This is a genomic window from Amnibacterium flavum, from assembly GCF_003097495.1.
In the GTDB taxonomy this organism is placed as follows: domain Bacteria; phylum Actinomycetota; class Actinomycetes; order Actinomycetales; family Microbacteriaceae; genus Naasia; species Naasia flava.
Genome location: NZ_QEOP01000003.1, coordinates 55,523 through 109,913, shown reverse-complemented (window position 1 = coordinate 109,913; position 54,391 = coordinate 55,523). Strand labels below are relative to the sequence as shown.

The window sequence follows — 54,391 nt, the reverse complement described above, 5'->3', positions numbered from 1 at the left end:
GCCGAGGCGCGGACCTCCCTGCACGACGACGATGAAGATGCCCTGCACCCGTCCGCGGAAGTGATCGGGTACGGCCGCCTGCAGCATCGTCGACCGGAAGATGGCGCTGACCTCGTCCGAAGCTCCCGCGCCGGCGAGCACGATCGCGGCCACCACGATCGACGCGATGCGCGCCGTCTCGTCCGACGACCCGGACTCGACGGACCAGCCGCCGTAGGTGACGACCGCGAACACGACGCCGAGAGCGAGGATGAACACCCCGTAGAACTGGATCGCCCTCCCGATCGCGACACCATGATGCCGAACGGCACCGAGACGCCCCGAGAACAGGCTGGCGAGCAGCGCCCCGATCGCGAAGGACGCCGTCAGGATCCCGACGGTGATCGCGTCGCCGCCGAGGAGGAGGGCGGCTGCCGCCGGGTACAGCACGCGCGGCTGCCCGAAGAGCATGGCGACGATGTCGACGAGGAAGTTCATCCGGATGTTCGGCGCCCGCCGAAGGAAGCGCATTCCGTCGACGATCGCGCTGACGTGGGAGACCCGGACGGTGTTCGTCGGCGGGAGGCGGGGGAGGAGCAGGATGCCGATGAACGCGGCGACGAAGAGGACCACGTCGATGCTGTAGGTCCAGCCGAAGCCGACGAGCGCCACCAGCACACCGGCGACAGCGGGACCGACCGTGACGGCGAGCCCGTTCGCGATTCCGCCGAGCGCGGCGGCGGCCGGCAGCAGTTCGCGGGGGAGCAGTCGCGGTGTGATCGCCGACTGCGTCGCATTGAGGATCGTGGACGCGGCGGCGGTGATGGCGGTCAGCACATAGAGGGTCGGCACCGTCTCGAGGCCCAGCCAGGCGAGGGTTGCGATCGTGCCGGTGGCGCCCCAGGACACGATCGCGGCGATGAGCGCCACGATCTTGCGGTCGAACGCGTCGGCGAGCGCCCCGCCGTAGAGGCCGGCGACGACGGCGGGCCCCAGCGCGATGATGCCGACCAGTGCGACCGACAGAGTCGAGTTCGTCAGCTCGTAGATGTGCAGACCGACCGCGACGATCGTCATCTGGCCGCCGATGCCCGACACCGTCTGGCCCACCCACAGCCGCGCGTACGCGGGGCTGAGCTTCAGCGGGGTGGTGTCGATGAGATGCGATCCGGGCACGAGGACCAAGTCTGCCCCCTTGCGCGCCCCCGCCCCGCCGCCCCCTCCCGTGGCAGGTGAAATCCAGCCCCTCCTCTCGCTCAGCAGGTGGAAACCGGCTCAGCAGGACAGATTCCCCGGATTCGACCTGCTGAGCGCGATTCCACCCGCTGAGGGAGAGGCCCTGTCGGGTTAGGGTCGGCGGGTGGAGGTCGAGCGGATCACGGAGCGGCTCGTGCTCCGCAGGTGGCGGGGCGGGGATCGGGATCCGTTCGCCGCCCTGTGCGCAGATCCCGAGGTCATGGAGTTCTTCCCGGCTCCGCTCGACCGGATCGCCGCGGACGCTCTCGCCGACCGTGCGGACGCGATGTTCGACTCCCACGGCTACGGTCTGTGGGCTGTCGAGCGTCGGGACACGGCCGAGTTCATCGGATTCACGGGCCTCGCACCCCTGCCTGCCGGCGTTCCCGGCGCGGGAGGTGTCGAGGTCGGCTGGCGCCTCGCGCGCGACCAGTGGGGCCACGGCTTCGCCACGGAAGCCGCGGGCGAGGCGCTCAGCTTCGCTTTCGACGATGTGGGCCTCGATGAGGTGGGGTCGATCACCGCCGTCGTCAATTCGCGCTCGCGGGCGGTGATGGAACGGATCGGCATGCGCCAGGCGGACCTCTTCGAGCACCCCCGCATCGACGAGGGCTCCCCGCTGCGTCCGCACGTCCGCTACCTGCTCACACGGACGGAGCAGACGGCCCGCCTGCCCACGGCGCCGCTCTGCTAAGCTCGTTCGGTTGCCGTCCAACGGCCGCGGATAAAGAGAGCCCCTGCATTCTGTGGAGGGCGCCGCGCAACGAGAAGAGAGGGGATCCCATCTATGGCACTCGAGTCTGACGTCAAGAAGGCGATCATCGAAGAGTACGCAACCCACGCCGGTGACACTGGATCCCCCGAGGTTCAGGTCGCGATGCTGACCCGCCGGATCAAGGATCTGACGGAGCACCTCAAGGAGCACAAGCACGACCACCACTCACGTCGTGGTCTGCTGCTCCTCGTCGGTCAGCGCCGCCGTCTGCTGGGCTACCTGCAGGACATCGACATCAACCGTTACCGCTCGCTCATCGAGCGTCTCGGTCTGCGCCGCTGAGGCACTGTCGCTGACTCCAGCTCTTCGTTAGACAACGCGAGCTTCTTGCAGACGGGCCGTCCACCTTCGGGTGGGCGGCCCGTTCTGCTTCCTCAGGGTCAGCGATGGATGTGAAGACCGATCAGGTCACGTCGGTGGCCCCGGCTCCGGCCCGGGTGCCGACGGCGATGTCCCACGAGTCGTACGAGTAGATCTGCATGAACTCGCCGCCGCCGGCGAGATCGAACCGACAGGACTCCTCGTTCGTGATGTCGCAGAGGGATTCCTCCGAGCTGCCGGTCGACCAGACGACCGCGCCCCAGCCGCCGCCGGGACCCGCCTCGAGCGTCGCGGTCGTCGCCGGTCCCTCGTACCAGATCACCTTGTCGCCGGTGCCGGCGTAGGCGGAGTCGGCGCGCAGTTCCGGCACGATCATCGTCGACTGCAGCTGGATGTCCCACTCCCCGTTGGTGAGGATCTCGAACGACGCGACCTCGCTGTCGGAGTACAGGTTGTACAGCAGCTGCCCGCTGTAGGGGAGGTCCTCGTCGAGGATCGGCTCGACCTCTGTGCCCGACGAGTCGAGCCCCGTGATGGTGATGTGGCCGTCGCCGCGCGCGATGATCTCGGCGATGCCGTACCCGCCGACGCCGTCGACCGGGGTCGCCGCCATCTCACCGTTTCCGACACCCGAAGCCGCGCCGCCCACCGGCAGGAGCAGCGGGCCCGCGCTCTCTTCGATCTCGTCGAGGAACGTGTCGACGCCGCCCGACTCCTCGATATCGCGACGGATGGAACCCACGAGCTGGATGGTGACGAAAACCAAGACGGTCGCGACGATCACCGACAGCACGCTGAGGATGAGCCCGGTGATGGCCATCCCCTTCCGATGCGTGCGGCTGACCAGCGCGACGATCGCGAAGACGACGCCCGCGATGGCGATGACGTAGGCGACGGGGGAGACGAAGGGGAGAGCGCCGACCACGACGGCGACGATCCCCAGGACCAGGGCCGTGATCGCCGCAGCCGACCCCGGTCGCCGCGTGACCTCGACCGCAGCCGGCGGCTGTGGCCCGGGAGGCATGATCGGTGGCGCGGCCACCGGGCCAGGAGCGTTCGCCCAGCTCGGAGCCGGCGGTTGCGCGGCCACCTGACCGGGAGCCGGCGTGGTCGGAGGGCCTGAGATCGGCGACGCTGCCGCAGCGGTGCTGGGCGCCAGCGCGCCGTGCGGAGCGGAGCCCGCGTCGACGACAGGCCCGCCGGTGAGCCCTGGGCCGGAAGCGACCGGAGCCGGAGCAGCCGTGGCCGGAGCGGCCGGTGCCGGAACGGCCGGATCGGGAGCGGCGGGCGCCCCGCTCGGCGACACCCATTCCCTCGAGGAGGGCGCCGGCGGCGTCGCGTCGGCCGCGGCAGTGTCGTCGGGGCGTTCGTCGGTGGGGTCGTTCATCACCGCACGAATCTACTCGCGACGGTGACCCCCGCCCAGGATCTGATGCCCGACTCGTCGCGCCGCCCCGGGCCGCCGCCCTGCTGTCGCGCGCTCGGAGGAACCGCGCGACCGCTGCGGCCGGGGAGTAGCGTGTCGCCATGATCCCCGCGACGAACCTGCTGGCGTTCGTGCTGGCGTCGATCATCCTGCTGGTCATGCCGGGTCCCAGCGTGCTGTTCGTCATCGGTCGATCCATAGCCCTCGGCCGCAAAGCCGGGCTGCTGAGCGTGCTCGGCAACACCCTCGGCATGCTTCCGCTGATCGGCGCCGTCGCTCTCGGTCTCGGCGCCATCGTCACCTCGTCCGTGATCGTCTTCACGACGGTCAAGCTCGTGGGTGCGGCCTACCTCGTCTGGTTGGGCGTGCAGGCGATCCGGCATCGGGGCGCCAGCGGGGCGGCGATCGATGTCCGAACCCACCCGGCCTGGCGTCTGCTGCTCGAGGGGTTCACGGTCGGCGTCAGCAATCCGAAGACGATCGCGTTCTTCGTCGCAGTCCTCCCGCAGTTCGTCGACTACCGAGCGGGGGCGCTCGCGCTGCAGATGCTCGAGCTCGGCGTGGTCTTCGCCATTCTCGCCCTGGCCTGCGACAGCGTCTGGGCGCTCGCCGCGGGCACGGCCCGGGCCTGGTTCGGCAGTTCTCCCAGAAGGCTGTCGCGTCTCTCCGCCACTGGCGGCGTCATGATGATCGGGCTCGGCGGGGCGCTCGCGCTCACCGGCAGCAAGCACTGACAGGGGCCGCTCGCATCCATTGACATGCAAGTGGATACTTGCATATGGTGGGCGCGTGGTCGACGTGTTCAAGGCTCTCGCCGATGAGACCCGACGTGTCATCCTCGACGAGCTCGCCGAGCGCGACGAGCAGACCCTGTTCGAGCTCTGCGCACGATTGGCGAGCAAGCACGGGCTGGCGTCGTCACGGCAGGCCATCTCGCAGCACCTCGAGGTGCTCGAGGAGGCGGGACTGGTCCGCACGGAGAAGCGCGGACGGTACAAGTTCCATTTCCTCGACACCTCACCCCTCGAAGAGATCAGATCCCGATGGCCGGCGCGCCCGGCGAAGGAGCAGTGAGCCATGAAGATCCACCTGTCCAGCATCTTCGTCGACGATCAGGATGCCGCCCTGGCGTTCTACACCGACGTGCTCGGTTTCCAGGTCGCCGACGACGTGCCCATGGGGGAGTTCCGATGGATCACCGTCGTCTCACCCGAGAACCCCGACGGCGCCCAGCTGGTGCTGGAGCCCAACGCGCATCCTGCGGTCGGTCCGTTCCGTGACGCGCTGGTCGCCGACGGCATCCCGTTCACCTCGTTCGCGGTCGACGACGTCGAGGCCGAGTACGAGCGTCTCGTCGCCCGAGGTGTGCGCTTCACGCAGAAGCCGCTCGCCATGGGGCCGGTGACGACGGCGGTCTTCGACGACACGAGCGGCAACCTCGTGCAGATCGCGAGCATCACCGCGTGATCGACACGATGGATCGCGACCGTCTGCTGGCCCGCTTCGGGCTCGGTCTCGCTGCGATCGGGCGCCCCGCCTACATCACCCTGGGTCGCGACGACGACCTCGGCGGCGACCGGCGGGTCGAGGTGTTCCGCGACCGCGCGCACGTCCTGCTCGATGCCGCGTGGGACGCCGGGGTCCGCTACTTCGATGCCGCCCGGTCCTACGGCCTGGCCGAATCGTTCCTCGGCAGTTGGCTGGCCGCTCATCCCGGGCGTCGCCCGGAACTTCGGATCGGGTCGAAATGGGGTTACCGCTACGTGGGGGACTGGCGGATGGATGCGCCGGTGCACGAGCGGAAGGACCACTCGCTGGCGACCTTCGAGGAGCAGTGGCCCCAGACGCTCGCGACTCTCGGCACCACCCCTGACGTCTACCTCATCCACTCGCTGACGCCCGACAGTCCCGCGCTCGGAGACGCAGCGCTGCTGGACCGGCTCCGCGCGCTGGCCGACGACGGCGTCACCGTCGGCTTCTCGACCAGCGGGCCATCGCAGGGTGAGCTGCTCGAGTCGGTGCTCGACCTCGACGAGTCACCCTTCAGTGCGGTTCAGACGACCTGGAACCTGCTCGAGCCCTCGGCCGGCCGCGCTCTCGCCCGGGCGCACGACGCGGGCTGGCTCGTCGTCGTGAAGGAGACGCTCGCGAACGGCCGGCTGACTGAGCGCGGGGGAGTGCATGGGGTGCTCGACCGGGCCGCGGCCGACGGGCAGACCCCCGACGCCTTCGGCTTGGGTGCGGTTCTCGCGCAGCCGTGGGCCGACGTGGTGCTCACCGGTGCGGTGACACCCGAGCAGCTCGCCTCCAACCTCGCGGCGCGACCGCCGCGCATCACGGTCGACGCCGAGCAGGCGTTCGCGGTTCCTCCGGCTGACTACTGGCGGGAGCGCTCGGACCTCTCCTGGGGCTGACGCGCGGATAGTGTCGCGCCCGAAGCGGCACGGCGTAGACGGTCCAGAGAGCGAGGGTCGCGGTCCGCTAGCTCTGACCGACGGTCTCGGTGCCGCGCTGCGCGCAGCGGCGCCCGCTAGGGTTCGGACGTGACCGACACCGCCGCCCTGCTCGCGCTCGAGAACGAGCGCTTCGTCTCGCTGACCACATTTCGCAAGTCCGGCGAGGGGGTCTCGACGCCGGTATGGATCGCGCGGGACGGCGACGCCCTCCTGGTGACGACTCCGTCCGACACCGGCAAGGTGAAGCGCGTGCGGAACAACGCCCGCGTCGAACTCGCGCCGAGCGGCCGGATGGGGAAGGTCGCCGACGGCGCGACACCGGCCGTGGGTGACGCCGTCATCGTGACGGAGCCCGGCGAGGTGGACCGCTGCTCCGCGATCTTCGCCGCGAAGTACGGCTTCGAGTACAAGATCTTCATGTGGATCGAGCGCCGCGGCAAGGCCGGTCAGAAGCCGCGCGTCATGCTCCGCATCACCTGAGCGCGCCGTCTGCACGGATCAGGAGATCCGCGCGGATCAGGGCGATTCCAGCGCCGATCAGGACCGGACCCGGATTCGGTCCTGATCCGTGCAACCGGTCCTGATCACTGCAGCGGATGGGGCGTTGGGCGCCCGGGTCAGCGGCCGTGACGGGAGAGGATCGCGTCGACGTCGATGCGTTGGAGCAGCGGCCGCCAGTCGAGGCCCCGCGCGGTCTCCTCGAGGCCCTCGTCGGCGAACACGCGTCCGTCGCGCTTGACCTCGATGCCGACCGGAGCGAGGCTGTTGAGCTCGGCGAGCACCTCGTCATCGACCGCCCGGAAGTCGAAATCGGCGCCCACCTCGGCGATGTAGTCGGCCGCCACCGTGTATGCGACCTGCGTGCCGACGTCTACCTTCGCCATGACCGACTCCTGCTCCGTGCACCCGGTGGTGCGTCCCTCCCAAAACTAACGCAGCCGACGATCCGTGAGCACGGGACGACTGGCGGAATCGGACCGGCGCGCGTCGCTCAGCCGCCTTCCCGCGACGCCCGTGGACGCTCAGGATGAATCGCATGACGAATTCCTCTGAATCGCCCACCGTCGTGCGCAGGTGGCGCGGCGCGATCCGAACCGAGGACCGGGACGCGTACGCGGTCTACCTCGAGGACACCGGCCTGCGGGAGTACCGGGCGACCGAGGGCAATCTCGGTGCCTGGACCCTCTACCGCGATCTCGGCGACGGCCGCACGGAGGTCGTCACGGTGTCGCACTGGGTCTCACGCGAGGTGATCCGCGGGTTCGCGGGGGACGACATCGAGATGGCGGTCTTCTATCCCGAGGACGACAGGTATCTCGTCGAGCGGGATCTCTTCGTCGCCCACTACGACCTGCTGCCCGGCGGCTAGGCATCGTCAGCCCGAGCCCGCCCGTCATCCGGCTCGGAACCGAACCGCGCCAGTCCCGCCTGGCGGATCCCGTCGCGGTCGAGTTCGAAGTGCCGGTCGAGTCCTAGTCGGCTCAGGAAATGATCGTCGTGACTCACGACGATCATGGCTCCCCGATACGACGCGAGAGCGTGAACCAGCTGGTCGACGCTGTCCCTGTCCAGGCTGTTGGTCGGCTCGTCGAGGATCAGGAGCTGCGCGGGCGGATCGGCGAGCAGCAGGGCGGCGAGAGTGACCCGGAAGCGCTGGCCACCGGAGAGTGTGGAGGCCCGTCGCTCGGCGTCGCCGCCACGGAACAGGAACCGCGCCAGACGCGACCGGAGCTCGCCGGGCGGAACCTCCGGCGATGTCGCGGCGACGAGGTCGAGCACGCGGGCCCCGCCATCGAGCCGGATGCGCTGCGGCAGGTATCCGATCCTGTCCGTGTGCCGCACGATATCGATGGGCGAGACGCGTCCGGGGGCGGCGGTCCCGGCGATCGTGTCGAGCAGAGTCGTCTTCCCGGAACCGTTCGCTCCGGTCAGCGCGATCCGCTCCGGTCCCTGCACCAGCAGAGTGCCCTCGGGGCCGATGAGGTCGAGGATGCGTCGGCGGGAGGACACCTCCGGATCGGGGAGGTCGATGGCGATCGTCCTGTCCTCGCGGATCAGCTCTTCGGCTTCCCGCACGCCCGCCGATGCGGCAGCCACCTTGTCCTCCATCTCGGCCCGCAGACGACCGGCCGACTCCTGGGCAGCCGACTTCCTGGCGTTGACCGAGATCTTGGGCAGCGACCCGCTCTCCTGCATGGCCTTGCCGGTGCGCGCGCGTCGGGCGAGTTTGATCTGCGCCTCGGCGGCCTGGCGCTTCTCCAACCGCAGACGCTGCTCCGCGCTGCGCAGGGTGCGTTCCGCCGCCTGCTGTTCGACGGCGAGGTGCTCGTCGAACCGCGAGACGGTTCCTCCGAACAGGCGCAGCGATCCGTCTCGCAGCTCCGCCGTCTCGTCGAGCAGTTCGAGCAGCTCATGGTCGTGACTCACGACGATGAGGGCACCGCGCCATTCGCGCACCAGCGCGTGGAGTCGGCGACGGGCGTCGCGGTCGAGGTTGTTCGTCGGCTCGTCGAGCAGGGCTACGGCGGGTGCGGCGAGACGGAGACCCGCCAGCCCGACGAGGATGGCCTCGCCGCCCGACACCGAGGCGATCGGTCGTCGGAGTGACTCGGCGGGCAACCCGATGCCGTCGAGGGCGGCGGCGGCCCGCTCCTCGATGTCCCAGTCGTCGCCGACGGTATCGAATCGTTCCTGCGCGACATCGCCGGCGCTGATCGCATCCAGCGCCGCGAGCTGGGCGCCGACACCGAGCACGTCGGCGACGGTGGCGTCGTCGAGCGGGAGGGACTGCCGCAGCAGGCCGACCTCGCCGGTGACGCTGACCGATCCGCTCGTCGGGGCCAGCTCGCCGGCGATGACGCGCAGCAGAGTCGACTTGCCCGACCCGTTTCGCCCGATCAGGCCGGTGCGGACCCGGCCGAAGGCTCCCGAGATGTCGTGGAGGGCGGTGCTGCCGTCGGGCCAGACGAGGCCGACGCGGTCGAGGACGATCGAGGGAGAAGAGGAAGGCATGAGGCTCCAGAAGTCAGTGCGATGCGCTGAGCTGGAGCCGGGAGTACCGGCGGTCGACAGATCAGCGCGTGGGCGCGGAACTCACGAGGATCTTCACCGGAGGTGCCTTTCGGAGAACGGGTGCGGAATAAACCGCCGCTTCCGATGGTCGCACCTTGAGCGCGACGACGCAACGCTCCGGCTCCTCCGGTGGCTGCGCGCGCAGACGACGGACGGGTACGGCACCACACAGCATGAGCAACGGGTTCAGCGACAGCGATCGAGCACGACTGACCCGGATGCCGAACCCGCGGGTCGTGATCGCGGTCCTCGCCCTCGCGGGCATGAGCGCCTCGTTCATGCAGACCATCGTCCTGCCCATCCAGTCCGAGCTGCCCGAGCTGCTGAACTCCACCCGTGAGGACACGGCGTGGGTGATCACCTCGACGCTGCTGACCGCATCGGTCGTCACCCCGATCGCGGGCCGGCTCGGCGACATGTACGGCAAGCGCCGGATCGCGCTCGCCCTCCTCGCTGTGCTCGTCCTCGGTTCGGTCATCGCGGCCGTGTCGCACGGCGTTCCCGGGCTGATCGTCGGCCGCGCACTGCAGGGGGCCGTCATGGGCGTCATCCCGCTCGGCATCTCGATCCTGCGCGACACCCTCCACGAGGACCGACTGGGCGGCGCGATCGCCCTCGTCAGCGCCACGCTCGGAATCGGCGGCGCGATCGGGTTGCCGGTGAGCGCCATCGTGAGCGAGAGCTTCGACTGGCACACCCTGTTCTGGCTCTCCGCCGTGCTGGGCGTCGTGAACTTCGTGCTCGTGCTGAGCTTCGTGCCGGTCAGCGCACTGCGGACGCCCGCCCGTTTCGACTGGGTCGGCGCGGTCGGTCTCGCCGTCGGGCTCGTCGGCGTCCTGCTCGCCGTATCCAAGGGCAACGAGTGGGGCTGGGCAGCACCCAGCACGCTCGCCCTCGGCCTCGGGGGACTCGTCGTTCTCCTGGCGTGGGGTGCCTTCGAGCTCCGCGTGCGCGACCCGCTCGTCGACCTCAGGGTGGCCGCGAGACCGGCGGTGCTGCTCACGAACCTCGCCTCGATCACCGTCGGCTTCGCCATGTTCGCGTCGAACGTCGTGTTCCCGCAGCTTCTCGAACTCCCCGTCGCGACCGGGGTGGGCATCGGTCTCAGCCTGCTCGCCGCCAGCCTCGTGCTCATGCCGTCCGGCCTGACGATGATGGTCATGTCGCCCGTCGCCGCGCGACTCTCACGCGTGTACGGGCCCAAACTCCTGCTGGTCCTCGGCGGCGGCCTGCTCGTCGTCAGCTACGCCCTGTCCTACTTCTTCGCGACCGGCTGGTGGCAGGTGCTCATCATCAACATTGTCATCGGGGTCGGAATCGGGCTCGCCTACGCCGCCATGCCGACCCTGATCATGCGGGCCGTCCCCGCGGCGGAGACCGCGGCGGCCAATGGACTGAACGCTCTGATGCGCTCCCTCGGAACGAGCTTCGCGTCGGCGGCCATCGGCGGGCTGCTCGCCCTCTACTCGGTCGATTCCGGCGGCGTGCAGACGCCTACTCTCGAGGGCTTCCAACTCGCCTATCTGATCGGCGGCGGGGGAGCGGTCGTCGGCGTCATCATCGCGCTCTTCATCCCGAGAGTCGTCCCCGCGGATCCCCGTCCGTCGCTTCCCGCCTGATCCATCGCGCTGGAACGGCTCGTTAACGAACTTTCGCCCCGGCCCGAGTGGAGATCACTCGAGACCGGGGGGTCTGGTCTGCAGACCGTCCGGTACTCGCTGCGGATCAGGCCGCGTTCGCGAGGCCGCGACCGCGCGACGGGATGACCGCCCCGTTCGAGATGGTGCTGTCGGCGGGGATGCGAGCCCCCGAACCGATGCGGGCGTTGTCGCCCACGCGGGTGTGGCTGCCGATCTGCGCGCCGGCACCGACGACCGCGCCTTCACCGATCATGACGTTGGCCCCGATCGTGACGCCGGGCAGAACCGCTGCTCCGCGACCGATCCAGCTTCCGCGGCCCACCTGGACGGCACGACCGACCGAAGCCTCCGCCTCGACGTAGCTGCTGTCCGCGATGAACGCACTCGAGTCGACCGAGGCTGTCGCCTCGGTGAAACCGCGTCCGTTGAGATGGCGACGGTACTTGGAGACGCCGCCGCGTTCGTCTTCGATTTCCACAAATGTCTTACTCATCTTCTCCGTCTCACTCAGCTTCCCGCCGTCAATGCTCCTGGCTGTTATTCGGAGCGGCATTGGAACCCGCTCGAAATAACGTTCGAGAGGGCCCGGAGATTCCCCCGCTAGCGGGTCGGAGCTGGGAGAACGCCCCAGAGGCGCCCAGGGGACCCTATGGACGCCCTTCCGTCCGATCCCGTGGAGGAGTAGACCGGTGGCATGACGGACCGAGCAGCACTGACCCGGTGGATCGACGGATATCAGCGCGCCTGGAGGAGCAACGACCCCGCTGAGATCGGCGCCCTGTTCGCCGTCGACGGCGTCTACCTCACCGAGCCGTACGCCGATCCGATCGCGGGCCGCGATGCCATCGTCGAATTCTGGTTGGAGGGTCGGGATGAGCCGGGCGACTGGGCCTTCGCCTGGCATCCGGTCGCCATCGAGGGCGACACGGCGGTGATCCAGGCGAAGACCGACTACGCGGGCAAGTCCGACTACTTCAACATCTGGGTCATCCGCTTCGCGCCCGACGGCACCGCCGCATCGTTCACCGAGTGGTACATGGTGGACGACGGGGACGCCTGAACCGTTCCTACATCAGGCTCCCCAGCAGGAGCAGGCCGGAAGGGTAGACCGCTGCGACGAGGATGCCCGTGCCCCACAGCACGACGAGCCCGCGGGGTGCGGAACGCAGCCGCCAGGTCGATGCGATGAGGCCCGCCAGGGCGGCGACGACGGCCGCGGTCCAGTAGACCGGCCCGGTCGACCCGGCGACGACGGCGAGACCGTAGATCCCGTCGCCCGCGACCAGGCCGAGGAGCACCCCGCACCCTGCGGCCGCGAGGATGCTGGCACGCCCGCGAGCGAGCGACACCGCGGCGCCGACCACCGGGCCGGCTGTCAGCGCGACGACGAGCCAGAACGTCGGATCGTAGAAGTAGCCGCGCGCCGTCGAGACCATCGCGTAGCCGAGGTCCAAACCGCTGAAAGCGAGCGCGCCGTAGAAGGCGGACGCCGCCGGACCGCCGCGAATCCGCCAGAGGAGGAGCACGGCGACGATCGTCCACCCCGACGCCGAGTTGGCGAACGGTGCGACGGCGGCGGGGAGCACGGTCTGACCCCAGGAGGTCAGCCCGCCGAGCAGCAGACCGGCGGTGAGGATGAGACCCGCCCGCGTCGCGACGAGGCGCAGGACGGGCTCGCGTCGGGGGATGACGAGCGGCGGATCCGGAGTGGCGGGGGCGGCCCTCCAGGACCGCCGGACGGGGGAGATCGTGACCGGGGAGGAAGTCATGCTCCGAAGGTAGGAGCCGGCCCGCCCGCACGACATCGGCCGGACGGGTGAACCCGGGTCATCCGGTGGGGGGAGCCGCCAACGACCGATCGAGCTCGTCGAGCAGCTCGCGCGACCCGATGATCCGGAAATGACCTGCACCGTGCAGTCGCACGTTCGTGGCGCCGTCGAGGTGGCTGCCTCCCGGGATGTGCGGGTCGAACGAACCCCAGATTGAGGTGATGCGCGCATTCACCTCGAGCTGGGCGGCGATCTCGCGCAGAGTCGGATCGTTCGGCGAGAACACGCGGAGAGACCTGACGCGGATGTACCGCGCGTATCGCGATCCCGAGAACGGGGACGCGACGGCGATCATCCGCTCGATCCGGCCGTCGGTGTCGCGCAGCATCGCGAGCTTGCCGATGAGGCCGCCCTTGCTGTGGGCCACCACGATGACGCCGCGCAGGTCGAGAGCGCGCAGCCGGTCCAGGACGAGGTCGGCGCTCGCCGGGACGGCGCCGGTGTTGCGGCGCAGCGTGGGGAGCACATGCACCGGGTGGCCCGCGTCGCGCAGGTGGTCGGCGATGGGGCGGAGGAACTGCCAGGTCTCGTAGACGCCGGGGATCAGGAGCACCGGGGTCTTGGGCGCCCCCTCGATCAGGTAGTCGCCGGGCCTGACCCGGAAGAGGAAGCCCTGCACCTGCCAGTACGACGCGTAGGCGTAGTCCAGCATCCAGGCGACTCCGTCGCGGACCAGCCGGGTCGGACCGTGTTTCCGCGCCGCGGCGCTTCCGGTCATCCGAGGTCCGCGGCGCCGGTCGGCAGGGAGTGCCCGCCTCGGGCGTGATCGACGATGAGGGCGGCGATCTCCTCGGGATGCGTGTACTGCACCACGTGGGCGCCGCCCGGGATCTCGACCAGACGCGACCGGGGTGCGAGGTCGGCCATGGTCCGAGCCCACGGTCCACGGGAGATGGGATCGCGCTCGCCGCGGATGATGAGGACGTCGGCGTGCAGCAGCGGAAGCGTGCGGGCGAGGTCGTAGGTCATCATGGGGCCGAGGGTCTTCAGGTACCAGCGGGGGCCGGTCCGCAGATAGTCGGTCAGGACGACCCTGTTGGCTGACGGGGTCTCGCGGAGGGTGTCGTGAGCGAGGCGGAGGCCCTGACCGAGGGCGGTCGGGGCCGACGGGTCCACCACCGCGCCGATGAGGACGATTCGGGGTACATGGCCGGGGTGTTGAAGAGCCAGGTCCGAGACGATCTGCGCGCCCATCGAGTGGCCGACCACCGTCGGCCTGTCCAGGCCCTCCGCCGAGATGTAAGCGGCGACGAGAGCTGCCGAGTCCTCGATCGACATGACCTCGGGCGGCTCGGGAGCGGATCCGTTGCCCGGCAGTTCGAGTACGTGCACGGTGCCCGAGCGGGAGAGCTCGGCGGCCAGACGGGTGAAATACGTGGAGGCGACTCCGATGCCGTGAATCAGCACGAATTGCCGAGGATCGCTGCCGCGGGCGATGTGCGTGACGAGGGTCCGCCCGTCGTGCGCGAAGGTGCGCACCTCATCCCATTGCATGCGCCGAGCCTAGGTTCGGTGGGCTGTGAGGGGACCGCGGACCGGGGCGGCCGACCGCTGTGCCCCTCTTTCGCGGGCGGTGTTTCACCCGATCTGGGGGCGCGGCTGGGTGACCGCTGCGCATAGCCTGGCGATTCAGGTCCGAGATCGGGGTACGAAATGCGGAAACAGGCTGCGCTCGATGCGCGCCCCACGGGTCTGCTGACCCGTCCCGCGGCGTACTCCGTTATCGATCGCTGCCTGCATCACCAGGCTGCGCTGCGTCCGCGTTCCTGGTTCGCCCGGCAGATCGGTGCGACCCCGCTCGCCGTCGAGGCGAAGCCCTGGTTCGACGGAGCGCGGGGAGAGCTCGAGGTCGCGCGTCTGCTCGAGGGACTCGGCGAGGGGTGGACCGTGCTGCACTCGGTGCCGGTCGGCAAGGCGAACACCGATGTCGACCATGTCCTCATCGGTCCCGCAGGCGTCTTCACGATCAACACCAAGGCCGTCCGCGGTCACGTGTGGGTGGGACGCAGCCGCATCCTGGTCAACGGTCGTCGGGAGGACTTCATCGCGAAGTCCGAGCGCGAGGCTCGTCGAGTCCACCGTCTTCTGACCGCGGCGACCGGGTCGAGCGTCTTCGTGCGACCTGTCCTCGTCTTCGTCGAGCCGCACCGGCTCACCGTCCGTGAACGTCCGGCTTCCGTCGCCACGCTGCCCGCACGAGCGCTGATCCGCTGGCTGCACGGCCAGGAGGAGGTCTATCCCGCGAGCCGGGTCGCCGAGCTGGTCGAGGCCGCCGACCGGCCGTCGACCTGGGGACGCGCCGCGGACGACGGCATCGAGACCCGGCGGCAGATTCAACGTTTCGAGCGCCTCCTCGCCGAGGTCGACGACGCCGCGCACCGCCGACGCACCGCCAAACTGGCGGGCGTTCTGCTCGCCTTGACGGCGGCGCTCGTCGCCGTCGGCGGGTACCTCCCCGTCGCCGTAGCGGTCGCGATGGTCCCGTTCGCCCACTGACCCGCCCCGCCCAGCCGGCCGAGCGGGCGAGCGCTACTCCACTCGCGAACGCACGCGCGCTCGCACCGGCGTGTGCCGCCTCGACCGGCGCAGCAGCACGAGCGCGATGCCGATCGCGATCAGCAGCGCCGCCACGATCGCCGGGGCGATCATGATCGACGCGTCGAGCCCGGTGGCCGGGAGTCGTCCGCTCGTCGCCGTGACGGCGGTGACCGTGATCGGAACCGTGGCGGTCGTCGCCGTACCGGGGGTCGTGATCACCAGATCGTAGACGCCCGCGGCCAGACCGTTCGGGATGGTGATCGGGAAGGCCGCACGGCCGACCTCGTCGAGGGTGTCGACGATCGTCGGATCGATCGGTCCGCTGCCGACGAGCTGGCCGTTGATCCGCGCCTCGGCGGTGGGCGGTGTCGCCTCGCCCTTGCTGAACAGGAGCGAGGAGAGGTTCAGCTGCGCCGAGTCCCCGGGCAGGTATCCGCCATCGGCGGATGCGGCGAGCTGGACACCGACGGAACGCTGCGCGGTGTCGGGGGCCTGCGGGGTGGAGCCCTGCGCGGCGAAGTAGTCGACCATGCCCTGCAGATCGACGCGACCCGAGTCGGCGCTGTCGGTTCCGAGCGTGAACGCGGTGAAGTTGTCGCCGCCCGCGGCGAGGAAGGAGTTCGCGACCACCTTCACGGGAGTGCCCGGATCGAGGGGAGCGCCGTTCAGGCTGATCCCCGTGATGTGGCTGCCCGCTGCGGCGGCGGGGTCGTAGGTGTAGGTCAGCGCGGAGGAGAGGCCCAGCTTGAGGAACGGCCGACTCGACCCGGCGGGCTGCCACTGCTGCTCGAGAACCTGCTTGATCTGGTCGCCGGTGAGGGTGAGCGTCACGAGGGTGTTCGCGAACGGCTGGACCTCGGCTGCTTCGCGGTAGGTGACGAGCCCTGTCGCATCGCCGGTGATGCCGTCGCGCTGCTCGTAGACGAGGTCGGCGCGCAGGCCTCCCGGGTTCATGATCGCGACCTCGGTGCCGAGTTCGGCCGTCGACCAGAGCTGGACGTCCGCGACGAAGTTGCCCAGCGTCGATTCGCCGCCTCGATTCTCCGTCCCGCCCGACTGCTGGGCGCGGCTGAAGTCGCTCGCGATGTACCCGAGGGGTGCGGATCCGAGCACGTCCGCGACGGCGGTCGCATCGGCGACGAGCGCGGCGATGTCGGGGTCGGCGGGGTAGTTCGGTGCCCACACGACGGGGTCCGTGCTCGTCTGGGTGCTGAGGGGGACGACCACGGGCACGAAGCTCGAGATCACTCCGGTGGCCGGGTCGATCGTGAGCGTCAGGCGACCCATCGCCTCGCTGTACTGGCCGGCCTGGATGACGGGACGCTGGTAGGGATCGAATGCCACGGTGCCGGCATAGCGCTGGTGCGTGTGGCCCGAGACGATGGCGTCGATGTCGCCGTCGAGTCCCGAGACGATCCGGCCGAACACCGAGTCCTGCGTGATGGCGGTGGTCGGTCCGCTGGTCTCGGCGCCTTCGTGCACGACCGTGACGATCACGTCGGCCTCGCCGTTGCTGTCGTCGCCGTCGCTCAGGTAGTCGGCGACCCGGTTGACGTTGTCGACGATGCCGCCGACGACGACGCCCTGCATGCCCGCAGGGCTGACGAGGGAGGGCAGATCCTCGGTGACCGCGCCGATGAAGCCGATTCGCACCCCGGCGACCTCTTCGATCGAGTACTCGGGCAGCTCGCCGATCGCGGCGGGGCCGTCGACGTTGGCGGAGAGGATCGGGAAGTCGGCCTGCGGCACCACCCGCGTGAGCAGGTCTTCGTAGCCCTGATCGAACTCGTGGTTGCCGGCGGCGCTCGCGTCGAGGCCCATCAGGTTGAGCGCCTCGATGGTGGGCTCGTCGTCCTGGATGAAGGAGGTGAAGGTCGAGGCGCCGATGTTGTCACCGGCCGAGACCATCAGCGTGTTGGGGTTCTCCGCGCGCACCGAGTCGACCGCGCCGCCCAGAACGGCCGCGCCCGCGACGGCCGACGACGTCGACCCCTCGAGCCGGCCGTGGAAGTCGTTGATCGTGACGATGTCGATGGTGACGTCCGCGGCATGAGCCGCACCCGCTCCGGCGAGCGCCATACCGGTCGCCAGAGCTCCCGTGGTGACGACGGCGAGAACGCGACCCCTGATGCGAGAGGCTTCGGTGCGGCGACGGACGAATGGGGGCGTGTTCGAGGGCACGGATCCTCCGGGTGGCATGCTTCGGGCGTGGGTGACGCCCCGCGCCCACGGGTATGGGCACGCATCCGACGCTATGCAGGCGGCGTCGAATCCGGAACCCCGCGGCCCGAGGGTTTACCTGCCCGCAACATGACGGTCGCGAGTCATGCGCGTTTCAGGGGCGGTCGTCTCGGGTCGAGGCTGTTACCTCGGGGTCTTCGCTCCCGACTCGACGCGGCGTCGTGAGTAGCATGTCGCCATGGCGTGGTGGCGACGACAGACGGGCGATGGCTCGTTCCCGAAGACCGATGCGGGGTCCGGTTCGCTGGACGACTACCAGTACGGGCTCCAGCCCCGGAAGGGCAAGGTGGTGATCCGCCTCGCCGGCAGCGACCCCTACCAGGCCGAACTCGCGTCGCTCATGGGCGATGGCGATCTGTTCACTGCAGGCGGTCAGCGGACCATGGAGGAGGAGCGGACCGACGCCCCCATCCACATGCGCCTGTTCACCGGGACCAAGGTCACGGGTGTCGTCGGCACCGTCCCGCGCGGGCTCGAGGGGGCTGTGACGGAAGCGCTCTCGCGTCTGGAGTCCCGTGGCGAGAAGCCGCGGATCCCGGTCCAGGTGGTCCGCACGAAGAACGGCCTCCGGGTGGAGCTGCTCATGTGGGCGACCCGCTAGAGCCCTGCGTCGAGTGCGGGAATAACCCGACGGCCCTCCCGGTTCAGTACATTGTTCATGCAAACGCATTGAAATGGATGAGCTCGGAAGGCACATCATGCAATTCGGAATCTTCACCGTCGGCGACGTCACCCCCGACCCCACCACCGGTCGCGAGCCGACCGAACACGAGCGCATCAAGGCCATCCTGACCATTGCGCAGAAGGCGGAGGAGGTCGGGCTCGACGTCTTCGCGCTGGGCGAGCACCACAACCCGCCCTTCATCCCCTCGAGCCCCACCACGATGCTCGGCTACATCGCGGCCAAGACCGAGAAGCTCATCCTCTCGACGAGCACGACGCTGATCACGACCAACGACCCGGTGAAGATCGCCGAGGACTTCGCGACCCTCCAGCACATCTCGGACGGCCGCACCGACATCATGCTCGGCCGCGGCAACACCGGCCCCGTGTACCCGTGGTTCGGTCAGGACATCCGTCAGGGCATCCCGCTCGCCATCGAGCACTACGCCCTGCTCAACCGGCTCTTCCGCGAGGACGTCGTCGACTGGAGCGGCAAGTTCCGCACGCCTCTCCAGGGATTCACCGCGACCCCCCGCCCTCTCGATGACGTGCCCCCGTTCGTCTGGCACGGCAGCATCCGCAGCCCCGAGATCGCCGAGCAGGCCGCGTTCTACGGCGACGGCTTCTTCGCGAACAACATCTTCTGGCCCAAGGAGCACTACATGCGCCTGATCGGCTACTACCGCCAGCGCTTCGAGCACTACGGTCACGGCACCGCCGCGCAGGCGATCGTCGGCCTCGGCGGCCAGGCGTTCATCCGCAAGAACTCGCAGGACGCGAAGGACGAGTTCCGCCCCTACTTCGACCAGGCGCCGGTCTACGGCAACGGGCCGAGCATGGAGGAGTTCACCGAGCAGACCCCCCTGACGGTCGGAAGCCCGCAGGAGGTCATCGACCGCTACGCCTCGATGCGCGACTACTACGGCGACTACCAGCGCCAGCTGTTCCTCATGGACCACGCCGGCCTGCCGCTGAAGACCGTGCTCGAGCAGCTCGACATCCTGGGCGAGGAGGTCGTGCCCGTGCTCCGCAAGGAGCTCGCGGTCAACCGTCCTGCCGAGGTTCCGGATGCGCCCACCCACGCGTCGCTGCTCGCTGCGAAGAAGACGCGCGACGCGGCTGCCGCTGAGCAGCAGCTCGTCTCGCAGGAGGCCTGATCATGGCCGAACGCACCATCGCGGTCATCTCCGCGGGCCTCAGCAAGCCCTCCAGCACCCGACTACTCGCCGACCGGTTGGGCGACGCGGCAGCGCGCCGACTGATCGAGCGCGGTGACACGGTGAAGGTCGAGGTGATCGAACTGCGCGACCTCGCGCACGACATCACCAACAACCTGCTCACCGGGTTCCCGAGCTCGCAGCTCGAGAGCGCCATCGAGAAGGTCCTCACGGCCGACGGCGTCATCGCGGTCACGCCGATCTTCACCGCCAGCTACAACGGCCTGTTCAAGTCGTTCTTCGACATCATCGAGCCCGGCTCGCTGATCGACATGCCCGTCCTGCTCGCGGCGACCGGTGGTACCGCGCGCCACTCGCTCGCGATCGATTACGCCCTGCGTCCCCTCTTCGCCTACCTGCACGCCGACGTCGCGTCGACCGGAGTGTTCGCGTCGACCGACGACTGGGGCAGCGACGAGGACGGCGTCAAGCCGCTCCCCGAGAGGATCGACCGCGCAGCCGAGGAGCTCGTGGGACTGGTCACCCGATCGACCCGCTCCAAGGTGCTGCACGACCCGTGGGCGCTGCCGGCGGGCTTCCGCCCCAACGGCCCGGCAGGGCTCGAATAGTCACCTGATCACGAGAACGCTCGGTCGCGGCACGCCCGCCGTGTCCCGGGCGTTTTCTCGTTCGACACGGCCTAGCGGATCGTCGTCGTCACGTCGACGAGCGTCGGACTCGGAGGAGTCGACGCGAAGCCGAACCTCACGGCCGGAGAGAGGTCCGCCATCGCGCCGAGAGGAACCCCGTCGAGGGCTCCCGTGACGGACAGGATGCGGCGGGCGTCGCTCACCCCGTAGTACTCGCGGCGGCCCCCTCCGGCGGACCCCGCCGTACGAGCACCGCGGACGAGCACTCGGGCGATGGGGTCGACCACCGCGGCCCACCTCCACGAGGTCGCCACCGGTCGCGGCACCATCCTCAGAAGAATCCCGAGCGCGGAGACCCGGCCGATCCCGAGCTCGAGTCGGATCCGATCGGTCTCGACTCGCAGCGTCCTGCCCGATCTCCGAAGCGACACCGGGGAGACCACGACCTCGTCGAACGAGTAGACCGACGAGATCAGCTCCGCGGTCTCGGGCGTGGGAGCGAACAGGATGCGATGCCCCGACTCGAGCTCCGCCATGACATCGGCGAAGGCCCCGTAGGGCGAGTCCTCCCAGAGGCCCACGACCACTCTGACGCCGGAGGTGGTGCCGGTGCCCGCGATGCGTCCCCGGAACCGGAGAACCCTGTCACCTCCGCGTCGCGCCAGCACAGCGCCACCCTAGGGTCGTCAGCTGGGGACCGGCTCGCTCGTCCTCAGAAGACGGGTGCGGCTCAGGCGCACGACACCCGCCGCGACGATGCCGATGAAGCCGGCGATCCCGACGATGTAGACGAAGACCGCTCCGTAACCGCCGGGCTGAGCCGGGTTGAGGAACGGGTACGGGTACCAGTCGACGAGTGGCCCGCGGATCATCGTGAAGACGACCCAGACGAGGGGGAACCCGAGGATGGGGAAGATGTCCTCCCACCGCAGCGCCCGCTTGCCCGGGGAGACGACCCACACGACGAGGATGTAGAGCGGCGCCCAGACGTGCAGGATCTCGTTCGACCAGTCGAGGGTCGTGCCCTGCGGGAGCTCGATTCCCCGCAGCAGCAGGTTGTAGACGACGCCTGTCGTCACCATGTAGGTGGTGACGCCGGCGAATGCGAGGTTGAACCACGGCGGATCGACCCGGGTGGTGAAGCAGTACCAGGCCCCGATCAGCAGGAACACGGCCGAGAGCGAGTTCGACAGGATCGTGAAGAAGCTGAAGTAGTTCACCAGGTAGTGCGGCACATCGGGCACCCCGTTCGTGAGGCTGTAGATCAGCTGGCCGACGATGGCCGCGATGATCCCACCGGCCGCTGCCACGCGGATCGCACCGAATGCTTTGCGCATGCCGCGACTGTATCGGCGGTGAGGTCGGTGAGGCGAGGAATTCGCGCCGTCGTGTCGGCGTTGCCCTAGAGGATGTCAGCTCCTCTTCGCCTCTCCGTCCTCGACCTGGTCCCCGTCCGCGCCGACCAGACCTCCGCCGACGCCATCGCGGCGTCCCTCCAGCTCGCGTCGCTCGCCGACCGTCTCGGGTACGAGCGCTTCTGGTTCGCGGAGCACCACAACATGCCGTCGGTGGCGTCGACGAACCCGCCCGTGCTGATCGCGCTCGCCGCAGGTCGCACCGAGCGCATCCGTCTCGGATCCGGTGGCGTCATGCTGCCGAACCATGCGCCGTTCGTCATCGCCGAGCAGTTCGCCGCCCTCGAGGCCGCCGCCCCCGGTCGCATCGATCTCGGCATCGGCCGCGCGCCGGGCAGCGACCCCGTCATCTCGGCGCTGCTGCGCTCGTCGGGACACACGAGCGACGTCGACACGTTCCCGAGCAATGTCAACGACGTGCTGGCGCTCATGGACGGCGGGGGAGCCCAGCTCAGCCTTCGCGGTGCGGCCCCCTACGTCGTGCGTGCCACGCCCGCTGCGGGCAGTGTGCCCGAGGTGTGGCTGCTCGGTTCGAGCGACTACTCGGCGAAGCTCGCCGGTCAGACCGGCCTGCCCTACGTGTTCGCGCACCACTTCTCGGGCGAGGGCACGGCTGCGGCCCTCTCGCTGTACCGCCGCGAGTTCGTCCCGTCGCTGTACGCCGCCGAGCCGAAGACCCTCCTCACCGTGAACGCCGTCGTCGCCGACACGGCCGACGAGGCGTTCGCCCTGGCGCTTCCCCAGCTGCAGCAGATGGCGCGTCTGCGCACCGGCCAGCCCCTCTTCGCGCTGCCGAGCGTCGAGGAGGCGCAGGCCACCGAGATGACTCCCGCACAGAACGAGATGATCGACCGCATGCGCGGTGCCTGGATCATCGACGATGCCTCGGGAGCCGCCTCGCGGATCGCCGCGCTCGCCGAGCGCTTCGGCGTCGACGAGGTCATGCTCGTCCCCGGGGCCGGCGCTCGCAACGGCGAGGAGAAGGCTCGGGCGATCTCGCGCGAGCTCACCCTGTCGCTCGTCGCCGGCGAACTTCTCTCGGCTCAGGGCCTGGCAGCAGCGGCCGACGTCCCCGCCCGCTGAGGTGTCACCCGCCACCCCGCCGCCCGCCCGTTGAGCCTGTCGAGATGAAGGCCGCCGCCGGCCCGCCGCCCGCCCGTTGAGCGAAGCGAAACGAAGGGCACCGCACCGCGGCCGATCCACCGATGTTCTCGACCCCCGCCGAACCATGGACGTCTCACGGGATGCCACCCTGGTGAACACCGCAAACCACTGACGAAAGGCCGGACTCGCGCCGTGGCAGCCTCAGCTCTCTCCCCGCACGTGTCGACGTCGTCGAGGGGGCGGTCGCGCACCGGTTTCTGGGTTGTGGCGTTCACCTTCGCGACCCTGATGGCGTTCTCGACGGTGCCGACCCCGCTGTACGTGCTCTACCAGGATCGGGACGGTTTCCCGACGGTCATCATCACCGTCATCTTCGCCGCCTACTCGGTCGGTGTTGTCCTCAGCCTGTACCTCGCCGGGCATGTGAGCGACTGGCTGGGTCGACGCCCGGTGATCCTCGTCGCGGTGCTCATCGAGATCCTGTCGGCCGTGATGTTCCTCTTCTGGAGCGACGTACCGGGCCTGCTGCTCGCCCGGTTCGTGAACGGAGTGGGCATCGGCATGCTGACCGCCACGGCGACGGCCCATCTGAGCGAACTGGGTGCCGCGATCCGCGGGCCGGGCGATCTGCGCGCCGGCGTCACCGCGGGCTTCGCGAATCTCGGTGGTCTCGGGGCGGGGTCGCTCATCTCCGCGGTCATCGCCGAGAACACCGACATCCCGCTGATCGAGCCGTACCTGGTGTTCCTCGTGCTGATGATCGTCGCTGCGATCGCCCTCCTCTTCGTGCCCGAGACGGTCGTGAAGAGCGGGGAGCGTCACCCGTACCGGCCGCAGAGCATCGTCGTCCCGTCCGCCTCTCGTGGGGTGTTCTGGGCATCCGCGATCGCCGCCCTCGGAGCGTTCGCGGTGTTCGGCCTGTTCAGCGCGGTCGCCCCGACGGTGCTGCGCGGCACCCTCCACGAGACTTCGCTGGTGCTCGCGGGGGCGGTCGCGTTCGCGGTGTTCGGCGCCGCGGCTGTCGCGCAGGCGGTATTCGTCAAGGTGGCGCTGCGCCGCCAGCTCCAGCTCGCCATCGTCTTCGCTGTGATCGGCCTCGGTGGCATCGTCGTCGGTGCGCTCACCGCGACGCTGTTCGCGTTCGTCGGCGGCGCGATCGTCGCCGGTGCGGGTGTCGGCCTGCTGTTCCGGGGCGCGCTCGGGGTCGCGGGCGGACTGGCCGAACCCGGGCGTCGCGGCGAGGTGCTGTCCGCAGTGTTCCTCGCCGCCTACGTCGGCATCTCGGTGCCCGTGCTGCTCGTCGGCGGGGCGCTGCTATTCGCGCCGCAGCCCATCGTGGTCGCGGCGTTCGGTGCGGCCGCCATCGTCGTCATCGTGCTGACGGGTCTGCGCATGGTCAAGGTGGCGGCTGCTCGCTGAGTCCGCTCTCCGGGCGCTGAGGCGGTTCGCGATGGTGTCGACGAGCAGTCCGAGCGTGATCGCGAAGACGATGGAGACGAGGACCGCGACGATCGGCGATCCGCCGAGCCAGGCTCCCACTCCGGCGCCGACGCCGACGTTGAACGCGGCCCAGCCGCATCCCGCCACGATGGACAGCGGCAGGAACCGGCGGTACGGGAAACGGGTCGCCCCGGCCGTGAGGTTCACCGCGATACGGGCGAACGGGATGTAGCGGGCCGTGAGGATCAGCACGGCTGCGCGGCGTCCGAGCAGGCGCCGCGCCCGGTGCAGAGCGCTGACGAGCAGCCGGGGCCTCGCAGGGCTGCGGAACGTGACCACACGGCCCAGCAGGTAGCAGGCCGAGTCGCCGACGATCGCCCCGATCGAGGCGACGGCGAGGATCAACCCGACGTTCGGCGAGCCCGTCGAGAGGGCCAGAGACCCCAGTGCGACGACGGCGGTCTCGCTGGGCACGATCACGACGAACGCGTCGAGGACGACGAGCGTGAAGAGAGCCGCTGGCAGCCAGGGTGCGTCGGCGGCTGCGACCAGCCAGTCGTCGAACGTGTTCACCGCGTCCCTCGCACGTGCAACGAGTACACGTGCGAGGTGAACGGGAGGCTACCTCCGGGCGAGGAGGTCGGAATGGTGGATTTCCGCCACGTCGGGGTGCGCGCGGAGCCTGCTCTTCAACGAGTTCTCGCCGTACGTCTCGAAGATCGGGTTCTCGGGGTCGCGGGTCACTCCCGACGACAGCTCACGCAGTTCGGCGGGAAGCTCGAGCTGCGGGATCCGGGCATCGAGAGCGGGGTTGAAGAAGAACGGGATCGAGATCCGGTCGTCGCCGATGCGCGGTGAGATGACCCGGTGCACGGTCGCCTTCAGGTAGCCGTCGGTGGCGTACTCGAGCAATTCGCCGATGTTCACGACGAACGCGCCCGGGACCGGGGGTGCGTCGATCCAGGTGCCCTCGTGCTCGACCTGGAGTCCGCCCTTGCCGGGCTCGACCCACAGCAGGGTGAGCACACCGGAGTCCTTGTGGGCACCGACGCCCTGCTTCGGCTCGGGGTCGGATTTGCCGGGGTAGCGGACGATCTTGATGAGCGTCGACGGGTCGGAGGCGAACGCCGCGTCGAAGACGTCGGGGGCGGCGCCGAGCGACTCAGCCCATGCGCGCAGGAGGGTCAGCGCGACATCCGACAGGGTGTCGTGCCATTCGGTGATGACGGTGCGCAGCTCGGGGAGGGCATCCGGCCACTGGTTGGGGCCCTCGAGTCGCCAGTAGTCGGCCTCGCTCCAGCGTTCGGGCACGGCGGGGCGCTCGGCACCGATGTCGATCTGCTCCCGCCAGTCGACGATCCCCTGGGTGAGCTCGCCGCCCACGCGCGTGTACCCGCGGAAGTGGGGGCTCTTGATGTTCTCGATGGCCAGCTTGTCGGCCTCGGGGAGGTTGAAGAACGCCCGTGCCGTGTCGTTGACGCGCTGCTGCAGCTCGTCGCCGATGCCATGCCCGGTCAGGTAGAAGAAGCCGTACTCGTGGGTCGCCTCACGCAGGTCGTGGCGGAAGGCCGCGGCCTCCGCGGGCCCCGCGTCGAGTCGGGAGAGGTCGAGGATGGGAAGGGATTTGGTCTCGTCGGTCATCGTGCTGTCTTTCGCTCGTGGATGGCCGCGCTCGGCGGCCGGGGATACGGCTGAGCGGATGCGGGACCTCGACTCGGCGTTCTCGACAGCGGGGCTGGAGACGGGGCGGGTCAGCGCATCCGCTGGAGACAGCGACGCATCGGAACGGGCGCGGGGCCCTGGGTTCCGGTCGGTTCCATGCCGACGAATCTACGCCGCTGCGCCCCCGCCGGGCCGTCTGTGACCTTGTATGACGCCCGTCCTCTCGCTCAGCAGGCGGAAGTGCGCTCAGCAGGTGGAATGTCCCGAATTCCACCTGCTGAGCGCGGGTTCGCCTGCTGAGCGAGAGTGATCGCACAGACGACGCGACAGGACCTTGAACCGCTGCCCCCGGTGCCTCGAATCGCAACCGCGGCTGCGACGGCCGATCGGCCGACGGTGAGGTGTCGCCATAGAATTCGAGCGCCCCGGCGCCGCGACGTGAGGGCGCTCCGGAATCGCCTGCGATCTCCCGATTGTTGGCGCGCGACGCTGTGCCCGACTTTCCGAATCGGCGGTAGCACGCAAGGATTCAGGTGATGACTCCTCGTACCGCACCGGCGAATGGCGCCGCAGAACCTTCCAGTCACGACGCGGTCCCCCCGCTCCGGGTCGGTGTCGTCGGCCTCGGGTGGGCCGGTCAGCAGCACATGGAGGCGTTCGCCGCCATCCCCGGAGTGGAGCTGGTGGCGATCGCCGGCCAGGAGGACGGTCCCCGCGCGGAGCTGGCCGAACTGTACGGTGTCGCGCACGCCTACTCCGACTGGCAGGACCTCGTCACCGCGGGCGGCATCGACGCCGTCAGCGTCGCCGTGCCGACCTTCCTGCACGCGCCGATCACGATCGGCGCCCTGCGGGCGGGACTGCACGTCCTCTGCGAGAAACCGATCGCACGGAACGGCGCGGAGGCCGCCGAGATGGTCGCCGCCGCCCGAGCCGCCGGCCGTGTGCTCGAGATCGCGTTCAACCACCGACGTCGCGGCGATGTCGAGGCCCTGCGTGCCGAGGTCGACGCCGGGGTCATCGGCTGGCCCTACCACGCGCATTCCGTCTGGCTCCGGCGCTCGGGCATCCCGTCACTCGGCAGCTGGTTCACCAACCGGGAGATGGCGGGTGGCGGTCCTCTCATCGACCTCGGCGTCCACGTGCTCGACTTCACCCTGCATGTGATGGCGGAACCGCGGGTCACGGCCGTGTCGGCTGTCACCCATGCGGAGCTCGGCCCGCGCGGCCTGGGCGGCTCGGGTGACGGCAAGCAGCAGGTCGGATCCGCGTACGAGGTCGAGGACTTCGCCAGCGTCATGGTGCGGCTCGAGGGCGGCGGATCGATGATGCTCGAGACGAGCTGGGCGGCCCACCGCCCGAGCGGCGACCAGTTCGGCATCACCCTGTACGGCACAGAGGGAGGCGCCGACCTCCGGGTCGTCGACTACGCCCCTGCCGGATCGCTCACGGTGTTCACCGGCGACGGGGAGGACAGCGTCGACCGGTCGGTCGTGTCGCCCGACGCTCCGGGCCACTCGGCCGTCGTCACGACCTTCGTCGAGCACGTGCGCACCCCGTCCAGCTGGGCGGCTCACGACGGTTCGCTGGCCCTCGAACGCGCCCGCATCATCGACGCCTGCTATGCGTCGGCCGCCGCCGGCGCCGAGGTCCGCCTCGACGACCTCTTCCCCGAGCGCGCCGCCGAGCGCGAGACGACAGACGAGACGAACGGTACGAACCGATGACCATCCGAGTGACCGTCTGGAACGAGTACGTCCACGAGACCACCCAGGACGACATCGCCGCGATCTACCCGGACGGCATCCACGGTGCGATCGCGGACGGGCTCGCCGGGCTCCTCGGCGAGGACGCCGTCATCGGCACGGCGACGCTCGCCGAGCCCGAGCACGGCCTCACCGAGGAGCGGTTGGCGGCCACCGATGTGCTGCTCTGGTGGGGGCACATGGCGCACGACCAGGTCGACGACGAGGTCGTCGCGCGCGTGCAGCGGCACGTCCTCGGCGGGATGGGGCTGCTCGTCCTGCACTCCGGGCATTTCTCGAAGATCTTCATCCGCCTCATGGGCACCACCTGCTCGCTCGCCTGGCGCAACGACGCAGAGCGTGAGCTGGTCTGGACAGTGAAGCCCGGGCACCCGATCGCCGAGGGCGTCGAGCAGCCGATCGTCATCGACCGGCAGGAGATGTACGGCGAGCACTTCGACATCCCCGATCCTGACGAGCTGGTGTTCATCAGCTCGTTCGCCGGGGGAGAGGTGTTCCGCTCCGGAGTCACTTTCACCCGTGGCCTCGGCCGGATCTTCTACTTCAGCCCCGGCGACCAGGAGTACCCAGTGTACTTCCACCCGCAGATCCGTCGCGTCCTCGCGAACGGCGTGCGTTGGGCGGCGCCCACGACCTCGGAACGCCGGCTCCCCGAGGTGTCGAACCCCGCCGCCCGGGACTGGACCGCCTGACGCCCGCGCTCACCGGATCACGCGACCCGCGAACAGGGACACTCGCTCTCAGGCCGTCACTGATAGTCTCATTCGTGGCCCACACGGGCCGAGCACTACGGAGCAGGCCGGCACGAAGCTGGTCATCGGTGGTGGTCTTCCGGCTTCGGCCCGCGATTGAGGCGGGTTTCAGCGGATCCGGAGCACTTCTACTGCTGGCCAGAGCATGCCGCGCGGCGAGACTTATCGCCCGCAGCCCTTCCTGCTTAGCTCCTGCTCCTTGTGCACAGTGCGCGAAAGCGCAGAGCGCGAAAGCGCGTGTACGTCGCATAGCGAATGCGGCAGCAAAGGAGATGTGACCTTTGGAAGGTCCAGAAATCAAGTTCGCCGAGGCAGTCCTCGACAACGGCAAGTTCGGCAAGCGCACCATCCGATTCGAGACCGGTCGTCTCGCACAGCAGGCGCAGGGCGCCGTCGCTGCCTACCTCGACGAAGAGACCATGCTTCTCTCGGCCACCTCGGCGAGCAAGCACCCCAAGGACAACTTCGACTTCTTCCCGCTGACGGTCGACGTCGAGGAGCGCGCGTACGCCGCGGGCAAGATCCCCGGCTCGTTCTTCCGTCGTGAGGGACGCCCCTCCACCGAGGCGATCCTCGTCTGCCGTCTCATCGACCGGCCGCTGCGCCCCTCCTTCGTCGAGGGCCTGCGCAACGAGGTCCAGATCGTCATCACGGTCCTCTCGATCGCTCCCGGTGAGTTCTACGACGCCCTCGCGATCAACGCCGCGTCGGCATCCACCCAGATCTCCGGCCTGCCCTTCAGCGGCCCGATCGGCGGAATCCGTCTCGCCCTGATCGACGACCAGTGGGTCGCGTTCCCGAAGTACGAGCAGCTCGAGCGCGCCGTCTTCGACCTGACCGTCGCCGGTCGCCTCGTCACCGATGCCGAAGGCAACGAAGACGTCGCGATCATGATGGTCGAGGCCGAGGCGACCGAGCACAGCTGGGGTCTCATCCAGGGCGGCGCCACGAAGCCCGACGAGGCCGTCGTCGCCGCGGGTCTCGAAGCGTCGAAGCCGTTCCTCAAGCAGCTCATCAAGGCCCAGGCCGAGATGGCAGCCCAGTCGGCCAAGCCGATCGCGGACTACCCGGTCTTCCTGCCCTACTCGCAGGAGGCGTTCGACGCCGTGTCCGAGCTGGCCTTCGCCGAGCTGTCGAGCGTCTACCAGATCGCCGACAAGATCGAGCGCCAGAACGCGGACGACGCCCTCAAGGAGCGCGTCAAGCTCGCGATCAACGCCAAGGTCGAGGCCGGTGAGCTGGGCGGCGACATCCCGCCCATGGTCAGCGCCGCCTACAAGTCGGTGACCAAGAAGGTCGTCCGCGGTCGCATCCTCAGCGAGGGTGTCCGCATCGACGGTCGCGGTCTCGCCGACATCCGCCCGCTCGACGCCGAGGTCGCGGTCATCCCGCGTGTCCACGGTTCGGCGATCTTTCAGCGCGGAGAGACCCAGATCCTGGGCGTCACCACGCTGAACATGCTCAAGCTCGAGCAGCAGATCGACTCGCTGGCGCCCGTCAAGAGCAAGCGCTACCTGCACCACTACAACTTCCCGCCCTACTCGACCGGTGAGACCGGCCGCGTCGGATCGCCGAAGCGTCGCGAGATCGGGCACGGCTTCCTCGCCGAGCGCGCCCTCGTGCCGGTGCTCCCGTCGCGCGAGGAGTTCCCCTACGCGATCCGTCAGGTGTCCGAGGCTCTCGGCTCCAACGGTTCGACGTCGATGGGCTCCGTCTGCGCCTCGACCCTCTCGCTGCTCAACGCCGGTGTGCCGCTGCGCGCCTCGGTCGCCGGCATCGCGATGGGCCTCGTCTCCGACACGGTCGATGGTGAGACCCGCTACGCGGCTCTGACCGACATCCTCGGTGCCGAAGACGCGCTCGGCGACATGGACTTCAAGGTCGCCGGTACCAGCGAGTTCGTCACCGCCATCCAGCTCGACACCAAGCTCGACGGAATCCCCTCGTCGGTCCTCGACGGTGCGCTCAAGCAGGCCAAGGAGGCTCGCACCGCGATCCTCGCCGTGCTGAACGCCGCGATCGAAGGCCCCGACGAGATGGCCCCGACCGCGCCTCGCGTGATCAGCGTCCAGATCCCCGTCGACAAGATCGGTGAGCTGATCGGCCCCAAGGGCAAGACGATCAACCAGATCCAGGACGACACCGGAGCCGACATCTCGATCGAGGAGGACGGCACCGTGTACATCGGCGCCGTCGACGGCGACTCGGCGGAGGCGGCGCGCAGCGCGGTCAACGCGATCGCCAACCCGCACAACCCCGAGGTGGGTGAGCGGTTCCTCGGCACCGTCGTCAAGCTGGCCACGTTCGGCGCCTTCGTGTCGCTCATGCCCGGCCGTGACGGTCTGCTGCACATCAGCGAGGTGCGCAAGCTCGCCGGTGGCAAACGCGTCGAGAACGTCGAAGACGTGCTCGGTGTCGGCCAGAAGATCCAGGTCGAGATCACTAAGGTCGACGACCGTGGAAAGCTCTCGCTCGCCCCGGTGGTCGACGAGACGCCCGAGCCGGCTGAGACCCAGTCGAGCGCGGCAGCGTCCGAAGGCCCCGAGGCTCCGGCCGAGGGCTGATCCTCTTCGGATCGCCTTTCGTGACGAAGGCCCGTCCCACCCACGTCCCTCGAGGACGCGGGTGGGGCGGGCCTTCGCTCGTTGCACACTGACCTGCCCACTTCAGGCAGTCTTGAGGGGAGGACACTGCCCGAAGTGGGCAAGTCAGCCCCTGCCTGCGCGGGGGAAGCGGAAGGGGAGCCCGATGACATCGAGTGGTGACGCCGCACCTGCGGAGGCCCGCGGTGCTGATGCGGACGGCGTGATCGAGCGCGACGGGGACCGGTGGTCGGTTCGCTTCGTCCGGTTCCTCGACACCGACATCGACACCGCATGGCGGCTGATGAGCGAGCCCGAGCAGCTCGCCCGCTGGTTCGAACCCGCATTGCTCGACCGGGACGGCGGATACCACTTCGACGGCGACGAGGGGCTGCACAGCTTCGGCAAGATCCTCTACTGCGCTCCTCCGACCTCGTACTCGGTGACGTGGACCGCACCGGGCGATGAGGATTCGCCGTCGACGTCCATCACCGTCACCGTGGCGGAGCGAGACGGGGGTGGAGTCGAACTGACGCTCGAGCATCGCGGGCTCGGAGCCGTCGACGTCGCCGACTACGGAGCCGGATGGCATGCGTACCTCGACAGACTCGTCACCTCGGGAAGCGTGCTGGCGCCTCTCGAGTCCGACTGGTCGGATCGATTCGCCGACAGGCGTCCCCGTTACCTTCGGATGGTCGACCCCACCGGCTGAGCACGGCTGGTCGCCCGGCGGCGGGAACGCCGCACCCTCTCCCGAGTGTCGGACGCTCCCGGTAACGTCGGGGCATGGTCGCGCACGCCGACAAGCCGGAGCTCCATATCGACACGGTCGAAGAGTGGGAGCGGTGGCTCGAGCAGCCGGAGCACCCGGAGGGGGTGCGTTTGCGGGTGCGGAAGAAGAACACCACCAAGCCGGGTATCACACGCGACGAAGCCGTCGATGCCGCGCTCTGCTTCGGGTGGATCGATGGCCAGGCGGGCGGGCTCGATGAGGACTACTTCATCCAGTCCTTCACCCCGCGCAGGCCGAAGAGCATGTGGTCGCAGGTCAACCAGGCGCACGTCGCCCGACTGATCGAGGAGGGCCGGATGCGACCCGGCGGGCTCGCCGAGGTGGAGCGTGCCAAGGCCGACGGTCGCTGGGATGCCGCGTATCGACAGAAGGACGCGGTGCCCCCGGCCGAGCTGCAGGCGGCACTGGATGCGAGCCCCGCGGCCGCTGCGGCGTTCGCGGCGCAGTCATCGGTGAACCGGTTCGCGATGATCTTCCGGATCAGCAACCTCAAGAAGCCCGCGTCGCGCGAGGCCCGCGCCGCCCTCTACGTCGGGATGCTGGAGCGGGGGGAGACCCTCCGCTGAGGTGGTCGGGGGTCTCGGTACGCGCTGGCGCGCTGCTCGACCTCCGGGGGTTGCCCGCCCGCTGAGCCTGTCGAAGCGCAGGGCTGCTCGACCTCCGGGGGTTGCCCGCCCGCTGAGCCTGTCGAAGCGCAGGGCTGCTCGACCTCCGGGGGTTGCCCGCCCGCTGAGCCCGTCGAAGCGCAGGGCCACGCCTCCGCGTCAGGTCCAGAAGTCCTCGTGGACCACGGCAGCCTCGTCCTCGATGGCGGGGCCGTCGACGGCGATGGTGCGCTGACCGCGGGCGAAGACCTCGCGGCAGGGCAGGGAGAACGTTGGGTTCTCGGGGTGGTCGCCCGTGAGCTCGAGCAGGCGGTGCTCCGACAGGGCGTAGACGACCCGGTCGATCCCCGTCCAGTAGACCGCCCCGGAACACATCGCGCAGGGTTCCGCGCTCGTGTACAGGGTGCTGCCCGCCATGCCTTCGGCGCCGAGCTTGCGGGACGCCTCGGCGACGGCACGCAGCTCGGCATGCTGGGTGGGATCGCCTTCGGGCGGAAGCGAGTTGTTGCCTGCGCTGGCCACCATCGCGCCCGAGGCGTCGACGACGATCGCGCCGAACGGATGCCGGCCCGAAGCGCGTGCGTCGGCGGCCACCCGGATGGACTGCCGGAGGTGGCTCAGGTCGAGCTCGGAGAGTGTCGTCACGATCGATCTACCTGTTCACAAGTGTCAAGGAATTGCGCTGGATCCAGCCTAACCCGCGCGAATCCGGTCATCCGAGCCCTGTGTTACGCCTGAGTTACGTCCTGGGAACAGTTGTGTTCCCACTTGTGAACAAGTGCGCCAGCATGACTAGCGTGCATCTTCGACGGTCCGTCACCTTCGACGCCCGACCCCCGAAAGGCACCACTGTCATGTCCGAGCAGCAGCCCGCATCCGTCCGAGTCGACGAGCAGGCGATCCGTGCGCTCCCCAAGGCAGAGCTCCACATCCACCTCGAGGGCACCTTCTCGCTCATCGATCTTCTGACCCTGGCGCGGGAGAGCGGCGCCGACCTCCCGGGCCCCGCTGCGACCCTCTTCGATGTCGCGACGCATCACGAATTCACCATGCCCGAGGTGACGACCGGTGGAGGAACCGGTGTCGGAAAGGCCGGCCTCAGCGGATTCCTGCGTTTCCTCGACTGGCAGTGCGGACTCGTCCGCACCCGTGAGCAAGCAGCGAGGACCGCCTACTCGTTCGCCGCGCGGCAGAGCGCGTCCGGCATCCGCTACAGCGACGTCATCGTCAACCCCACGCACTGGAATGCCTGGCACGGCCGCGAACTCGAGCTCGTGGACGCCCTCGCCGCCGGATTCGACGCCGCCGAGCAGGACGGGCTCTGCGTCGTGAACATCGCCTACTCGCTGCTGCGCGGGCAGGATGCGGTCGAGGCCGAGGACATCGTCCGCTCGCTGGTGGCGACCCGGCCGCGCCGCGTCGTCGCCCTGTCGATCGACGGCGACGAGAAGACGACCGGTCGCACCGGCGTCAAGTTCCAGGAGGCGTTCCGCATCGCCGCCGCCGGCGGCCTCCACCGGACGGTCCACGCGGGGGAGTCGAGCGGGCCGGACGGCGTCTGGGACGCGCTCGACCTGCTCGGCGCCGAACGAATCGACCACGGCATCCGCGCCGTCGAGGACCCGGCACTCATCGGTCGGCTCGTCGCCGACGGGATCACGCTGAACGTCTGCCCGCGGTCCAACGTGGCCCTGGGGCTGTACCCGAGCTGGTCGGCGCACCCGCTGCCCCGCCTCCTCGATGCGGGAGTGTCGGTCACGCTGAACACCGACGACCCGTCGCCCCTCGGCACGACTCTCGAAGCGGACTGGTCCGCGGCATCGGTCGAATTCGGCTACTCGCTCGTCGACCTCGCCGGCTTCGCCGCACGCTCGATCACCGCCTCGTTCGCCGACGACGACCTCAAGCGCCGACTGAGCGACGAACTCGTCGCCGCGACCTCGGAGCTCGTCGCATGAGCGGGATCGCGACGCACCCGCGCCACCTGCCCGTGAACGGGATCGTGGTCACGACAGCCATCGTCGCCTTCACCACCGCGGTGCTCACCCTCCCGTGGAACTCCGCGGCGTCCAGCACCTCCGCCGCGGTCGCCGACACCGCAGGGGTCGTCGCCGACGGGACGATCGTGGACCTCGCACCCATCGCAGCGGCCTGGCCCGACGAGTACACGGTCGCGGGCACCAAGTCCGAGCCGCTCTACGTCGAGCACATCACCTCGACCCGCGACGGCGACGTCTTCGCCCTGAGCATCGAGGTCGTCGCCCAGGGCGATACCGCCCTCGGCACTCAGCTGTCGGCGGTTCGGGTACGGGACGACGGGCGGATCGAGTGGCTGGCCGGCTGCACCAAGACCGCTTCGGTGTGCGCCGACGATCCGGCCCTCCGCGGCTTCCTTTCCGCCGCCGCCGTCCGGGCAGCCATCGACCGGGGCGCACTCCCGGCCGCCGGCGTTGCGCGAACCCTGCACGGCACCGCTGCGGTCTGCATCGCCGACGGTGCACTGCATCCGGCCGCTCCGCCCGCCACCACCGACCTCGACCCGTGCTTCTCCCGCGTGAGCGGAGCGCTCGTCGGCCACTACTCGGACGCCAGCGGCTCCTTCGTCGGCCCGACCCTCTCCCGCGGCTTCTCCGAGGCGACCGGTGCCGACCGCGACCTCATCGACTCGCTCATCTCCTGAACCTCCCCGAACCATCTCGACCCTTACCGCAGCACCACAGCACCGCTCCCTCCACCACCAGGCAAGTTCCCCGAAAGGACACCACATGCGCACGAGAACCCTCTTCTCCGCCGCAGCGCTCGCGACGAGTGCCGCTCTCCTCCTCGCCGGCTGCTCCGCCGGCGGCGGCACCGACACGGCGTCGACCGACGAGCCCGCTGACGACGTGATCCGCGTCGGCGCGCTCACCCCCGGCAACACCAACGACGGGGCCTTCAACCAGGCGATCTCCGACGCCCTCGCCCAGCTCGAGGAGGAAGGGCTCATCGAGTACGAGCTCCGCGACCAGATGGCCGACCCCGCCACCAGCGAGCCGGTCATCGCCGACTTCGCCAGCCAGGGGTACGACCTGATCATCGGCCACGGCATCGAGCTCGGCGACGCGATCTTCTCCGTCGCCGAGGACTTCCCCGACGTGAAGTTCACCGCGTCCGGCGGCCCGGACATCCTCGACAAGTTCACCGACAACGTCGAGACCTGGACCTACGACACCCCGTCGGTCGGATACCTGTCCGGGTACATCGCGGGCGTATCGGGAGCGAGCACCATCGGTCGTGTCGAGAGCCTCGAACTCGACTTCGTCAAGGCGACCGACGCCTTCTTCCAGCAGGGCGTGCTCGCGGCCAACCCGTCGGCCACCCTGCTCCCCGTCGTCTACGCGGGCAGCTTCGACGACGCCGAAGCCGCCGCGTCGGCGACAACCGGTCTCATCGGGCAGGGCGCCGACCTCGTCTACACCACCGGCGACGGCATCGCAGCGGGTGTCGGGGCGGCTGCGGCCGACGCCGACGTCCTGAGCGTCGGCGTCTCCTCAGCCGCCGGCGACGCAGCGCTCGCGACCAATGTCTCGACCGTCGACCTCGACATGTACCCGATCGTCAAGGGCTGGGTCGAGGAGGTCGCGGCAGGCGACTTCGGCGGCAAGAGCGTCGTCTCGACCCTCGAGAACGGCGGCATCGTCTACGCCGACCTCAACGACGTCGACGGGCGTGTCCCCGCCGACGCCGCGACCAAGATCGAGGAGCTCATCGCCGGTCTCGAAGACGGAAGCATCACCATCTCCTGATGATCACCACACCTTCTGAGACGGGCCGCGTCCTCGCGGCGCGGTCCGTCTCGAAGAGCTACGGCTCGGTCCGTGCGCTCGACGACGTCGACATCGTCGTCGCGCCCGGCCGGGTGCACGCGATCGTCGGAGAGAACGGCGCGGGCAAGTCGACCCTCGCCAAGATCCTCGCCGGCATCGAGCTCCCGAGCGCGGGGACGATGACGCTCGGAGAGAGCTCCTACGCGCCACGCGATCGCGCCGATGCCCGGGCGGCCGGCATCACCATGGTGCCCCAGCAGCTCAGCCTCGTCGGCGAGCTCAGCCTGGTCGAGAACCTCCTGCTCACCGGGACGCGCGCCGTCGTCAGCCGTCGCGCTGCCCGCGAGACCCTGGTCGACACGCTCCTCCGCGCCGGTGTGAGCGTGTCGCTCGACGCGCCCACCGCTTCGCTCAGCCAGGCGCATCGCCAGCTCGGCGAGATCGTCGTCGCCCTCGCGGAGGGCGCCCGGACCCTCATCCTCGACGAGCCGACGGCGAGCCTGGGGCCGCTCGAGGTCGGCGGGCTCTTCGAGCACCTCCGCGGCCTCCGCGAACTGGGCACCGCCATCGTGCTCATCACCCACCGCCTCGACGAGGTGAGGCAGGTGGCCGACGACGTGACAGTGCTCTCCCACGGCGCCGACGTCCACACGGGCAGTGCGGTCGGACTCGAACCCCGCCGGATCGCCCAGCTCATGGTCGGGGAGCTGCCCGAGGCCCCCGAGCACAGCGCGCGCTCGGTCGGTCAGGCGGTCCTCCGCGCCGACCGCGTCTCGACCGACGAGACCAGCGACGCCTCGCTCCGCGACGTCTCGATCGAGGTCCGCGCATCCGAGATCGTCGGGGTCGCAGGCGTTGCGGGCAGCGGTCAGAACGCCCTGCTCGATGTGCTCGCCGGATTCACCCGACCCAGAACCGGGACCGTCACCGTCGACGGCGAGTCGGGCAGCGCGGTCGAACTGCTGAGGAACGGCGTCGCCTGGATCCCCGAGGAGCGGTCCGAGGCGACCGTTCCCGGCATGTCGATCGGCGAGAACCTCGCCGTGTACGACTCCGCCCGAGGGCGAGCGACGCGCGGGAGTGCCCGCGGCGGCACGCGCCGCGTCGCACAGAAGGAGACGCTGACCGCCTTCGACGTGCGACCGGCCGTGCCCGCTCTCGCCGCCTCAGGGCTCTCCGGGGGGAACCAGCAGAAGCTCCTCGTCGCGCGCGAACTCGGCGCGGCATGGGAGACCGCCGACGGTGAACAGCGCCATCCGCGCGCCGTGCTCGCTTACGGGCCGACCCAGGGGCTCGACCTCCGCGCATCCGCCGCGATCCGGGAGCGACTCATCGACCTCGCCGAACGCGGTGCCGCCGTCCTCGTCGCCTCGCACGACCTCGAGGAGATCCTCGCCGTCGCGGATCGGGTCGTGGTGATGTTCGGGGGTCGCATCGTCGCCGACCTGCCCGTCTCCGAGGCGACCACTCAGCGGCTCGGTGAGGCGATGGCCGGCATCACCTCCGCCGACCAGCCGGACCCCTCGGGAACTCCGGCAACCGATACGAAGGAACCCAGCTAGATGACCCGCATGAGCGATCTGTATCCGACCGAGGCCGAACTCGGCCGTCTCCGTGCCGTCGCGTCGGGCACCGAGCTTCCCGACCTCATCGTGCGGGGCGGACTCGTCCAGTCACCGGGCACCGACGAGTTCCTCGAGCGCGACGTGGTCATCGCGGGCCGCCACATCGCGACCCTCACGCCCTGGAACCACTTCGCCGCCGCGACCGAGGAGATCGACGCGACGGGGCAGTACGTGGTCCCCACCTTCATCGACGCCCACCTGCACATCGAGTACACGAACCTGACGCCCGGCGAACTGGCGCGGGTGAGCGTCGCACGCGGGACGACGACGGTTCTGACCGATCCCAACGGCGCCGCGAACGTGTGGGGGCCGACCGGGATGGACTTCCTGCTCAGCACCGAGACCCCGCTCCACGTCTTCCAGCAGGTCTCGCCGACGACGCCGGGCGCGCCCGCTCTCGAACGCGGGGGAGCGGTCATCCCCGAGGACGTCGTCCGCGCCCGTCTGCTCGACGACGTCACCACCAACCTCGGCGAGAGCAACCCCTTCGACTACGGCGAGGCCTCGACCGGCCGGTTCCGGGCGGCACTGGCGGCCGGACGCCGGTTGACCGGGCACACCGCAGCCCAGACCCACGAATCGCTGTGGGGCTACCTCGCCGCCGGCATCGGCGACGACCACAACTCGGCCACCGTCGACGAGGCGCTCGAGCGGGTGCGCCTGGGCGCGATGATCACGATCATGGGCTCGTCCCTGACCGACAACACCATCCCCCTCTTCGCGGATCTCGAGGCGATCGCCCCCGCTTTCGGCAGCATGTGCTTCTGCGCCGACGACAAGCACGTCCTCGACCTCGCGACAGAGGGGCACATCGACCACCATGTGCGCCAGGCCATCCGGTTCGGCGTCGAACCGGGTCTCGCCTACCGGATGGCGACAGCCCACGCCGCCAAGTACTACCGGCTCGACCAGGTGCTCGGACTGCTCGCGCCGTCGCGCCTGGCCGACCTGCAGCTCATCCCCGACCTGGCCGACGTGCGTCCATCCGTCGTCATCGTCGCCGGCGGGGTCGCGGCGCGCGACGGTGTCGCCGCCTTCGCGAACAACGATCCCGTGCCGGACTGGGCTCTCGACACGGTGCACCTCCCCGAGCGGCTCGACCCGTCGATGTTCGCGCTCCCCGTCCCGGCCGACACGGGCGCGACGGTCCGCGTCCGCGCGATGGAGATGTACCGCGGCTACTTCAAGCGCGCATTCGAGGCCCAGCTGAAGGTCGTCGACGGTCTCGTCCAAGCCGACACCGACGACGACGTGCTGAAGATCGCCGTCGTCGATCGACACCACGGAGACGGGCAGGTCGGTCTCGGCTTCGTGAAGGGTTTCGGGCTGTCGCGCGGGGCGATCGCGATCACGATGAACTGCCCCAACATGAACATCGCGGTCGTCGGCGGGAACGACCCCGACATGCTCCTCGCGGTCGAGGAGCTGCGGCGCATGGGCGGCGGGTTCGTCACCGTCGCCGACGGCGAGGTCCTCGCCCGAGTTCCGCTCCCCGTGGGGGGCATGATGAGTGCCGCACCGTTCGAGGAGACCGCCGAAGCACTGCGACAGGGGCACGCCGCCACGGCCGCGCTCGGCTGCACCATCCCGTCCCCGTACATCATCCTGTCCTTCGTCGGCCTCTACGTCGTGCCCGATCTGGGCGTCACCGAGCTCGGTCTCATCGACGCCCTGACCCAGAGCTTCGTCGACGTGCTCGTCCCCGGCCCGGTCGACCCGTGCGGCCACGACGGGGAGCAGGCGTGAACCGGATCCGAGAGCTCGACCATCGGCGGTGGGCGATCACCGCCGGCGTCGTCCTGGTCGTCCTCGCGGTCGCCGCGCTCCTCATCCTGTTCGCGGGAGCGGATCCGCTCGTCGGTCTGCGCGGCCTCATCGAAGGCATCTCGAGCTCGCCCTACCGCGTCGGCGAGCTGCTGGTCGGGGCGGTCCCCATCGCCATCGTCGCGCTGACCCTCATCCCCGCGCTGCGCGCAGGGGTCTTCTCGGTCGGAGCCGAGGGCCAGATCATCTTCGGCGCGATCTTCGCGACCGGAGCGACCCTCTGGCTCGCCGATGTCTTCGGCCCCGACCTGCCGGCACCCGCCTTCTGGGTGGTCGGCCTGATCGCAGGCGCCGTCGGCGGCGGGCTCTTCGCCCTTCTCCCCGCTCTGCTCGCGGTCCGCTGGCAGGTCAACGAGATCCTCAGCACACTCCTGCTGAACTACGTCGCGGCGGGGTTCCTCGGCTGGACGCTCCGCACCTGGCTCGCGAGCCCCGAGGACACGGCCACCCCGCAGAGCGAGCAGCTTCCCGAGGCGGCGGCCCTGCCGTCCCTGATCCCGGGCACCCGGGCGCACTGGGGGATCCTGCTCGTCGTCATCATCGCGATCGGCTTCATGCTGTGGCGTCGAAGCGCCGCCTCGACGCGGGTCGCGGTGTTCGCCAGCCGGCCCAAACTCGCCCTGCGTCTCGGCGCGACCCGCTCGGGCACCATCTACTTCACCATGCTCGTCTCGGGAGCCGGGGCCGGACTGGTCGGCTGGATCCAGGTCGCCGGGGTGAACGAACGGCTGTTCAGCTCCGTCACGGGCGGAGTGGGCTTCTCGGGCCTGGCCGTCGCGCTGCTCGGCGGTCTGCTGCCCATCGGCATCGTCGCGGCGGCCCTGTTCTTCTCCGCCCTCACCGCGGGCGCGGTCGGCATGCAGTCCGCCACCGGAACCATCCCGTCGTCGATCGCCGAGGTCATCAAGAGCGTCCTGCTCCTCGGGGTCGCGAGCATCGCCGCCTACCAGCGCCGCCCCGCCGCGGTGGTCGCCCCGAGCGACGCGGCCGCCGCGGTCGACGATCAGCCCGCCGACGAGACGGAGCACGTCCGATGAGTCCCGAACTCTGGATCTCGATCCTCGCCGGCGCGATCGCCCTGTCGGCACCGCTCGTGCTCGCCGGGGTCGGAGAGGGCTTCGTCGAGCGCGCGGGCCGCATCAATCTCGGCATCGAGGGGATGATGATCCTCGGCGCGTTCATGGGCGTCTACGTGGCGAGCTCCGCGGGGCCGATGGCGGGGCTCCTCGCCGGAGCGGTCACGGGGCTCGTGCTCGCGATCCTGATGAACACCGTCGTCCACCGCCTCCACGCCAACGAGATCGTCGTCGGGCTCGCGATCACCATGCTCGGGCTGGGGCTCAGCACCTACCTGTTCCAGCTCTGGATCCCATCGGGCGAGACGAACATCAGCGTCGAGACCGTCCCGCGCTGGCCGATCCCGTTGCTGGCCGACATCCCCTTCGTCGGGCGCATCCTGTTCGCGCAGAGCCCGATCGTCTACGCGACCGTGCTGGTCGCCGTCGCCGCGTGGGCTGTCATGCGCTTCACGCGGTTCGGTCTGCAGATCCGCGCCGTCGGCGCCGACCCGGTCGCAGCGACCCTCCGCGGTGTCCGCACCCGCACCGTCGGATCGTCCTCGCTGCTGATCGGAGGCTCCCTCGCCGGTCTCGCCGGTGCGGTGATCACGGTGGGCACCATCGGATCCTTCACTCCCGGCATCACCGCCGGGCGCGGCTACATCGTGCTCGCTATCGTCATCATGGGGCGCAGCACCCCCGTCGGCATCGCGCTCGGCGCCCTTCTCTTCGCCTTCCTGCAGAGCTTCTCGCTGCTCGCCCAGTCGACCGGACTGCAGCTGCCGAGCGAGATCTACCAGACTCTGCCCTACGTGGTGACCCTCATCGTGCTCGTCATCTCGTCGCGGTCGCGCCTGCGGTCGGTGCTGAAGAAGGCGAGGCTCGCATGAGTGAGACAGGATCCGCACGCAACCTCGAGGATCAGCGCGTCCTCGCGGGGCTTCTCCGTTTCGTCCGAGAGGCGGCGACCGACGGGCACTCGCTGCCCGGCGAGGTGGAGCTGGCCGATCGGATCGGCTGCAGCAGGAAGCAGGTCCGTGATGCCCTCGCGTCGCTCGAGCAGCAGGGTGTCGTGCTCCGCCGCCAGGGCGCGGCGACCGAGGTCGACCCGGTCGCGATGCGAATGGGTGTGCGGTTCGAGGACCAGCTCGAGTACAGCGTGCTCCTGCGCCAACTCGGCTACGAGAGCGGGGTGGAGGTTCTCTCGGTGAGCGACACGGCACTGCCGTCCGACGTCGCCGGGCTCCTGATGCGCAGTCCCGGCGCTCCGGCCGCCCGGGTGGTGAAGCGCTGGCGCGCCGACGGGGCCGTCGCCATGCTCGCGTTCGGCACCGTCCCGCTGCCGGATGAGCCGGGGGACGTCGACCTCGGCGACTCCATCTACGCATCGATCGCGGCCCTATGGGGCGAGGCTATCGCCTGGGAGGTCGCGACGCCGTCCGCCGAGGCGCTCTCGGAGGCCGATGCGGAGCTCTTCGAGCATCCGGTCGGCACTCCCGTCCTCACGCTCGACATCGTGGGCATCGGCATGAGCGGGCGCCGCCTGTTCCACGCCCGCGAGCTCCACGACCCCGCGATCGCGTCCTACTCGATCATGCGCACCGTCCGCCCCCCGCAGGTCTTCTCGACCGCGCGCTACCAGTTCTGATCCGTCCCTCCGACCTGTCCCCGTGACCGAACTCGCGAAAGGCTCACCATGCTGACCCGTCCCTCACCCGTCGTCGTCCCCGCGGACGAGCAGCGCTGGATCGACACCGTGCAGCAGCTCGCCGCCTCCTTCGCCGAGACGGTCGCCGACGACGACCGCACGGGCGAGCTCCCCGAGGCCCACCTGCGCGCGCTGTCGGCGAGCGGGCTCGACGTCGCGTTCCTTCCCGTCGAGCACGGGGGAGAGGCATTGTCCTACGCGACCCTCGGCCAGGTCGTTCGCATCCTGGCCGCCGCGCACCCCGCCGTGGCGGCCGTCTGGCTCATGCACATCGGTGCGGCCCACGCTCTCGTCACCCTCTCGCCGCCCGAGGCGGCGTCGTTCTTCGCCGCGGAGCTCGCGGCCGGGAAGCGATTCTCGAACGCGCTCTCCGAGCCCGCCGGCGGCAACTTCTTCCTCTCGTCCCAGCAGGACGTTCCCGCGACCGAGGGAGGGTGGTCCTTCACCGGACGGAAGATGTTCGTCTCGGGTGCGGAGATCGCCGACCACCTCTTCACCAATGTCCGCGTCGACGGCAACCCGGCGTTCTTCGGAGTCACGATCGACGACACCGTCTCGTTCCCGCCGATCGATCAGACCTCGGGGATGCGCTCCACCCGCAGCCGCGGAATCGCATTCGCCGGCACGCATCTCTCCGCCGACCGGCTGACGTCGCCGCCGCCCGCCGACTATTCGAACCTCATCTCCGTCGCGTTCGGATTCCTCTCCATCGGCATCGCCGAGTCTGCGCTCGACGCCCTGAAGGCGTACGCCGTCGGACGCCCGACGGCGCCCGGATCGCCCGAGACGCTCGCCGATACCCAGTGGGTCAAGATGGAGACGGGGCTCGTCTGGGCGGAGCTGCGCGCCGCCCGACTCCTGGCGGAGCAGACCACCTGGCTGGCCGACCGGCGCGACCCGCAGGCCATGGCCAATGCGGCCGAGGCGAAGATGCTCGCCAACGAGGTCGCCAAGAAGGCGGCGGCTGTCGCGGTGAAGGTGGGCGGAGGCAGCGGGTACCTCGAGAAGTCGCCGATCCAGAGGATCTTCCGTGACGCGCAGGCCGGTGCTCTGATGGCCTACAACGTGCCCTTCAGTCAGGAGATCGTCGGCGGCTGGGTGCTCGCCGCGGACTGACGCCGGCCGCCCGCCCGCTGAGCCCGTCGAAGCGAAGGACGGGAGGTGAGCGGGTGCTCGTTTCGACGGGCTCAACGGGCATCCGCCCCGTCCGCCCGCTGAGCCTGTCGAAGCGAAGGTCGGGAGGTGAGCGGGTGCTCGTTTCGACGGGCTCAACGGGCATCCGCCCCGCCCCCCCCGCTGAGCCCGTCGAAGCGAAGGACGGGAGGCGGGCGGGTGCTCGTTTCGACGGGCTCAACGGGCATCCGCCCCCGCCCGCTGAGCCTGTCGAAGCGAAGGACGGGAGGTGGGCGGATGCTCGTTTCCACGAGCTCAACGGGCATCCGCCCGCCCGCCCGCCCGCCCGCCCGCTGAGCGCAGCGAAGCGAAGGGGCCCTCAGCGCCCCGCCCGAAGCACCCTGACCTCCCACGGCTGCAGCGTGGTCCCGGTGCCACCGTCACGGTTCCCGATGATGAGTGCCGCGTCACCCCACCGTTCGAGCAGCGGAACCTCGAGCGGTTCGCCCGACACGTTGCCGACCACCAGCAGGCGGTCACCGCCGAGCGTCCGGGTGAACGCGTACAGCGTCGGATGAGCTGCTTCGAGCAGTTCGAAGTCGCCGAGGCGGACGGTCTCGTCCTCGTGACGCAGGCGGATGAGCCGCTGATAGTGGCGGAACACCGATCCGGGTGCGTCCCGCTCGTCGACGAGATTCACCTCCGAGCGGTTCGGGTTCACGGCCATCCAGGGCGTGCCGGTCGTGAACCCGGCCTGCTCGGTCGGATCCCACTGGACGGGCGTGCGCGCGTTGTCGCGTGACAGGGCCCGCAGGTCCTCGAGCACGGCCTCGGGGTCTGCGCCGAGCAGTTCCACCTGCTCGCGGTAGTGGTTGAGCGCCTCGAGGTCGGCGAAGTCGTCGATCGCGGTGAACGTCGTGTTCGTCATGCCGATCTCCTCGCCCTGGTAGACGTACGGCGTGCCCCGATGCAGATGCAGGATCGTCGCCCACAGAGTGGCCGACTCACGTCGGAAGCGCCCGTCGTCGCCGTAGCGCGAGACCAGTCGGGGCTGATCGTGGTTGTTCAGGTAGAGGCTGTTCCACCCGCGCTCGCGACCGTCGTCGGCGGGTCCGAGCCCGTCCTGCCAGCGGGCGAGCGACTGCTTGAGCGCGGGCAGCGAGAGAGCGCGCTTCTCGTACCGGCCCGGGCCCCGGTCGAGCGAGACGTGCTCGAACTGGAAGATCATGTCGAGTTCGGCTCGGGCGGGATCGGTGAACAGCCGGCCGTCCTCGAGGGTCACACCGGGAGTTTCGCCGACGGTGATCAGCTCGGCGTCGCGGCCGGCGAAGACCTCCCGGTGCATCTCCTGCAGGAACTCGTGGATGCGGGGCCCGCTCAGGTAGAAGGCACTGCCGTCGCCGCCCACCGCGCCGGGCTCGAGCGGTCCGTCGGGCAGCGAGGTGTCCTTCGAGATGAAGTTGATGACATCCATCCGGAATCCATCGACACCCCGGTCGAGCCAGCGTCGCATCATCGCGTAGACGGCCTCGCGGACCTCGCGGTTCTCCCAGTTAAGGTCGGGCTGCTGTGGCGCGAACAGGTGCAGGTAGTACTCGCCGGTGGTCTCGTCGAGCGTCCACGACGACGAGGCGAAGAACGACCGCCAGTTGTTCGGCGCTCCCGGTCCGCCCTCTCCGGCGCGAGGACTGCGCCACCAGTACCAGTCCCGCTTCGGGTTGTCGGTCGACGAACTCGACTCGATGAACCACGGGTGCAGGTGCGACGTGTGATTGACGACCAGATCCATCACGAGCTTCATGCCGCGTCGATGCAGGTCGGCGAGCAGTGCATCGAAGCCGGCGAGGTCGCCGAACACGGGGTCGATGTCCTCGTAGTCGCTGATGTCGTAGCCGTTGTCGAACTGGGGTGACCTGTAGATCGGCGAGAGCCAGATGACGTCGACACCGAGCTCCTCGAGATGGTCCAACCGGGATCGGATGCCCGCCAGGTCCCCGATGCCGTCGCCGTTCGAGTCGGCGAAGCTGCGCGGGTAGATCTGGTACACCACCGCCGAGGTCCACCAGGGGGCGGTAGCCCGGATCGGGGAGTCGTCGCGGGAAGTCATGGTCACCTCGGTCTCACGGCAGGTCGCCGGCGGCGAGCCTAACCGGCCCGAGCCGGCTCTGCGGCCGCCGGCAGGCGGGCTTCGTCGTGGATTTCGCCCGAGCCGCCCCACCGCGGGGGCGCGCAGGGCGCTAACATGAGACTCACGGCAGTCTTCGAGGGGGCACGGGTATGGACGGCATCGCCGAGGCACCGCTTCACCGCATGCTCGGTTCCACCGGTCTCACCGTGCTGCCGTACGGGATCGACGGGTCGGTCTTCGGCTGGGCGGCGGGGTACGACGCCACCGTCGAAGTGCTCGACACCTTCGCCGCTGTCGGAGGAACCCTGATCAGCACCGCGGATCACTACGCGGGCGGGCGCAGCGAGATCATGATCGGCGGATGGCTCGCAGGGCAGCGCCGCCAGGACTTCGTCATCGCGACCAAGGTCGGTCGCCACCCCGATGCCCCCGGGCTGAGCGCCTACAGCATCCGGGAGGCCGTCAGCGCCTCACTGGAGCGACTGCGCACCGACTACATCGACGTCCTGTCCTTCGACGGCGATCACCCCGAGACCCCGCTCGAGGAGAGCATGACGGCGGTCTCGGAACTGATCACCGAGGGCCGGGTCGGGCACCTGTCGCTCGCCTCCTACACGGGGCGGCGCGCGGTCGAGGCCATGCAGACCGCTTCCCGGCTGGGTCTCCCTTCCCCTCAGGTGCTCGTTGCGGAGTACAACCTGATGGAGCGCTCCCGGTTCGAGGGCGAAATCGCCCCCGTCGCCCAGGGGTACGAGCTCGGCGTGATCGCCCGGCTGCCCCTCGCGAGCGGGTATCTGCGCGGAGATTTCCGTACTCGGCACGACCTGCCCAGCTCGCCGATGTTCGCGGGGGCCATGCGATACGTCGGGCGCCACGGCAACCGCGTGCTCGCCGCGCTGGAGAGCGTCTCGCAGGATGTGGGCGAGAACATCGGGCGGGTCGCGATCGCCTGGGTGCTGTCCAAGCCCCAGGTCACCGCCGTGGCGATCCGCGCGAAGGACGGCCCTCAGCTGCGCGACCTGATCGAGGGTGCATCGCTGCCGATGCTCAACCGTCAGCAGATCGCCCTGCTCGACCGCGTCAGCGACTGACCGCTTCTGTAACGATTCGACCCGCGGAAGAGCTTCCGTCGGTGGTATTGCTTACGATCGTCGTGCGCGGAGGGGGTGATTATGGTCGGCACATCCGATCCCTCCGAGCGCCCCGCCGTCGACACGGCGGATTCGCAGCCGGCGCTGTGGGACTGGCCTGACAACGAACCCGTCGCGCACGAGGGCCTTCCGGGTTCCGAGTCGGAGGCTCCCGCGACGATGACTCACCCCGTGACGAGCGGCAGAGCCGCGAGTCGCGCGGTCAGGAGCGAGACCGACGCGGTCGTCGCCTCCGCGCTCGAGGTGGTCGAGCTGTCGCTGCGCGAGATGGCCGGCTCCTCGACGCAGCCCGTCGAGCCCGAACCCCGGCGGCATCGGCTCCGACGTTTCGGCGAAGCGGATCTCGCGGTGTTCCCCGTCGTCCTCGGCGGGGCGACGTTCGGCTGGACCGCGGCGCCCGACACCACGTTCGCCATTCTCGACGCCTACCGTGCAGCGGGCGGCAACGCCGTCGACACCGCCGATTCCTACGCCTCCGGTCGCAGCGAGGTGCTGATCGGCACCTGGCTCCGGGAGAGAGGCATCCGCGACGAGATTGTGCTCTCGACCAAGGTCGCCAAGGGCGAGGAGAACTCGGGGCTGTCGGCGCAGAGCATCATCCGCGCGGTCGAGGCGTCGCTGCGCCGGTTGCAGGTCGAGCACGTCGACGTCCTGTACTTCCATCTCGACGACGTGTCGGTCCCGCTCGAGGAGAGCCTCACCGCAGCGGACTCGCTCCTCCGCAGCGGCAAGGTCCGCCATCTCGCCGGCGCCGATTACGGTCCCGAGCGGCTGATGGAGGCGAGGGTGACCTCCGGGCAGCTGACGCTGCCGAAGTTCGTCGGGGTGCAGACGAACTACAGCCTCGTCAACAGGACGGACTTCGAACGCGACCTCTCGTCGGTCGCCCGCGCGCAGGGGCTCGCCGTCGTTCCCTACAGTGCGCTCGGCAGCGGCTTCCTGACCGGCAAGTACCGCGGCAAGCGGGGGGAGCGGGGCAGCGCCGCTCAGTCGCGCGTCGATGCGGCCGCCCGGCACATGACGAAGCGCGGATTCCGCATCCTCGATGCTCTCGACGACGTCGCCGAAGCATTCGGGGTGGCACCCGCCACGATCGCCCTGTCGTGGCTGCTCACCAAGCCGCTCGTCACGGCGCCGGTCGTCAGTGCGAGCTCGCCGGAGCAGGTCGCCGACATCGTGGCGGCGGCCGGAGTCCATCTCACGAGGGCTCAGGTGGCCTCGCTTGATCGGGCTTCGGCTTAAGCGCCGCTCTTGGTCTTCGCCTCTGCGAGCACGCGGTCGGCTGCGCGGTGAAGAGCGGTGTGCGCCGCGATCGGATCGCCCGCGTATCCGCCGCCCATCGCGCCGTCGCGGAGGAGGTACAACTCGTCGGCCGCCGCGCCCGGCGTGGGGTGTCCCATCCGCTGGAGGTGGCTCTCGAGGAACTCGGTGAACCAGTCCCGGTGCTCGCCGATGGCTCGGCGGACGGGGTGGTTCTCGTCGGCGAACTCGGCCGCCGCGTTGAGGAACGGGCAGCCGCGGAAATCGCGGCGGCTGAGGTCGGCGACGATGGCGTCGACGAGGGTGCGAAGAGTCGCCTCGGCGGAGGGTGAAGTCGCCGCGGTCTCGGTGAGCGAGTCGCGGACCTGACGGTCTCGGCCTCGGATGTATTCGAGGATCAGACGATCCTTCGAGCCGTACTGCTTGTAGAAGGTGGCCTTGGTGACGCCGGCCTCGGAGATGATCCGGTCGATGCCGACGGTGTGGATGCCCTCGGCGTAGAACAGGCGGTCGGCCACTTCGAGGAGGCGGACCTTTGCAGCAGAGGGACGCCGCGGTGGGATGGGGGTCTCGACCGCCACGGCGTCTCCTCTCGGCCACATGGAAGGTGGCCTCACTGTATCGATTCGGGTTGAGGTCGAATCGGGTTTGGCCGGACGCAATCGGGGGGACGAGCGCCGGGCCAGGGGTGACCGGGATGGGTGGTCCCGGCGGAGCTTCTCGCTCCGTGGAAAAAGATAGCAGAGTGGGACAGACAAGTCTGTATGTCCCCACAAATGTGGACCTCCCCAGTTCGAGGGGCGCCTTCGAGCAGGTGAAGTAGGGTGTTGACGATGAGTGGCGCAGTCGCACTTCCCCTCACCGAACCGGAGCTGAGCTTCTCCGCGGCCGGTGGTACCAGCGTCAGACGCACCCTCCATCCGAGCGGGCTCCGTATCCTCACCGAGCAGGTGCCGGGCGCGCAGAGCGCGACGATCGGCTTCTGGATCCCAGCGGGTTCACGCGACGAGTCGCCCGAGACCCTGGGGTCGACCCACTTCCTCGAGCACCTTCTCTTCAAAGGCACGGCGACTCGGACGGCGCTCGACATCGCCGTGGCGTTCGACTCCGTCGGCGGCGAGCACAACGCGGTGACCGCCAAGGAGTACACCTGCTATTACGCCAAGGTGCGCGACCTGCACCTCCCGATGGCGGTCGAGGTCCTCGCCGACATGGTGGCCGGATCGCTCATCGATCCCGACGAGTTCGAGATGGAGCGCGAGGTCATCCTCGAGGAGCTCGCCATGGCGGCCGACGATCCCGGCGACGTCGTCAACGAGCGCGCATTCGAGGCCGTCCTCGGCGAGCACCCGTTGGGTCGCCCCATCGGAGGAGACGCCGGCACGATCGGCGCCGCCACCCGCGATGCCGTGTACCGCCACTACCGTGCCGAATACCGTCCCGAGAACCTCATCGTGACCGCGGCAGGCGGCCTGCATCACGACGTGCTCGTGGCCGAGCTCGTCGCCGCCCTGAGCGCCTCCGGGTGGGACATGTCCGCCCCCGGATCACCCGTCGACCGGCGGTCGGGAGCTGCGACGTCCCTCGGCGAGGGTGTGCCGCTGGTCGTCGTGGATCGCCCGATCGAGCAGGAGCACGTCCTCCTCGTCGCGCCGTCGATCACCGCCGGCGATCCTCGCCGCCCGGTGATGTCCGTCCTCAGCGCCGCGCTCGGAGGGGGCATGTCATCGCGCCTCTTCCAGGAGATCCGTGAGCGTCGTGGGCTCGCCTACTCGGTCCACTCGTTCGCGGCCTCCTTCTCCGACGCGGGAGTCTTCGGCATGTACGCGGCCTGCGCTCCGGCGAAGGCTCGTTCGGTCGCCGAGCTGATGCAGGGGCAGCTCGCCGAGTTCGCTCGCGACGGATTGGTGCCCGGCGAGCTCGAGCGCGCCGTGGGGCAGCTCTCCGGCACCTCGGCACTCGCGCTCGAGGACTCCGATGTCCGCATGTCGCGTCTCGGTCGCAGCGAGATCACGACGGGGGAATTCGTCGACCTCGACGAGTCGCTCCGCCGGTTCGAGGCCGTGACGGCCGAGCAGGTGCAGGCTCTCGCCGAGGAGCTGGCCGCCGCTCCCTGGTCGCTCGCCGCGGTGGGCCCTGTCGCGGCCGCCGACCTGGCGGGCCTCGCGCTCCAGCAGGTCCTCGCCGATTCGTCTCTCGCGGCCCCGATCGGAGGGTGACGCGATGGTCCACTACCTCTACCTCGTCCGGCACGGCGAGCAGGTCGATGCCGAGCACGGTCTGCCCGACGGGCCGCTCTCTCCTCGAGGCCGACGTCAGGCCGAGCTGATCGCGCAGCGGCTCGGCGGAGTTCCGTTCACGGCGGGATACCACTCTCCTCTGCGTCGGGCGGAGGAGACCGCCCAGGTCTTCTCGAAGATGATGCCCGCGTTGTCCTTGACTCCGTCGGCGCTGCTGTTCGACTGCATCCCCTCCGGGCCGACACCCGATACGCCCGCGTCGTTCGACGCGTTCTTCCACTCGATCACGGAGGCCGAGATCGAGGCGGGGCAGGCGCAGATGGGCGATGCGGTCGACGAGTTCTTCGCGCCTGCGCGCGGTGACCGGCACGATCTCCTGATCACTCACAATTTCGTGATCGGCTGGTTCGTCCGGCACGTGTTCGATGCGCCCGAGTGGCGCTGGCTCGGCCTCAATCAGGCGAACTGCGGCCTCACCATCATCCGCGTGCGCTCCGCGAAACCGCCGGTGCTCGTCGCCCACAACGACCTCGCCCACCTCCCGGTCGAACTGCGCACGGGTCTGCCCGACCCCCAGCCGTTCTAACCCTTCGGCCTGTCCGGGGAGTCCGCTTGTTCATGACGAGACCCAGGAGTCCGAAGGGTGTCTTCGCTTTCGGACTGTTCTTCGTGGTCGTCGCGCTCGCCCTTCTGCCGTGGGCGATCTCCCACCCTTTCGACACCACCCGCCGCGGCATTCCGATCTGGGTGATCCCGCCCGCCCTGTTCGTCTGCGGTGCCTTCTTCGTGGCTCAAGGGGCGGTCTGGCTCAGGCGGGACCGCCGCAAGTAGCAGCCTCTGTCCGGATGGGCTCGATCAGTGTCCGCGGCGGCCCATCCACAGATAGACCGGAATCGATACGAGCCCGAGCACGACCAAGACGAGCGCGCCGACGAACACCCAGGTGCTCTCCGTGCTCTCGCCGACTCGGCCGACCGACCTCACGGCGAGGACGGTTCCGCCGATGACCGCAGCAGCCGAGAGGACGAACCGGTAGCCCGGTCGCCTGCGGTGCCAGAAGGGTGTGCGCTCTGGCTCCGGCTCGTGCTCGTGCTCGAACTCCGACGTGGGCTCGGGCTCCGGATTGTCCATGGTCCGAAGCGTAACGGGGGGGGTTGCTCGACGCGGACTAGCCGGCGAGGTCCTTGCGGTACCAGTCGGTCGCGTTCGGGTTGTCGTTGTAGGGCTCGATCGACTCGTAGCCCGAACTCCGATACAGCCCGCCCGCCGCGGTCAGCGAACGGTTCGTGTCGAGGACGACCTCGGAAGCACCGAACTCGGCGGCGCGACGTTCGAGTTCGGCGAGCAGTGCGCGGCCCCGGCCGCGTCCGCGGGCCGTCTCCCTGAGATAGAGGTGCTTGACCTCGTAGCGCAGCGCACCGGCCTCCGTGTCGCCGATCCGGCGGATGCCGCCGCAACCCGCGAGCTCGCCCCCGTCTCCGTGGACGAGCAGGAAGACGCCCGCCGGGGGAGTGAACGCTGCGGGGTCGGGGTGGACGGTGCGGTACTCGCCGCCGACGAAGCCGGCCGCCCGGGCGCCGAAGTACTCGTCGAGCAGTTCGACGGCCTCGGCCGAATCGGTCGGTGCGGGACTGAAGCGCATGCGCTGAATCCTAGGTCGGCGTCAGGAGCACCGGCTCGACAGGCTCCGACGGGCCACGATCCGCGCAGTGGTGCGCCTGTAGGCTTGAGGCATGGCTGCAGTCGTCGAAGGTGCACCCGCGATCACGAGAGTCGCCGTCGTCGGCGCGAACGGTTCGATGGGGCGACTCGTGCTCTCGATCCTCGACGAGACGGATGGCTTCGAGCTCTTCGCCGGCATCGGCTCGGCCGACCCGCTCGACGCCATGGTCGGAGCCGACCTCGTCGTCGACTTCACCCTGCCGCAGGTGTCACCAACCGTCGTCGACTTCGCGATCTCGCACGGCCTCCCGATCGTCGTCGGCACCTCAGGGTGGAGCACCGAACGCATCAGCCGGCTCGTCCGACCCATCGACGAGGCCGGCATCGGGGCCCTCTTCATCCCGAACTTCTCGGTCGGTTCCGTCCTCGCGACCCACTTCGCCGCTCTCGGCGCCCGCTACTTCGACTCGATCGAGATCGTCGAGGCCCACCACGCCGGCAAGGTCGACTCGCCGTCGGGCACCGCGGTCCGCACCGCCGAACTGATCGGCGCCGCGCGCGCCGAACTCGGGCCCGTGTCGGCCCCGCACGTCGACCAGCGCGCCCGCGGCCAGCAGGTCGCCAGCGTGCCCGTCCACTCGCTGCGGCTCTCCGGTCTCTTGGCGAAGCAGCAGGTGATCTTCGGCGGTGTCGGCGAGACCCTCACGATCACCCACGACACCTACTCGCCCGACTCCTACCGTTCCGGCATCCGGCTCGCGCTCGCAGCCGCGACGTCGGCTCGCGGAGTCATCGTCGGGCTCGACTCGCTGCTCGGTCTCTCCGCCCCCGCCGCCCTGCTGTCCGACGGCGAGATCGCCGACGGGGCGCCCTCAGGCCAGGCGGCGGCCACCACCCCGTGACCGTCCACGCGCGGAAAGGGGTGCTGGCCGCCCTCGTGATGGCGGCCCTGCTCGTCCTCTACATCGCGCTGATCGGCTGGCGGGCGGTGCAGTTCATCGCTTCAGGCGAGCCCGCCGCGATCGGCATCGGGATCGCCCTCCTCGTCTTCCCCGCCCTCGGACTCTGGGCGCTCGCCCGAGAGCTCCTGTTCGGACTCGGCTCGCAGCGCCTGCTCGAGCGGATGGCGGAGGAAGGGAGCCTCCCCGTCGACGACCTGCCCAAGCGGGCCAGCGGGCGTCCGATCCGCGAATACGCGGACGAGGAGTTCCCGCGATACCGCGATGCGGTGCAGGCTGCGCCCGAGGACTGGCGGGCCTGGTTCCGGCTCGGGCTGGCCTACGACGCCAGCGGAGATCGGCGACGGGCCCGGCAGGCGGTGCGCCAGGCGATCGGCATCGAGTCCGCTGAGCGACGCGCGAACTGAACCGCCCTTCGAGTCATCGACGGGATGTCAGCTGATGGCGTCGATGGCCTGATCGCTGGTCTCGTACCGGAACGCGAAGCCGTCGGCGAGCAGCCGCGCGGGCACGACCTTCTGGCTGGCGAGCAGCAATTCGCGGCCGGCATCGCGCAGTGCCAGCTCGATGACCTTCTCGGGCACCGGGATGGCGAAGGGTCGGTGCAGATCGGCGGCGAGACGCGCCCCGATCCGGCTGGCGGTCGCGGGAGTGGGCCCGGCGAGGTTCACGGGGCCGCTGAGGTCGGAGGTGAGCAGGTGCACTATCGCGGCGGCCTCGTCGTGCAGGCTGATCCACGGCCAGTGCTGGCCGCCCGTGCCGAGCGGACCCGAGATGCCCAGCTTGGTCAGCAGGCGGAGCGGATCGAGCGCGCCGCCCTTCGGCGCCAGCACGAGGCCGGTACGGAGGAAGACCGTGCGGGTCTTGTCGGGGGCGAGGCTCGCGGCAGCCTCCCACGCCTCGACGACGTCGGGCAGGAAGCCCTCGCCCGGGGCGGCGTCCTCGGTGAGGCGCGTGCCCGGACGGTCGCCGTAGATGCCGACGGCGGAGCCGCTCAGGAAGACCGGGGGAGGACTCGACGTCATGGCCATCGCCTCGACGAGCGCCTGGGTCGCCTTCACCCGGGAGCGCAGGATCTGCTCGCGGTATCCCGCCGTCCACGGCAGGTGGTTCAGCGATGCGCCCGAGAGGTTGATGACCGCGTCGACCTCGTCGAGCAGTCGGAAATCGAGGATCTTGGCGTCGGGAGCCCAGGTGAACTCGGTCGGGCTCTTCGGCTCGCGACGCACCAGTGTGCGGATCTCGTGGCCGGCCTCGGTGAGCTGGCGCTGCAACTCGGTGCCGATCAGACCGCTGGCACCCGCGATGAGGACGCGCAGGCTGCTGCCGCGCTCGGGCTTCGGGCGAGCGGCAGGCTGAGGAGCAGCCGGAGGGCGGACGCGAGGAGCGCTCGTGCTGGCGCCACCCGTCTCGCGTGACGCGGGACGACGGACCGGGGGAGTGGGTGCGTTCGACGGCTGCGGCTGTTCCGGGCTCGCGGGCGCCGGGCGCCCGGAAGGCTCCTGTGCGGGCTTCTTCGCCGGGGGCGTGGACGGCCGCGCCGGGGGTACCGGGACACGCTTCGGGGTCGCCATGACGCAAGCCTAGATGCGGCGACAGTGAGTTCGCAGGGCGATCCGGGTCGCCGACCGCCACGCCGCAGGTCGGGCTCCTCAGCGGCAGCCCGCAGACCCTAGGGTGGGAGCCGTGCCATCGACAGACGAGATCCAGTTCCGCAGTGACATGACCGTCGAGCTGGTGCGCTCGAGTGCGCAT

At 69.7% G+C, this 54,391-nt stretch carries 58 protein-coding genes (2 of these 58 cut by a window edge); 39 read left to right on the top strand and 19 right to left on the bottom strand.

Going from position 1 to position 54,391, the window contains the following annotated elements:
- Nucleotides 1–1,155, bottom strand: partial view of an MFS transporter gene (locus tag DDQ50_RS14830; protein WP_116757638.1) — the 5' portion only. It extends 147 nt beyond the left edge of the window; only the first 1,155 of its 1,302 coding nucleotides appear in the window; the start codon lies at nucleotides 1,153–1,155; the stop codon falls past the left edge of the window.
- 184 nt (nucleotides 1,156–1,339) lie between these two features.
- Between DDQ50_RS14830 and DDQ50_RS14825 the strand changes: the two genes are divergently transcribed.
- The gene (locus DDQ50_RS14825; protein WP_116757569.1) at nucleotides 1,340–1,909 is read left to right on the top strand and encodes a GNAT family N-acetyltransferase; all 570 of its coding nucleotides are present in this window, start codon (nucleotides 1,340–1,342) and stop codon (nucleotides 1,907–1,909) included.
- Between the two features lie 93 nt (nucleotides 1,910–2,002).
- On the top strand, nucleotides 2,003–2,272 hold the full coding sequence (gene rpsO / locus DDQ50_RS14820) for a 30S ribosomal protein S15 (protein WP_116757568.1): 270 nt from the start codon (nucleotides 2,003–2,005) through the stop codon (nucleotides 2,270–2,272).
- A 121-nt stretch (nucleotides 2,273–2,393) separates the two neighbouring features.
- Here the strand turns inward: rpsO and DDQ50_RS14815 are convergent, their stop codons facing one another.
- Entirely contained in the window at nucleotides 2,394–3,335 is a 942-nt protein-coding gene (locus tag DDQ50_RS14815; RefSeq protein ID WP_116757567.1) for a DUF4190 domain-containing protein, read from the bottom strand.
- An 82-nt stretch (nucleotides 3,336–3,417) separates the two neighbouring features.
- Between DDQ50_RS14815 and DDQ50_RS14810 the strand changes: the two genes are divergently transcribed.
- From DDQ50_RS14810 to DDQ50_RS14785, 6 genes are all read left to right on the top strand, one after another.
- Nucleotides 3,418–3,726 (top strand): hypothetical protein, encoded by a 309-nt coding sequence (locus DDQ50_RS14810; RefSeq protein WP_116757566.1) that lies wholly within the window; start codon nucleotides 3,418–3,420, stop codon nucleotides 3,724–3,726.
- Between the two features lie 112 nt (nucleotides 3,727–3,838).
- On the top strand, nucleotides 3,839–4,471 hold the full coding sequence (locus DDQ50_RS14805) for a LysE family translocator (RefSeq protein WP_116757565.1): 633 nt from the start codon (nucleotides 3,839–3,841) through the stop codon (nucleotides 4,469–4,471).
- Between the two features lie 55 nt (nucleotides 4,472–4,526).
- Nucleotides 4,527–4,811, top strand: a complete 285-nt coding sequence (locus DDQ50_RS14800; RefSeq protein WP_116757564.1) for an ArsR/SmtB family transcription factor — start codon at nucleotides 4,527–4,529, stop codon at nucleotides 4,809–4,811.
- 3 nt (nucleotides 4,812–4,814) lie between these two features.
- Entirely contained in the window at nucleotides 4,815–5,204 is a 390-nt protein-coding gene (locus DDQ50_RS14795) for a VOC family protein (RefSeq protein ID WP_116757563.1), read from the top strand.
- Nucleotides 5,201–6,151 carry an aldo/keto reductase gene (locus tag DDQ50_RS14790; protein WP_240614448.1) on the top strand — a complete coding sequence of 317 codons (951 nt, stop codon included), beginning with the start codon at nucleotides 5,201–5,203 and terminating at the stop codon, nucleotides 6,149–6,151. The genes DDQ50_RS14795 and DDQ50_RS14790 overlap by 4 nt, the downstream gene beginning before the upstream one ends.
- Nucleotides 6,152–6,280: 129 nt before the next feature.
- Entirely contained in the window at nucleotides 6,281–6,673 is a 393-nt protein-coding gene (locus DDQ50_RS14785; RefSeq protein ID WP_205663664.1) for a PPOX class F420-dependent oxidoreductase, read from the top strand.
- Nucleotides 6,674–6,810: 137 nt separating this feature from the next.
- Here the strand turns inward: DDQ50_RS14785 and DDQ50_RS14780 are convergent, their stop codons facing one another.
- On the bottom strand, nucleotides 6,811–7,077 hold the full coding sequence (locus DDQ50_RS14780; RefSeq protein WP_116757562.1) for a hypothetical protein: 267 nt from the start codon (nucleotides 7,075–7,077) through the stop codon (nucleotides 6,811–6,813).
- A gap of 152 nt (nucleotides 7,078–7,229) precedes the next feature.
- Here DDQ50_RS14780 and DDQ50_RS14775 point away from each other — a divergent pair, with 152 nt between their 5' ends.
- The gene (locus tag DDQ50_RS14775; protein ID WP_116757561.1) at nucleotides 7,230–7,562 is read left to right on the top strand and encodes a hypothetical protein; all 333 of its coding nucleotides are present in this window, start codon (nucleotides 7,230–7,232) and stop codon (nucleotides 7,560–7,562) included.
- Here the strand turns inward: DDQ50_RS14775 and DDQ50_RS14770 are convergent.
- On the bottom strand, nucleotides 7,559–9,205 hold the full coding sequence (locus DDQ50_RS14770; protein ID WP_116757560.1) for an ABC-F family ATP-binding cassette domain-containing protein: 1,647 nt from the start codon (nucleotides 9,203–9,205) through the stop codon (nucleotides 7,559–7,561). The genes DDQ50_RS14775 and DDQ50_RS14770 overlap by 4 nt on opposite strands.
- 278 nt (nucleotides 9,206–9,483) lie before the next feature.
- On the opposite strand from DDQ50_RS14770, the gene DDQ50_RS14765 reads away from it, so the two are divergent.
- On the top strand, nucleotides 9,484–10,884 hold the full coding sequence (locus DDQ50_RS14765) for an MFS transporter (RefSeq protein ID WP_116757635.1): 1,401 nt from the start codon (nucleotides 9,484–9,486) through the stop codon (nucleotides 10,882–10,884).
- 106 nt (nucleotides 10,885–10,990) lie between these two features.
- On the opposite strand, the gene DDQ50_RS14760 is transcribed toward DDQ50_RS14765, so the two are convergent.
- A complete protein-coding gene (locus tag DDQ50_RS14760; protein ID WP_165829843.1) occupies nucleotides 10,991–11,398 on the bottom strand; it encodes a hypothetical protein in 408 nt (135 codons plus the stop codon).
- 201 nt (nucleotides 11,399–11,599) lie between these two features.
- On the opposite strand from DDQ50_RS14760, the gene DDQ50_RS14755 reads away from it, so the two are divergent.
- Nucleotides 11,600–11,965, top strand: coding sequence for a nuclear transport factor 2 family protein (locus DDQ50_RS14755; protein ID WP_116757558.1), 366 nt, complete (start codon nucleotides 11,600–11,602; stop codon nucleotides 11,963–11,965).
- A gap of 7 nt (nucleotides 11,966–11,972) precedes the next feature.
- On the opposite strand, the gene DDQ50_RS14750 is transcribed toward DDQ50_RS14755, so the two are convergent.
- From DDQ50_RS14750 to DDQ50_RS14740, 3 genes are read right to left on the bottom strand one after another with little or no spacing between them, the layout of a single operon-like run.
- Nucleotides 11,973–12,674 (bottom strand): DUF6518 family protein, encoded by a 702-nt coding sequence (locus DDQ50_RS14750; protein ID WP_116757557.1) that lies wholly within the window; start codon nucleotides 12,672–12,674, stop codon nucleotides 11,973–11,975.
- A 58-nt stretch (nucleotides 12,675–12,732) separates the two neighbouring features.
- Entirely contained in the window at nucleotides 12,733–13,452 is a 720-nt protein-coding gene (locus DDQ50_RS14745; RefSeq protein WP_240614447.1) for an esterase/lipase family protein, read from the bottom strand.
- On the bottom strand, nucleotides 13,449–14,228 hold the full coding sequence (locus tag DDQ50_RS14740; protein ID WP_116757556.1) for an alpha/beta fold hydrolase: 780 nt from the start codon (nucleotides 14,226–14,228) through the stop codon (nucleotides 13,449–13,451). The genes DDQ50_RS14745 and DDQ50_RS14740 overlap by 4 nt, the downstream gene beginning before the upstream one ends.
- A 159-nt stretch (nucleotides 14,229–14,387) precedes the next feature.
- On the opposite strand from DDQ50_RS14740, the gene DDQ50_RS14735 reads away from it, so the two are divergent.
- Complete coding sequence (locus DDQ50_RS14735; RefSeq protein WP_116757555.1) at nucleotides 14,388–15,230, top strand: nuclease-related domain-containing protein; 843 nt, start codon at nucleotides 14,388–14,390, stop codon at nucleotides 15,228–15,230.
- Between the two features lie 33 nt (nucleotides 15,231–15,263).
- Here DDQ50_RS14735 and DDQ50_RS14730 read toward each other — a convergent pair whose 3' ends face one another.
- Entirely contained in the window at nucleotides 15,264–17,453 is a 2,190-nt protein-coding gene (locus DDQ50_RS14730) for a bifunctional metallophosphatase/5'-nucleotidase (RefSeq protein ID WP_240614446.1), read from the bottom strand.
- Between the two features lie 238 nt (nucleotides 17,454–17,691).
- Between DDQ50_RS14730 and DDQ50_RS14725 the strand changes: the two genes are divergently transcribed.
- The 3 genes from DDQ50_RS14725 (at nucleotide 17,692) to DDQ50_RS14715 (ending at nucleotide 19,962) form a co-directional block, all read left to right on the top strand.
- Nucleotides 17,692–18,114 carry a hypothetical protein gene (locus DDQ50_RS14725; RefSeq protein ID WP_116757553.1) on the top strand — a complete coding sequence of 141 codons (423 nt, stop codon included), beginning with the start codon at nucleotides 17,692–17,694 and terminating at the stop codon, nucleotides 18,112–18,114.
- 97 nt (nucleotides 18,115–18,211) lie between these two features.
- Nucleotides 18,212–19,333 carry an LLM class flavin-dependent oxidoreductase gene (locus DDQ50_RS14720; RefSeq protein WP_116757633.1) on the top strand — a complete coding sequence of 374 codons (1,122 nt, stop codon included), beginning with the start codon at nucleotides 18,212–18,214 and terminating at the stop codon, nucleotides 19,331–19,333.
- A gap of 2 nt (nucleotides 19,334–19,335) precedes the next feature.
- Complete coding sequence (locus tag DDQ50_RS14715) at nucleotides 19,336–19,962, top strand: FMN reductase (protein ID WP_116757552.1); 627 nt, start codon at nucleotides 19,336–19,338, stop codon at nucleotides 19,960–19,962.
- A gap of 71 nt (nucleotides 19,963–20,033) precedes the next feature.
- On the opposite strand, the gene DDQ50_RS14710 is transcribed toward DDQ50_RS14715, so the two are convergent.
- On the bottom strand, nucleotides 20,034–20,651 hold the full coding sequence (locus tag DDQ50_RS14710) for a hypothetical protein (protein ID WP_240614445.1): 618 nt from the start codon (nucleotides 20,649–20,651) through the stop codon (nucleotides 20,034–20,036).
- A gap of 18 nt (nucleotides 20,652–20,669) precedes the next feature.
- Entirely contained in the window at nucleotides 20,670–21,320 is a 651-nt protein-coding gene (locus DDQ50_RS14705) for a Pr6Pr family membrane protein (protein ID WP_116757551.1), read from the bottom strand.
- A gap of 72 nt (nucleotides 21,321–21,392) precedes the next feature.
- On the opposite strand from DDQ50_RS14705, the gene DDQ50_RS14700 reads away from it, so the two are divergent.
- Together DDQ50_RS14700 and DDQ50_RS14695 are read left to right on the top strand one after the other, a co-directional pair.
- Entirely contained in the window at nucleotides 21,393–22,481 is a 1,089-nt protein-coding gene (locus DDQ50_RS14700; RefSeq protein WP_116757550.1) for an LLM class flavin-dependent oxidoreductase, read from the top strand.
- A 213-nt stretch (nucleotides 22,482–22,694) separates the two neighbouring features.
- Nucleotides 22,695–23,921 carry an MFS transporter gene (locus DDQ50_RS14695; RefSeq protein ID WP_133245982.1) on the top strand — a complete coding sequence of 409 codons (1,227 nt, stop codon included), beginning with the start codon at nucleotides 22,695–22,697 and terminating at the stop codon, nucleotides 23,919–23,921.
- Here the strand turns inward: DDQ50_RS14695 and DDQ50_RS14690 are convergent.
- Both DDQ50_RS14690 and DDQ50_RS14685 read right to left on the bottom strand, forming a co-directional pair.
- Nucleotides 23,817–24,515 carry a DedA family protein gene (locus tag DDQ50_RS14690; protein WP_116757548.1) on the bottom strand — a complete coding sequence of 233 codons (699 nt, stop codon included), beginning with the start codon at nucleotides 24,513–24,515 and terminating at the stop codon, nucleotides 23,817–23,819. The genes DDQ50_RS14695 and DDQ50_RS14690 overlap by 105 nt on opposite strands.
- A 48-nt stretch (nucleotides 24,516–24,563) precedes the next feature.
- A complete protein-coding gene (locus DDQ50_RS14685) occupies nucleotides 24,564–25,583 on the bottom strand; it encodes an isopenicillin N synthase family dioxygenase (protein ID WP_116757547.1) in 1,020 nt (339 codons plus the stop codon).
- 557 nt (nucleotides 25,584–26,140) lie between these two features.
- Here DDQ50_RS14685 and DDQ50_RS14680 point away from each other — a divergent pair.
- The 5 genes from DDQ50_RS14680 (at nucleotide 26,141) to DDQ50_RS14660 (ending at nucleotide 32,063) form a co-directional block, all read left to right on the top strand.
- Nucleotides 26,141–27,331 carry a Gfo/Idh/MocA family protein gene (locus DDQ50_RS14680; protein ID WP_116757546.1) on the top strand — a complete coding sequence of 397 codons (1,191 nt, stop codon included), beginning with the start codon at nucleotides 26,141–26,143 and terminating at the stop codon, nucleotides 27,329–27,331.
- On the top strand, nucleotides 27,328–28,062 hold the full coding sequence (locus DDQ50_RS14675; protein ID WP_116757545.1) for a ThuA domain-containing protein: 735 nt from the start codon (nucleotides 27,328–27,330) through the stop codon (nucleotides 28,060–28,062). The genes DDQ50_RS14680 and DDQ50_RS14675 overlap by 4 nt, the downstream gene beginning before the upstream one ends.
- Before the next feature lie 341 nt (nucleotides 28,063–28,403).
- On the top strand, nucleotides 28,404–30,686 hold the full coding sequence (locus DDQ50_RS14670; RefSeq protein ID WP_116757544.1) for a polyribonucleotide nucleotidyltransferase: 2,283 nt from the start codon (nucleotides 28,404–28,406) through the stop codon (nucleotides 30,684–30,686).
- 184 nt (nucleotides 30,687–30,870) lie between these two features.
- A complete protein-coding gene (locus DDQ50_RS14665) occupies nucleotides 30,871–31,416 on the top strand; it encodes an SRPBCC domain-containing protein (RefSeq protein WP_116757543.1) in 546 nt (181 codons plus the stop codon).
- 74 nt (nucleotides 31,417–31,490) lie between these two features.
- Entirely contained in the window at nucleotides 31,491–32,063 is a 573-nt protein-coding gene (locus DDQ50_RS14660) for a YdeI/OmpD-associated family protein (protein ID WP_116757542.1), read from the top strand.
- 198 nt (nucleotides 32,064–32,261) lie between these two features.
- Here the strand turns inward: DDQ50_RS14660 and DDQ50_RS14655 are convergent, their stop codons facing one another.
- Entirely contained in the window at nucleotides 32,262–32,747 is a 486-nt protein-coding gene (locus tag DDQ50_RS14655; RefSeq protein WP_240614444.1) for a nucleoside deaminase, read from the bottom strand.
- Between the two features lie 209 nt (nucleotides 32,748–32,956).
- Here DDQ50_RS14655 and add point away from each other — a divergent pair, with 209 nt between their 5' ends.
- The 9 genes from add to DDQ50_RS14610 all read left to right on the top strand — a co-directional run bounded on the left by add (nucleotide 32,957) and on the right by DDQ50_RS14610 (nucleotide 43,239).
- The gene (gene add / locus DDQ50_RS14650; protein ID WP_116757540.1) at nucleotides 32,957–34,060 is read left to right on the top strand and encodes an adenosine deaminase; all 1,104 of its coding nucleotides are present in this window, start codon (nucleotides 32,957–32,959) and stop codon (nucleotides 34,058–34,060) included.
- Nucleotides 34,057–34,782, top strand: coding sequence for a hypothetical protein (locus DDQ50_RS14645; protein ID WP_116757539.1), 726 nt, complete (start codon nucleotides 34,057–34,059; stop codon nucleotides 34,780–34,782). The genes add and DDQ50_RS14645 overlap by 4 nt, the downstream gene beginning before the upstream one ends.
- Before the next feature lie 85 nt (nucleotides 34,783–34,867).
- Entirely contained in the window at nucleotides 34,868–35,887 is a 1,020-nt protein-coding gene (locus tag DDQ50_RS14640) for a BMP family lipoprotein (RefSeq protein ID WP_116757538.1), read from the top strand.
- Complete coding sequence (locus tag DDQ50_RS14635) at nucleotides 35,887–37,470, top strand: ABC transporter ATP-binding protein (RefSeq protein ID WP_116757537.1); 1,584 nt, start codon at nucleotides 35,887–35,889, stop codon at nucleotides 37,468–37,470. Before DDQ50_RS14640 ends, DDQ50_RS14635 begins: the two co-directional genes overlap by 1 nt.
- Nucleotides 37,471–37,479: 9 nt before the next feature.
- Nucleotides 37,480–39,279 carry an adenine deaminase C-terminal domain-containing protein gene (locus tag DDQ50_RS14630; protein ID WP_165829842.1) on the top strand — a complete coding sequence of 600 codons (1,800 nt, stop codon included), beginning with the start codon at nucleotides 37,480–37,482 and terminating at the stop codon, nucleotides 39,277–39,279.
- Nucleotides 39,276–40,394: an ABC transporter permease gene (locus tag DDQ50_RS14625; protein WP_165829841.1), complete on the top strand. Its 1,119-nt coding sequence runs from the start codon at nucleotides 39,276–39,278 to the stop codon at nucleotides 40,392–40,394. The genes DDQ50_RS14630 and DDQ50_RS14625 overlap by 4 nt, the downstream gene beginning before the upstream one ends.
- Complete coding sequence (locus tag DDQ50_RS14620) at nucleotides 40,391–41,305, top strand: ABC transporter permease (protein ID WP_116757535.1); 915 nt, start codon at nucleotides 40,391–40,393, stop codon at nucleotides 41,303–41,305. The genes DDQ50_RS14625 and DDQ50_RS14620 overlap by 4 nt, the downstream gene beginning before the upstream one ends.
- Nucleotides 41,302–42,063, top strand: coding sequence for a GntR family transcriptional regulator (locus tag DDQ50_RS14615; RefSeq protein ID WP_116757534.1), 762 nt, complete (start codon nucleotides 41,302–41,304; stop codon nucleotides 42,061–42,063). Before DDQ50_RS14620 ends, DDQ50_RS14615 begins: the two co-directional genes overlap by 4 nt.
- 48 nt (nucleotides 42,064–42,111) lie before the next feature.
- Complete coding sequence (locus DDQ50_RS14610; RefSeq protein WP_116757533.1) at nucleotides 42,112–43,239, top strand: acyl-CoA dehydrogenase family protein; 1,128 nt, start codon at nucleotides 42,112–42,114, stop codon at nucleotides 43,237–43,239.
- A 376-nt stretch (nucleotides 43,240–43,615) separates the two neighbouring features.
- Here DDQ50_RS14610 and DDQ50_RS14605 read toward each other — a convergent pair whose 3' ends face one another.
- On the bottom strand, nucleotides 43,616–45,343 hold the full coding sequence (locus DDQ50_RS14605; RefSeq protein ID WP_116757532.1) for an alpha,alpha-phosphotrehalase: 1,728 nt from the start codon (nucleotides 45,341–45,343) through the stop codon (nucleotides 43,616–43,618).
- A gap of 170 nt (nucleotides 45,344–45,513) precedes the next feature.
- On the opposite strand from DDQ50_RS14605, the gene DDQ50_RS14600 reads away from it, so the two are divergent.
- Both DDQ50_RS14600 and DDQ50_RS14595 read left to right on the top strand, forming a co-directional pair.
- The gene (locus tag DDQ50_RS14600; RefSeq protein WP_116757531.1) at nucleotides 45,514–46,455 is read left to right on the top strand and encodes an aldo/keto reductase; all 942 of its coding nucleotides are present in this window, start codon (nucleotides 45,514–45,516) and stop codon (nucleotides 46,453–46,455) included.
- An 81-nt stretch (nucleotides 46,456–46,536) separates the two neighbouring features.
- Nucleotides 46,537–47,757, top strand: coding sequence for an aldo/keto reductase (locus DDQ50_RS14595; RefSeq protein ID WP_240614443.1), 1,221 nt, complete (start codon nucleotides 46,537–46,539; stop codon nucleotides 47,755–47,757).
- Here the strand turns inward: DDQ50_RS14595 and DDQ50_RS14590 are convergent.
- A complete protein-coding gene (locus DDQ50_RS14590; RefSeq protein WP_240614442.1) occupies nucleotides 47,754–48,356 on the bottom strand; it encodes a TetR/AcrR family transcriptional regulator in 603 nt (200 codons plus the stop codon). The genes DDQ50_RS14595 and DDQ50_RS14590 overlap by 4 nt on opposite strands.
- Nucleotides 48,357–48,608: 252 nt before the next feature.
- Between DDQ50_RS14590 and DDQ50_RS14585 the strand changes: the two genes are divergently transcribed.
- The 3 genes from DDQ50_RS14585 to DDQ50_RS14575 are packed head-to-tail and all read left to right on the top strand — an operon-like array spanning nucleotide 48,609 to nucleotide 50,846.
- Nucleotides 48,609–49,994: a M16 family metallopeptidase gene (locus tag DDQ50_RS14585; protein ID WP_116757529.1), complete on the top strand. Its 1,386-nt coding sequence runs from the start codon at nucleotides 48,609–48,611 to the stop codon at nucleotides 49,992–49,994.
- A gap of 4 nt (nucleotides 49,995–49,998) precedes the next feature.
- Nucleotides 49,999–50,601 (top strand): histidine phosphatase family protein, encoded by a 603-nt coding sequence (locus tag DDQ50_RS14580; protein ID WP_116757528.1) that lies wholly within the window; start codon nucleotides 49,999–50,001, stop codon nucleotides 50,599–50,601.
- Between the two features lie 32 nt (nucleotides 50,602–50,633).
- Nucleotides 50,634–50,846, top strand: coding sequence for a hypothetical protein (locus tag DDQ50_RS14575; RefSeq protein ID WP_116757527.1), 213 nt, complete (start codon nucleotides 50,634–50,636; stop codon nucleotides 50,844–50,846).
- Nucleotides 50,847–50,870: 24 nt separating this feature from the next.
- Here the strand turns inward: DDQ50_RS14575 and DDQ50_RS14570 are convergent, their stop codons facing one another.
- Nucleotides 50,871–51,146 (bottom strand): hypothetical protein, encoded by a 276-nt coding sequence (locus DDQ50_RS14570; RefSeq protein ID WP_116757526.1) that lies wholly within the window; start codon nucleotides 51,144–51,146, stop codon nucleotides 50,871–50,873.
- 37 nt (nucleotides 51,147–51,183) lie between these two features.
- Nucleotides 51,184–51,657 carry a GNAT family N-acetyltransferase gene (locus DDQ50_RS14565; protein WP_116757525.1) on the bottom strand — a complete coding sequence of 158 codons (474 nt, stop codon included), beginning with the start codon at nucleotides 51,655–51,657 and terminating at the stop codon, nucleotides 51,184–51,186.
- Nucleotides 51,658–51,748: 91 nt separating this feature from the next.
- Here DDQ50_RS14565 and dapB point away from each other — a divergent pair, with 91 nt between their 5' ends.
- Together dapB and DDQ50_RS14555 are read left to right on the top strand one after the other, a co-directional pair.
- Nucleotides 51,749–52,579, top strand: a complete 831-nt coding sequence (dapB, locus tag DDQ50_RS14560) for a 4-hydroxy-tetrahydrodipicolinate reductase (protein ID WP_116757524.1) — start codon at nucleotides 51,749–51,751, stop codon at nucleotides 52,577–52,579.
- A 38-nt stretch (nucleotides 52,580–52,617) separates the two neighbouring features.
- Nucleotides 52,618–53,043, top strand: coding sequence for a hypothetical protein (locus tag DDQ50_RS14555; protein ID WP_165829850.1), 426 nt, complete (start codon nucleotides 52,618–52,620; stop codon nucleotides 53,041–53,043).
- A gap of 27 nt (nucleotides 53,044–53,070) precedes the next feature.
- Here DDQ50_RS14555 and DDQ50_RS14550 read toward each other — a convergent pair whose 3' ends face one another.
- Nucleotides 53,071–54,210: a TIGR01777 family oxidoreductase gene (locus DDQ50_RS14550; protein ID WP_116757523.1), complete on the bottom strand. Its 1,140-nt coding sequence runs from the start codon at nucleotides 54,208–54,210 to the stop codon at nucleotides 53,071–53,073.
- A gap of 148 nt (nucleotides 54,211–54,358) precedes the next feature.
- Between DDQ50_RS14550 and thyX the strand changes: the two genes are divergently transcribed.
- On the top strand, nucleotides 54,359–54,391 hold the beginning of the coding sequence (gene thyX / locus DDQ50_RS14545; RefSeq protein WP_377940296.1) for an FAD-dependent thymidylate synthase. It continues 669 nt past the right edge of the window; the window shows 33 of its 702 coding nt (coding positions 1–33); the start codon lies at nucleotides 54,359–54,361; its stop codon lies beyond the right edge, outside the window.

Bases quoted from the DNA above. Each gene is read 5' to 3' on its own strand.
- DDQ50_RS14740 (WP_116757556.1), bottom strand. From the start codon at position 14,228: ATGCAATGGGATGAGGTGCGCACCTTCGCGCACGACGGGCGGACCCTC.
- DDQ50_RS14555 (WP_165829850.1), top strand. From the start codon at position 52,618: ATGGCGGCCCTGCTCGTCCTCTACATCGCGCTGATCGGCTGGCGGGCG.
- DDQ50_RS14685 (WP_116757547.1), bottom strand. From the start codon at position 25,583: ATGACCGACGAGACCAAATCCCTTCCCATCCTCGACCTCTCCCGACTC.
- DDQ50_RS14765 (WP_116757635.1), top strand. From the start codon at position 9,484: ATGCCGAACCCGCGGGTCGTGATCGCGGTCCTCGCCCTCGCGGGCATG.
- DDQ50_RS14745 (WP_240614447.1), bottom strand. From the start codon at position 13,452: ATGACCGGAAGCGCCGCGGCGCGGAAACACGGTCCGACCCGGCTGGTC.
- DDQ50_RS14780 (WP_116757562.1), bottom strand. From the start codon at position 7,077: ATGGCGAAGGTAGACGTCGGCACGCAGGTCGCATACACGGTGGCGGCC.
- DDQ50_RS14630 (WP_165829842.1), top strand. From the start codon at position 37,480: ATGAGCGATCTGTATCCGACCGAGGCCGAACTCGGCCGTCTCCGTGCC.
- DDQ50_RS14775 (WP_116757561.1), top strand. From the start codon at position 7,230: ATGACGAATTCCTCTGAATCGCCCACCGTCGTGCGCAGGTGGCGCGGC.
- DDQ50_RS14760 (WP_165829843.1), bottom strand. From the start codon at position 11,398: ATGAGTAAGACATTTGTGGAAATCGAAGACGAACGCGGCGGCGTCTCC.
- DDQ50_RS14600 (WP_116757531.1), top strand. From the start codon at position 45,514: ATGGACGGCATCGCCGAGGCACCGCTTCACCGCATGCTCGGTTCCACC.
- DDQ50_RS14575 (WP_116757527.1), top strand. From the start codon at position 50,634: ATGACGAGACCCAGGAGTCCGAAGGGTGTCTTCGCTTTCGGACTGTTC.
- DDQ50_RS14700 (WP_116757550.1), top strand. From the start codon at position 21,393: ATGTCAGCTCCTCTTCGCCTCTCCGTCCTCGACCTGGTCCCCGTCCGC.
- DDQ50_RS14725 (WP_116757553.1), top strand. From the start codon at position 17,692: ATGGCGTGGTGGCGACGACAGACGGGCGATGGCTCGTTCCCGAAGACC.
- DDQ50_RS14635 (WP_116757537.1), top strand. From the start codon at position 35,887: ATGATCACCACACCTTCTGAGACGGGCCGCGTCCTCGCGGCGCGGTCC.
- DDQ50_RS14565 (WP_116757525.1), bottom strand. From the start codon at position 51,657: ATGCGCTTCAGTCCCGCACCGACCGATTCGGCCGAGGCCGTCGAACTG.
- DDQ50_RS14715 (WP_116757552.1), top strand. From the start codon at position 19,336: ATGGCCGAACGCACCATCGCGGTCATCTCCGCGGGCCTCAGCAAGCCC.
- DDQ50_RS14750 (WP_116757557.1), bottom strand. From the start codon at position 12,674: ATGACTTCCTCCCCGGTCACGATCTCCCCCGTCCGGCGGTCCTGGAGG.
- dapB (WP_116757524.1), top strand. From the start codon at position 51,749: ATGGCTGCAGTCGTCGAAGGTGCACCCGCGATCACGAGAGTCGCCGTC.
- DDQ50_RS14585 (WP_116757529.1), top strand. From the start codon at position 48,609: ATGAGTGGCGCAGTCGCACTTCCCCTCACCGAACCGGAGCTGAGCTTC.
- DDQ50_RS14640 (WP_116757538.1), top strand. From the start codon at position 34,868: ATGCGCACGAGAACCCTCTTCTCCGCCGCAGCGCTCGCGACGAGTGCC.
- DDQ50_RS14595 (WP_240614443.1), top strand. From the start codon at position 46,537: ATGGTCGGCACATCCGATCCCTCCGAGCGCCCCGCCGTCGACACGGCG.
- DDQ50_RS14665 (WP_116757543.1), top strand. From the start codon at position 30,871: ATGACATCGAGTGGTGACGCCGCACCTGCGGAGGCCCGCGGTGCTGAT.
- DDQ50_RS14605 (WP_116757532.1), bottom strand. From the start codon at position 45,343: ATGACTTCCCGCGACGACTCCCCGATCCGGGCTACCGCCCCCTGGTGG.
- DDQ50_RS14675 (WP_116757545.1), top strand. From the start codon at position 27,328: ATGACCATCCGAGTGACCGTCTGGAACGAGTACGTCCACGAGACCACC.
- rpsO (WP_116757568.1), top strand. From the start codon at position 2,003: ATGGCACTCGAGTCTGACGTCAAGAAGGCGATCATCGAAGAGTACGCA.
- DDQ50_RS14755 (WP_116757558.1), top strand. From the start codon at position 11,600: ATGACGGACCGAGCAGCACTGACCCGGTGGATCGACGGATATCAGCGC.
- DDQ50_RS14570 (WP_116757526.1), bottom strand. From the start codon at position 51,146: ATGGACAATCCGGAGCCCGAGCCCACGTCGGAGTTCGAGCACGAGCAC.
- DDQ50_RS14805 (WP_116757565.1), top strand. From the start codon at position 3,839: ATGATCCCCGCGACGAACCTGCTGGCGTTCGTGCTGGCGTCGATCATC.
- DDQ50_RS14680 (WP_116757546.1), top strand. From the start codon at position 26,141: ATGACTCCTCGTACCGCACCGGCGAATGGCGCCGCAGAACCTTCCAGT.
- DDQ50_RS14610 (WP_116757533.1), top strand. From the start codon at position 42,112: ATGCTGACCCGTCCCTCACCCGTCGTCGTCCCCGCGGACGAGCAGCGC.
- DDQ50_RS14620 (WP_116757535.1), top strand. From the start codon at position 40,391: ATGAGTCCCGAACTCTGGATCTCGATCCTCGCCGGCGCGATCGCCCTG.
- DDQ50_RS14770 (WP_116757560.1), bottom strand. From the start codon at position 9,205: ATGCCTTCCTCTTCTCCCTCGATCGTCCTCGACCGCGTCGGCCTCGTC.
- DDQ50_RS14720 (WP_116757633.1), top strand. From the start codon at position 18,212: ATGCAATTCGGAATCTTCACCGTCGGCGACGTCACCCCCGACCCCACC.
- DDQ50_RS14615 (WP_116757534.1), top strand. From the start codon at position 41,302: ATGAGTGAGACAGGATCCGCACGCAACCTCGAGGATCAGCGCGTCCTC.
- DDQ50_RS14705 (WP_116757551.1), bottom strand. From the start codon at position 21,320: ATGCGCAAAGCATTCGGTGCGATCCGCGTGGCAGCGGCCGGTGGGATC.
- DDQ50_RS14815 (WP_116757567.1), bottom strand. From the start codon at position 3,335: ATGCCTCCCGGGCCACAGCCGCCGGCTGCGGTCGAGGTCACGCGGCGA.
- DDQ50_RS14580 (WP_116757528.1), top strand. From the start codon at position 49,999: ATGGTCCACTACCTCTACCTCGTCCGGCACGGCGAGCAGGTCGATGCC.
- DDQ50_RS14660 (WP_116757542.1), top strand. From the start codon at position 31,491: ATGGTCGCGCACGCCGACAAGCCGGAGCTCCATATCGACACGGTCGAA.
- DDQ50_RS14645 (WP_116757539.1), top strand. From the start codon at position 34,057: ATGAGCGGGATCGCGACGCACCCGCGCCACCTGCCCGTGAACGGGATC.
- DDQ50_RS14735 (WP_116757555.1), top strand. From the start codon at position 14,388: ATGCGGAAACAGGCTGCGCTCGATGCGCGCCCCACGGGTCTGCTGACC.
- add (WP_116757540.1), top strand. From the start codon at position 32,957: ATGTCCGAGCAGCAGCCCGCATCCGTCCGAGTCGACGAGCAGGCGATC.
- DDQ50_RS14550 (WP_116757523.1), bottom strand. From the start codon at position 54,210: ATGGCGACCCCGAAGCGTGTCCCGGTACCCCCGGCGCGGCCGTCCACG.
- DDQ50_RS14795 (WP_116757563.1), top strand. From the start codon at position 4,815: ATGAAGATCCACCTGTCCAGCATCTTCGTCGACGATCAGGATGCCGCC.